We start from the raw sequence: 57,671 nt of genomic DNA, 5'->3' as shown, positions 1-57,671 counted from the left end.
GAATGATGTTGAAGTTAACGTAGATGACCACAATTTAAGTAAAGAGCTTGACAGCACCTATAAATACCACAAAGTTGAAGTTCCTTTTAACGGCATACAGAGTTTAAAAGATTGTCCTCATTTAGGTGGTATTGCTTAAAATTAATATAATCCATAAATATAAAATCAAGTTACTTGTACAATAAATCGAAACACATTAAGTTTGTTGTATAAACCAAAAAACAACCATGGAAGATCAAATCTTAACCCTACTATTGTATTGTATACCTGCTTTAATTACGGGTATTGTTGCTTACTTATTTTTTAGAGAGTACTTTAACAATGAATTTGAGCGCAGAAAATACGAAGTAGCTAAAGAGCTTAATAAACAATCTTTACCGATACGATTACAAGCTTACGAACGTTTAACGTTGTTCTTAGAACGTATCTCTCCAAATAAATTATTACTACGTGTTGCGCCTGTAGGTAACAATAAAGAAGACTACGAAACTTTATTAATAAAAAATATCGAGCAAGAATTTGAACACAACTTAGCACAACAAATTTACTTTAGTGATAATTGTTGGAGTGTTATCAATGCATCTAAAAGCGCAACAGTGCAATTAATTAGAAAAGTCGCTATGAGCGAAAAAATTGATAATGCAGATAAACTTCGTGAAGCTATCTTAAACGAAATGCTAGATAAACCAGCACCAAGCAATGCAGGTTTACACTATATTAAAAAAGAAGTATCTGAAATCTGGTAAGAGTTAAGACTCTATTTCATCCTTAAATTTTTCACTTTGATCCATTGGTTGTCCTATGGCGTGCTTAGACTCAGCGTAATGATACCCTTGTTGCCACCAAGTTTCCATCAATTGTTTATTAAAGATTAATGAGTTTTCGGTAAGTTTTGTCGGTGTAAAATATAGATTAAGCTTTACATTTCTATGTTTTGCTGCTAATCGTCCTATTGCGATATCGCCTTTTTCTACTTGATCAGACAAATGTCCAAATAAGTTAATCATTAAAGAAAACGGATTTTTACCTAAAACCTTGTTATACTCAAGGTTTTCACTTTCTAAAATAATCGCATCTACCTCGGTTGCACCTCTTAAAATAGCTTCTCTGATAGGCACAACACAAGCCAATCCACCATCGGCATACTCAAAACCATCCTTAGTTGCTAAAGACATAAACGGTACTAAATTGCACGAAATCCAAATCCAGTCGCAAAACTCTTCATAACTAAAGTCTTTAATAGACTTATACTCTGCTCTATTTTTAGATAAATTAGTTACCGTAACAATCACATCTTCTTTAGTAGCACGAATACGATCATATTCTTCTTTAGTAAAATTCTCTTTAATATTCTTTCTTAAATTTTTACTTTCTCCAAAGGTTCTTTTACGCTTAATAAACTGCAAAACAGTATTAAAGTAATTAATAGACACGTATTCTCTATCGCCTTTTTTCTTAACAACAAAAGGGTTAATATTAAAAATAGAATGCTGATTAACATGCGTATAAATATCATACAGCTTACCAATATCGTGCGCTGCCAAATGTGGAATTAACAAACTACCGGTAGATGTGCCCAAATACATATCATAATCTCTACCTTCTTGCTCTATCAAATATTGCGCGACGCCACCTGCAAACGCACCTTTACTTCCGCCACCAGAAATTACTAAAGCTTTCAAATTTAATCTTGTATTTGGTTACTATTATTTTTGCAAATTACTAATTATTGATTGATATCTATCGTCTTCAGATAATTTTTCTAATAACGATTTAGCAAAACTTTTAAATCGCCAATTATGATGTTTTGAAGCTTCAATTAAGTGTTTTAAAGCATCTTCATTAAACACACCAATACTAGACAAATAACCAAATGCGTTTTGACGTAAACTAAACGGTAGTTTTGGACTAGTATAACTTACCAATTCCTCAAAAAAATCTTGTTTTTTATCTGTTTGAAATTCTGGTGTTGCCAAAGCCAATGTTAACCATAACGTACGCACATTGTAATCGTTAAACCCAAAAACAGATTGAGTTTGCTCTAAATATTCATTTCGCTTTCGCGGAAAATTTGCCCAAAGGTTATACAAAGCAGCTTCAATAGTGACATACGATTGATCCTTTAACAACGTTTCATAATCTTGTTGAAAGTCTTCCGGAATGTCCGCCATATTTAAAGCTAATGCTTGCCTTAAATGAAGATTTTTAGACGCAAACGCTTCTTTTGCCAAATCGTTGTAAGTTGGATAGTCTGGTTTAGACAACGCCTCTTTTAATACTGAGACTTGTATTGGGTAAAATCCATCCGGTAATTGCGTTACCAAACTTGATGGTATATAATTATCATCATCATCTGTTCTGTAGGTTGTTAAATACGGATGTTCTTCGATGGTTAATAAAAACGCAGACGTTTCGTTAGATTGTAAAGCGTTTGTCATCTCGTTAATTGGTAACGCTTTATTTTTTAACCAAACTTGTACAAAATTAGACAAGTCCATTTTGGAAGCTTTTTCAACTTCACTTATAAAATCATTAGTTTCTACATTACCGTAAGCATATTTATTTAAATAATGTTTTACAGCTGTTTTAAACGCCTTATCGCCCACTTTTTCTCTTAGCACATGTAAAACCCAAGCGCCTTTTTTATAAAACGTCGTACTGCTAGATTTTGGATCTAACAATGCTGTACTTTGTTCGGCTTGTTCTTGTGCTGCTAATTCTTTTAAATATTGATATAATTGCCAATAGTAATAATCGTCACCAAAAATATCGCGTTCTGCTAACAGCGCGTAATACGTAGCAAATCCTTCTTGAAGCCAATGGTGTATTCCTGAAGTTTCGGTAACCAAATCGCCAAACCAGTGGTGAGCTAACTCGTGTGCATTAACATTAACGTAGTTTTTATCTACAAAACCGACCTCATCAATCATAAAATCGTCTGAAAAAATCGTACAGCTTGTATTTTCCATTCCTGAATACAAAAAGTCTTTAACAGGAACTTGCTTGTAGTTTTGCCAAGGATATGCCACACCTATTTCGTCTTCTAAAAAATCAAACATCTGCTTCGTGTAACGGTACGTAGGCTCTACTTTTGCAGAATCTTCTAGATAGTAATACAAATGGATAGGAATACCGCTTTTTGAATTGATTTCTTTTTTATTGTATTTGCCAATAACTAAAGCAACAAGGTAACTTGACATTGGTTGTTGCATGTCGTAATGCCAAGTAATTGTTGATTCGTTGTTTTGTTTTTCTGTTAGTTTTCCATTAGCAATAACGGTATAATCTTTATCATATGTGATATTTAAATCAAACTCAATTTTATCATTCATATCATCTATACTTGGCAACCAATTGCTAGTGTATTTACCTTGTCCTTGTGTCCAGATTTGATTAGAGTTTTCTTTTTCAGTAAAGTAAAGTGCTTTTTTAGGAGTCATTCCATAATCTAAATGCAACTTGTATTTTTTGTTTTTTTTAAAGTTATGTATAATAAAAATTTTATTGTCAGAATTGAAAATTTTTGCTCTATAATCAGGTTCTTTAGAATCTTCGCTATACAAATGCCAATCTCTAACTCTTGTATTAATTGCATCTAAAAATATTGTATCTGTCTTTTTTTTAATTTGAAAATCAATAAAGATTCGTCCTGTAACAACATTTTCATAACCTCTATGCATAATATTTGCTTTGATTCTCTTAAAATCCACAACATCCGTTTGCTGCGCAGTTACAAGGCAACTAAAAAATGTAAAAAGAAGTAATAGGTAATATCTCATAGTTTGTTTTTATCAAGGACTAGACCAAAATACGTAAAATTTAGAGTTTCATCTTTCAAGTTAAAGATTTATCTTCGTTGCTTATGAGTACCAACTTACAAACTCCTATAGATTATTTAAAAGGCGTAGGACCAAATCGTGCAGATTTACTACGTAAAGAGTTAGGTATTCATACGTATCAAGATTTAATCAATCTGTTTCCTAATCGGTATTTAGACCGAACGCAGTATTATAAGATTAACCAGTTACAACCTAATGCTAGCGAAGTTCAAATTGTTGGGAAAATTATCAAGTTTGAAGAAGTTGCTCAAAAAAGAGGCAAACGATTAGTCGCTACATTTAAAGATGAAACTGGTACTATGGAACTAGTTTGGTTTAGAGGTCAAAAATGGATTAGAGAAAGTTTAAAACTAAATACACCTTACGTTATTTTTGGTAAAACAAATTTGTTTGCAAACAAGTTTAGCATGCCTCATCCGGACATCGAATTACTATCCGAACATCAGGCAAATTTGCGTAGCAATATGCAAGCCATTTATCCGTCTACGGAGAAACTTTCTAACAAAGGAATTAGCAATCGTGTGATGACAAAAATCATGCAAAATTTGTTCTTAGAAACGAAGGGAAAATTTGCCGAAAATTTGTCTAAAAATTTGCTAAAAGAAAACCAATTAATTTCCAAATCTGAAGCTTTATTCAATATCCATTTTCCGCAAAATCAAGAGGCACTTTCTAAAGCAAAATTTAGATTAAAATTTGAAGAATTATTTTACATTCAATTGCAATTAATTTTAAAAAATTTAATCAATAAAAAGAAGATAAAAGGACTGCCTTTTGAAAAAGTTGGAGAACACTTTAACAACTTTTACAAACACCATTTACCGTTCGAATTAACCAATGCACAAAAACGTGTTTTGAAAGAAATTCGTTCAGATTTAGGTAGTCATGCGCAAATGAACCGCTTATTGCAAGGTGATGTTGGTTCTGGAAAGACTATAGTCGCGCTAATGTCAGTATTAATGGCGCTTGACAACGGTTACCAAGCCTGTCTAATGGCGCCAACTGAAATTTTGTCAGTCCAGCACTATAACGGATTAGTTGAGTTGTGTAAAGATTTGAAAATCAGAATTAAACTGCTTACAGGTTCAAGTAAAGCTTCAGAACGAAAAGAAATTCATAATTTACTAGAAAATGGCGAATTAGACCTATTAATTGGCACACATGCATTGCTTGAAGATAAGGTGAAATTTAAAAATTTAGGACTCGCCATTATTGACGAGCAACATCGATTTGGAGTTAAGCAACGTTCTAAATTATGGAAAAAAGGTCCGTCCATAATTTTAGAAAATGGCGAACAATCTGCTCCTATTCCACCGCATATTTTGGTGATGACAGCAACACCAATTCCGCGTACTTTAGCCATGTCAATTTATGGTGATTTAGACATCTCGATTATCGACGAATTACCACCTGGTAGACAAGCCATAAAAACCGTTCATCGATACGACAATAATCGACTAAAAGTGTTCCGTTTTATACGTGATGAAATTGCTAAAGGAAGACAGGTTTACATCGTCTATCCTTTGATACAAGAAAGCGCCCAAATGGACTATAAAGATCTAATGGACGGATACGAAAGTATTGCTAGAGATTTCCCTGCGCCTAAGTATCAAATTTCGATTGTTCATGGACAAATGAAACCTGCCGATAAGGATTTTGAAATGCAACGTTTTGCTAAAGGCGAAACTCAAATTATGGTCGCTACAACGGTGATAGAAGTTGGTGTAAATGTGCCAAACGCTTCTGTAATGATTATTGAAAGTGCAGAGCGTTTTGGCTTATCTCAATTACATCAATTACGTGGTCGTGTTGGTCGTGGTGCAGCACAAAGTTATTGCATACTAATGACAAGCCATAAACTGTCTGAAAACAGTAAAACACGCATCCAAACCATGTGTCAAACCAACGATGGTTTTGAAATTGCCGAAGTAGACTTAAAACTTCGTGGTCCAGGAGATATTATGGGTACACAACAAAGCGGTGTACTTAACTTGCGTATTGCAGATGTGGTAAAAGACAGTAACATTTTACAGCACGCACGTTATTGGGCTAAACAACTACTAAGCAAAGATCCTAGCTTATCACATCCAGAAAATGCGGTTATTTTAAACACCTATCGTCAAATGGCTAAGTTTAAAAACATCTGGAATTACATATCCTAACATCAATTCATTTAATTAACTACTGTAAATTCCGTATTTTTAGAGTAAAAAACTATGAAAACTCTAATTTTAACCTTAATCCTATCTGCTTTTATGACTTCAATTACAATTTTTCAGTTTAGTAACACTAGTAATTTAGATGACTGGCAAATTGTAGATGATGTTGTTATGGGTGGAAAATCTAACGGAAACTTTCAATTAAATAAAGATGGTCATGCAGTATTTAGCGGCGACGTATCTTTAGAAAATAATGGCGGATTTAGCTCTGTGCAATATACTTTTGATGCTTTAGAAATCACCAATCACAAAACAGTTTGTATCAAGCTAAAAGGCGACGGTAACAGCTATCAGTTTAGACTAAAAAAAGACCAAAACGACTACTATTCTTACAAGAAAGAGTTTAACACAAACGGAGATTGGCAAACTATTAAATTAGAACTAGCTAGTCTACAACCAACTTATAGAGGCAGATCTTTAGATATACCAAATTTTAATAGCAACAGTATTGAACAACTTACTTTTTTAATTGCTAATAAAAAACCACAGTCTTTTAAGTTAGTATTAGATAAGATTTGGCTGGAGTAAACTATTTAATTGTTTACGTTGCAGGAGAAATCGCATCTTGGTTTTTCATTTTAGATTTACTTACTCTGCGTTGAGTTACTTGTGTGATGTCTCTCTGTGTTCGACATGACTAAGGGACGCTTTTTAAATCTCTACAAAATCTAACGGTATTTAATATGGATTAATTGGTTTTATATCGAATGTTTTCTCATGTTTTAAATTGAAATTGTATCTTCACTTTACAATAGATAAAACGAATTGAAAACTCGATTTATCAAAGTGTTGTATGCTATTTAAGAAACTAACCAAAATATGAGTTCAAAATCTGATGCTTCTACTAAAATATTAGGATTTAAATACCAAGAAATGGTTGCTTTAAAGGAATGCTTTGAAGCAAAAGATGGCACAAAAATCTATTTAGAATGTTTGGGTGATATTTCAGACGGAAAGACATCAATAGAAGTTAAACATTCGATTAATGATGACAAAAAATTAATTGATACACATATTGACTTTTGGAAAACTCTTTCCAATATAATTACAGAATATGATAAATTTCGCTTTTATAACAAATTCATTCTGCATACTACAGCAGAAATAAAAATGGGTTCAATATTAGACGAATGGGAAAAGTTGGAAAAATCTGATAAAAAAAGGAAAATATTAGGGGTAAAACCTAATGAGAAGATAAAAGCACATTATGCCAATGTAAAAGATTTTGATAAAAAAGAGTTAGAAAATCTTCTTGATAAATTTGAAATAAAAGATAAGCAACTATCAGCCAAAGAATATTATAAAAATATTTTATTAGAACATCCAGCTGTAACAAACACTATAGCACCAAAGGATAGAGAAGAATTTATTTGTTCAGTTTTTGGGTACTTATCATTTCAACTAGTAACTGGCAAGAACTATACTTGGACGATTGATATAGATTCGTTCAAAGATAATTTTCGCGCTTACTCAAAAAAATATCAAATAGATGATTTAAGTTTTCCAATATCTAATGCTACAAAAGATAGCGTTTCTAAAACTAATTTTCATTTTGTAAAAGCATTAGAAGATATTGGTTACGACAGAAAAATTGGAAGGTCAATGGATAATTATATAAGAGCTAGTGAAAGTCGAATCAAAATGATAGAAACAAGAACAAGTTTATGTGAAAATCTTGACAACTTTGATGATGAAATTAAAGATTTTACTTTAGAGCTTAAAGATAGCCATATAGACCAAATAACTGAACAGTGTGATACTAAGGAAAAATCAAAACGCTTTTTTGACGATAGTCTTATGAAAGTATCTTCTAAAACAAAAATAGAAGGAGTTACAAATACACGTTCATACTACCCAAAGGGTCGTTTATTACATAATGTAGAGATAAAAGCTATTGATATTAACCTAAAATCAGAAGATGAGAGCAAGTGATATAGAAAGGTTAGTATTTTCACCATTTCATATTAGTAAGATTTTACATCACTTTTTAAGTGGTGCAAAATCAGTTAATTCAAAATGTATTAAGACTGAATTAGTATATCTTGTATTGCCATTTATTTACAATAATCAAATTCAAAATAAACTAAAAACTCGAAACGCAAATTCTAAATTCAATGCTTTTATTGTAAACACAGATTTTGATATTTTCATTAGCTCTCTGAATCAAAGAATAAATGACTATCGAAAAATTACAAATACTGCTTTAATTATTCTTGCTAATGAAATTGGTTTAGATATAAATGAATTTTTAATTCCAAATACTGAAATTCACTATAAAGAAGAAAAAGATATTTACTTAAAACCTATTTATAAATCAGCTTATAATTTAGGAGTTATTTTAGGAAAAGAACAGTATTTATCAGTATTTAAAAAACTTAGAATTACAGAAATATGAGTATAACTATAAAACAAATAGCCATTTTTAATGATACTGGGAGTAAGCGTCACATTCCTTTTAAAGATGGTTTAAACATCATAACAGGCGATTCTAAAACTGGTAAAAGTGCACTTATCGAAATAATTGACTATTGTTTATTTTCATCAAGGTCAAGTGTTCCTGTTGGTAAGATAACTGATTTTGCAAAGTTATTTGTAGTTGTTTATAAAGTAAATGAATTTTACATTGTTATTGGTCGTCCTGCACCAAATACTGGGAATATGAGAAGTGCCTATCTAAAGATTGAAACTGACTATAAAACAATTGAAGATATAAAGTTTGATTATTTTAATAACATATCATTAAAACCAATTAAAAATGATGTTCAAACTGAATTTGAAGAAACACTTGGTTTGTCATTAAAAAATTTGGAATCAGATTACGAGAATTTCGGTAAATTATCAATTAGAGATACTGTTTCTTTTCTTTTCCAACATCAAAACTTAATTGCAAATAAACATTCACTATTCTATAGATTTGATGAAATAGCCAAACGTAAAAGAGTTATTCAAGCCTTACCTGTCTTATTAGGTATAGTGGATAGTGAATATTATCAGTTAGTAAAACTAATTAAGGAAACTGAAAGAAAAATAACCGCTGAAGAAAAAGTTTTAGCTCGTATTCAAGAAAAAAAATCAAACCAAATTGATAATATTAGAGACCAAATACAAATTTACTATACAATGTTAGACCTTACTCTAGAGGAAGGTCTTTCATTACGTGAATTAAAAAAGATAGGTCTTAATCTACCTATTCCGCCAAAAATACTCACGGACCAAACAAAATCATTTACTAAACTAGCTCATTTAGAAAATGAAAGAGAATTGCTCTATGTTGATAAAAATGAAATTGAAAATGCTATCGCCAGTCTTCAATCAAATTCAGAAGATAGTTTAGGTTATGCAAAGCATCTAAAGCAAACAAATGCTAAGCAAAAGTATAATACTTCAATTGATGAATTAGTTTGCCCTCTTTGTGATAATTCAGTTTCGCATATCAGTGAAAATATAAATAAGTTAAATGAATCGAAAAATAAACTAATAGAAGAACTAACTAAAGTAAATACATTTTCAAAAGACAGTACACAGATAATTGAGAATTTTAGAAAAGACCTAAGGGATATAAAAGGTAAAATAAAATCAATTTCCAAGAATATTGAAATACTCACAAAAGAAAATGTTGATGAAGAAAAAATAAAAGGAAAACGAGAGATAATAATACACCAAAAAGGTGTGTTAGAAACGACAATTAAACATCTTTTAGAATCTAACGATTTATCTAAGTTCAATAGTGATTTAAATGCGTTAAAAGAACAATTAGAAGAGTACAAAAAAAGAATTTCAAAATATAAGAATATCAAGCAATTCAAAGCAGAAACTGAACTATTTATAAAAGAACAAATGGATAGAATTGCAAGCAAATTAGATTTTGAAGAAGAACTTAAACCTATTGATTTTCACTTTAATATTGATGATTTTAGTTTTTATCACAAACACAAATCAGATAAAATAAGATTATATGAAATGGGAAGTGGAGCAAATTGGTTAGCCTGTCATCTTTCTTTATTTTTATCTTTCTTGCATTTATCTTGTAGCAACTCTGATTCTATAATTCCGACATTTTTAATGATCGATCAACCAAGCCAAGTATATTTCCCAAGAACAGCTAAAAAAAATGAATTAAAAGATTCTGAAGACGTAGAAAAATATGATGAAAACATTAAACAGGTAATCAACATATTTACTGTTTTAAATGAGGAGATTCAATTAATTTATAAAAACACAAAAGTTAAACCTCAAATTATAGTATTAGAACACGCTAAAGAAGATGAATTTGAGGAATTTATAATTAAAGATTGGAAAAAAAGTGAAGGAGGAGGATTAATATAAAAACGGCGCACAGCATCCTTTATAATTTATTGCCAGTTCTAGCCTACTTACGAAATCCTCGCGGATTTTCAGTTTGGTGTGCACTTGCAAAGTTAAGAGCTAAACCACGCAACTACTCATAGCCAAGACCGTAAAGTGCAGTAAAAATTAAAACACTTACTATTCCGCTAACAATTTATCCATAAACGTTGTAAACTCTTCTTTAAACTCGGTAAACTTTTCTCCAGTTGCAGGACCGTTAAAACCTGTGTGTATCTTGCGTACTTTACCTGTTTTATCTATAAAAATAGAGGTTGGATAACTTAATACGTTATTAAGCATTGGTAGTTTTTCGTTAGCTTTACTTTTGCTAGTTGTACCTGTTTGCGCTAATAAAATTGGGTAGTTAATCCCTACTCTGTCTTTAAGGCGTTTTATGTTTTTAAACGCTACTTCTTCGGTTTTTGCGTATTCAAACGCTAGCGCTACAAACTCAATATCTTTAGCTTTATTGTTGTTGTAATATTGTGCGTAGTAATTGCTTTCATCTAAACAGTTTGGACACCACGTACCCATAATTTGTACAACTACTACTTTGTTTTTAAATCTATCATCGGTTAATGATATTTTGTTTCCGTTTTCATCAGGAAATGTAAATTCTAAAGTTTCATAACCATCTTTTAAATAAGTTAATGTGTTGGCATCTGCTAATTTAAAATCGTCATTACGTTTTGCAATAAAAGGTTCTTCCCAATGGTTACCAGAATAAAATGTTCCGTTTAATATACTATCGGTTACGGTTGCAGTAAATAAAAACGCATGTGAGCCATCAAAAGTTGATAATTGCATTTGGTTACCACTAATTACTCCATCTAAGTAACGATAATCACCTGTTTCGGTTCTAAATGTTCCTGTTACAGTGTTTCCGTTTTGTTTAAATATTCCTTTTGCTTTGTAGCTATCATCTGTATTAGGACTAAATGTAGTTTCCCAATTACCAGATATGTTAGTTTTTGGTAAGTTAGAGGTATTAAATCGTGTTTTTTCTGGTTTTGCTGTAAATGGCACGCTACGATCTTTTCCTTCGGTAATAAAATGCCCTTTAATTATTTTGTTTTCTACTTTTGCTTTTATGTAGCTTTCAAATACTGGCATTTGTATAAAAACCGAGTCGTTTTTGTAACTTATCTCATCTACCGTTATAACTTCTTCTGCATTATAAATTTCTAAAGTATTAGCATCTTTAACTTTAAATAAAAATGGTAGATTAAGATTGTCTTTTATTTTTAGTTCTGCTCTGTAAAGTCCTGAATATAAAAACTCAGTTGTATCTTGTTGACAAGAAAAAATAAGCACTGCTATTAGTAGAATTGTTATTTTACGCATGTTATAAGAGTTTAAGGTGGTAAAAATAGTCACAAAAAAAGGTGTTGCCAAAACAACACCTTAGTTTTATGTAAATATTAAGACTACACTACTCTTCTATTTGTTCTATTTTTTGCTCTTGTTTACTTATTTCAATTCGTTTTAAAGCTACTTTTTCTTTTACTTCTTTAATCTTTAATTCGTGTTGTTTTAAGCGTTCTTCAATCTTATTTATCTTTTCTAACCTAGATTTTGCGTCTTCAAGGGTAAGCTTTTTGTCTACTAGCATCTGTTTAGTTTTTATCCTTGCTAATTCTAACCTAGATTGGCTGTTACTAACAAATTCTTGACGCTTTTCTATATGTTTCTGACTTATTTTTAAACGTTGTTTAGCTATCTCTGCACGTTTAAGACCAAATTGTTTTTGACTTATTCCGGATTGTTGTCGTTGCTCTTCTAAGATTTGTTTACGTGCCTCTAACTCTCTTTTATAAGAATTATGAGTTTCTTTTAGCTCTTCATGTTCTTCTTGACGAAGTTGTTTTAATTCTTGCAGTAACGCTTTACGTTCTTCTGGTGATGCCTCTTTCATTTTTTCTTTAATCGCTTCTGCCTGCTGTTGCATTTGACTATACACTGCTTTATGTTGCGATTTCATTTTGGCATGTTTTTCTTTTATTTCTTCACGTTTTTCTTGAATATCTTTGCGATTTGCTCCATGTTTTTGTAAGGTTTTCTCCCTTTCTATTTCTTTTTGTTGCTCGATCTTGTTGTTGGCTTCATTTAATTTGTTTTGCGCCAATAACTGTTGCGATGCTAATCCTATAAAAAAGACAAGCATTAAAGGTGGTTGTAAGATTTTCATAATTATTGATCTAAATTTTCTAAGTCTTGCAAGTCTTGGTCTATATCTTTAGCTTCTTGGTCTAACTGTTCAACCATTTTTACTGTTTCTTCTTCTATAGATTGAATAGAATCTACTGCGGTTTCAACATTATTATTGTCTTCTGTCTTTGTTTCTCTACATGATGTTAAAGAAATAGTAAGCATAAAAAATACGATACTAAATATTGTTTTCATTTTTATGAAATTAATTAATCATTGTTCAAATTACGTATCATCTAATTAAATAGACTATCAATTTAGAGGTTTAACACTGTTTTTTAGTTGAACTACATTTTTTAACGACACATAACATAAAAAACTTAATGTCAATAACTTAAGATGAAAAATTAGCAAAGAAGTTTCTTCAGTAAAACTTTTAATTTGCTTTAATTTAAAACTTATAATTTAATTTTTACAAAAAACGTTTTTAGGCGTTTCTATTGCTGCCAAGTATTGTTATATTTGTGCCCTTAATTAGCAGATAAATGAAGATTTCTTACAACTGGATAAAACAGTTTATAAAAACCGATTGGACAGCAGAACAAACTAGCGAATTACTAACAGATTTAGGTCTTGAAGTTGAAGGTTTAGACCTTTACCAAAGTGTAAAAGGCGGATTAGAAGGTGTTGTTGTTGGCGAAGTTTTAACTTGCGTACAACATAGTAATGCAGATAAACTTAAAGTAACTACAGTAAATATTGGACAAGAACAACCTGTACAAATTGTTTGTGGCGCACCAAATGTTGCTGCTGGACAAAAAGTACCTGTAGCAACTATTGGCACGACTTTGTATACTGAAGATGGTGAAGCATGGACTATTAAAAAAGGTAAAATAAGAGGCGAAGAATCTCATGGAATGATTTGCGCAGAAGATGAACTTGGTTTAGGTAAATCTCATGACGGTATTATGGTATTACCAGAAGATACTATAGTTGGTACACCTTGTGCAGAGCTTTTTGAAGTAGAAAATGATCAAGTTTTTGAAATTGGTTTAACACCAAACCGTGCAGATGCTATGAGCCATTTTGGTACTGCAAGAGATCTTAGAGCTGGTTTATTACAAAAAGGAATTAATTTAGAACTTATTACTCCTAGTGTAAGTTCTTACCACGTAGATAGCAGAACTTTAAAAATAGATGTAGATGTAAAAGATTATGATTTAGCACCACGCTATTGCGGTGTAACTTTATCTGGTCTAAAAGTTGAAGAATCTCCTGCTTGGCTACAAAATAGATTAAAAGCTATTGGATTAGCACCAATAAATAATATTGTAGACGCTACTAACTATGTATTACACGAGTTAGGACAACCTTTACACGCTTTTGACGCTGCAAAAATAACAGGACATAAAGTTGAAGTTAAAACTTGCGAAGCTGGAACAAAATTTACCACTTTAGATGGTGTTGAACGCGAGTTACATGAAGACGATTTAATGATTTGTGATGCAGAAAAACCAATGTGTATTGCTGGTGTTTTTGGTGGTGCCGATAGTGGTGTAACAGAACACACAACAGCCATCTTCTTAGAAAGCGCGTACTTTAATCCTGTTAGTGTACGTAAAACAGCCAAGCGTCATGGATTAAACACAGATGCATCTTTTAGGTTTGAACGCGGTATTGATCCAAATCTAACTAAATACGCCTTAAAACGTGCTGCTTTATTAATATTAGAACTTGCTGGAGGAGAAATTACTAGTGATATTTTAGATTTTTACCCTAAAAAGATCGAAGATTTTCAAGTTACATTAAGTTTTGATAAAATAACAAAGCTTGTTGGACAAGAAATACCTAAAGAAGAAGTAAAATCTATACTAGCATCCTTAGATATTAAAATAAATAGTGTTACAGAAACTAATTTAGGTTTAATCATACCGCCATATCGTAACGACGTTACAAGAGAAGCAGATGTTATAGAAGAAATATTAAGAGTATACGGATATAACAATATAGAAATAAGCACTAAGATGAATGCTTCTGTATCTAACTCTTCTCGTTTTGAAGATTATAAGCTACAAAACGTTGTTGGTAACTTATTAGCCTCTCAAGGTTGGTACGAAATTATGGCTAATTCTTTAACAAGTGCTAAATATATTGAGTTAAGCGAGCAGTTAAAAGAAGAGCATAATATACAAATGCTTAACCCATTAAGTCAAGATCTTGGCGTAATGCGTCAAAGCTTAGTTTTTTCAGGGTTAGAAGCTTTAAGCTATAACATAAATAGAAGACAAACCAATTTAAAGTTTTTTGAATTTGGTAAAACCTATCACAATTATAACGGTACAAGAGAAGAACATAAACACTTATCTTTATTTGTAACAGGTTTTAAAAATGAAGAGAATTGGGCACATACACCTCAAGAAAAGACAAACTTTTTTCATTTAAAAGGAAGTGTTGCCGCAATATTATCAAGATTAGGTATTGATAGATATCAAGAAAGCACAGCTAAAAATGACGTGTTTAGCGAAGGTTTACAATTAAATATTGGACGTGATACTTTAGTTGAGTTTGGTGTTTTAAAAAGTAAAATAGCTAAACAGTTTGACATTACCCAAGATGTGTTTTATGCAGATTTTAATTGGGATACAATTTTAGTTGTAGCAAAACGAAACAAAATTAAGTTTACACCTATACCTAAGTATCCAGAAGTAAGACGCGATTTTGCTTTGCTATTAGATAATAATGTAACCTTTGAAAGCATTACTAAAATAGCTAAGAAAACCGAAAAGAAATTACTTAAAAACATTAATCTATTTGATGTTTATCAAGGTAAAAACTTGCCTGACGGTAAAAAAAGTTATGCAGTAAGCTTTACATTTTTAGACGAAAACAAAACGCTTACAGATAAGGTTGTAGATAAAATTATGAGTAAGCTACAAAGCAACTTTGAAAGTGAACTTGGCGCTGAATTAAGATAATACGCTCATGAAAAATCATATTTTAAAAGTTTTTAGCATTGCTATGCTAATTAGCAATACAGTTAATAGTCAAAATAAACTGTATAAAATTAATCAAGACTCTACATCTACACTTGGTCTTTTAAAATATGATATAAATACAACCTTACAGAGTGTAAAACACGCCTTTACAAGACCTATTTACTGGAAAAAAAAGGATTACACTAAGTTAGGAGGTTTAATTGCAGGTACAGCTTTGTTATCCTTAACAGATGAAAGTGTTAATAATTTTGCTAACAAACATTCAGATAAATTCCCAAAATTAATCAGAGATGTTGGTTGGTATTTTGGTAGTCCTCAAAACTATTTTATGGCAAATGCAGGACTATACGGTTATGGTCTTTTTGCTAAAAACGAAAAAGTTAGATATACTAGCGTTTTAATTATATCCTCATCCATTACATCTGGTTTTTTGCAATCCTTAGCCAAAAATGCATTTGGAAGAGCTAGACCAGGAAGAGACCTAGGCGCATTTTACTTTAAACCACTATCTAAAGAAGGTGGATTTCATTCTTTCCCTTCTGGTCATACCGTATTGTCTGTTACTATGACGCATGCAATTGCAAAACAGTTTAAAAATCCTTGGGTAAAAACAGGTATTTATGCTTTTGGTGCCATACCACCTTTATCAAGATTGGTAGATGACGCGCATTGGATTACAGATATAGCTTTTAGCACTGCTTTAAGTATTATTGTTGTAGATAGTATTGATAAGTTTTTAAAGAAAAATAACGCGTTTGACTTAGACCATAATAGACCTTCAAATAAAATTTCTTGGAATTTTATGTTTAGCGGTAATAAAGTTGGACTTATTGGTACTTTCTAATAAAAACTAAACATGTCAAACATTTCAAAAAATCAAGAGAGCACTTTTAGTTTAATCCTAGGTATTTTCTTTATATTTTTTGGCATTTACAGAGTCTATAAATATTTGATTAATGAAGTAAGCTCTTTTAGAGCTATACTTGGTATTGGTTTTATTGCATATGGAATATTTATTTTATCCCGATACAAAAAATCAAAACAACCATAATAATTACTTGTTAAACAAAACACTTTTTCTACTATTCTAAATGTTAAACCTTTGCAATTAAGCTAAGTATGTTTTATTTTTAGGTTAAAAAATAAATGCTATGATTTTTAACCCTACAAACATAGAAGAAAAACTACGTCTACAACAATCTAAGCAAATAGCACAACCAGACATTTTAAAACAAGTACAAGCCATTTTTGATGTTGAAAATGAAAAAGAAATTAATATTGAAAATGAATTGAAATCTGCCAATAGCAGCACTAGCAATTTGTTTAATATAGAACTTTTAAAAAGTGATCAAATTTTTCATATAGACAGTATTAAAAAAACGTGTATTGATTACCGACTTCGATTTTTAGATACTAAGTATTTTAAAAATGAATTTCCGCAAGAAGCCATTAATAAAATAAAAGCTTTAGAAAAAGAACACAACATCACACTAAGCGGATTTAAAATCATGGCGCCTTCTAAACTATTTAAGTTAGAAAACCCTGATGATCCTTTATTATTTGCACCCATAGGAAATGGTTACTATTACTTAATACATAAATGGGGAAATGATTTAAACCCATTAAGAAAATGGCGTATGCTACCTTTTAAAAGTTATGAAAACTTATTGGTCTTTGCGTTAATTGTTAGTTTTGCATTAACCTACCTTTTTAATTATAACTTACCGCAAGACAACAATTACACAAGTTATTTTTTCTTATTGTTTCTATTCATGTTTAAATCTATAGTTGGCATTGTTATTTACTATGCGATTTCTCAAGGAAAAAATGTAAGTTCTGCAATTTGGAATAACAAATACAGTAAGTAATTTATTGCATAATTTTTAGTATCTTTAATAGAAATCAATACTAAAAAACTATGGAGACTGAATATATAAAAATTTATACTGGAGATTTTTTAACCTCACAACGCATACAACAACGCTTAGAAGATATTGGTATTAATGCAGTGGTAAAAAATGAAGACGAATCTGCAAGACTGGCTGGTTTTGCAAATCCTGTACCAAGCTTGCAAGATATTTATGTACATGAAACCGAACTTGAAAAAGCTAAAACAGTTGTTGATGCTATTAAAAGCGAGATATAATTAAAAGAAAAAAGCCTCTTCAAAACGAAGAGGCTTTTAACACTAATTCAAATAGCATTTACACGGTTTATTATGACTTTGGCAATAATACAGTATCTACAACATGTATTACACCATTAGATTGATTTACATCTGCAATAGTTACTTTAGCTGAGTTTCCGTTTTCATCGGTTACATAAACGTCATTTCCTTTTGTCCAAGCAGTTAATGTTCCTCCTGAAACAGTTTTAATCATTGCTTTACCATCGCCTTTTTTAATTAATTTAGCAAAAGCTTTAGCATTCCACTTTCCTGAAACAACATGATACTTTAAAATAGTTTGTAATTGTTCTTTATTTTCTGGTTTTACTAAAGTAGCTACTGTTCCTTCTGGTAATTTATCAAATGCTGCGTTTGTTGGCGCAAATACAGTAAATGGTCCTTCACTTTGTAAAACTTCAACTAAACCTGCTGCTTTTACTGCTGCTACTAAAGTTGTATGATCTTTAGAGTTTACCGCATTTTCTACAATATTTTTAGAAGGATACATTGCTGCTCCGCCAACCATTTTTGTATCTTCTTTCATCATTTTGTTTTGAGCAAATCCTAAAGAAGTCACAAAGAATAAACTAAGCCCTAATACGATTTTTGATAATTTTTCTGTTTTCATAATAAATTGATTTTTGGTTTTTTATGTTCAGTCTATCTACGCAGTTAAGTTTTGCTTGGTTTTATATTTTTTCAATTTAACAGAGAATTAACAAAACCTCTAAATAAAAAAAGCCTTCAAATTAACTCTGAAGGCTTTTAACGTTTTATTTTTAAGACATTTACACAGCATACATTTTATCACGCTGCTCTTTAATCTTTTTATCTTCCATATACTCATCAAAAGTAGTATATCTATCAATTACTCCATTTGGTGTAAGTTCTACTACTCTATTTGCTACAGTTTGAGCAAACTCATGATCGTGAGTCGTAAAAAGTACAGTTCCTTTAAATTTCTTTAAAGAGTTATTAAATGCTGTAATACTTTCTAAGTCTAAGTGGTTTGTAGGTTCGTCTAGCATTAACACGTTAGCTCTAATCATCATCATTCTTGATAGCATACAACGTACTTTTTCTCCTCCAGATAGTACATTAGATTTTTTAAGTGCTTCTTCTCCAGAAAAAATCATTTTTCCTAAGAAACCTCTAATATGTACTTCTTCTCTTTCTTCTTCTGTTTTTGCCCATTGACGTAACCAATCTACTAGCGTTAAGTCGTTTTCAAAAAACTTACTATTATCTAATGGTAAGTAAGATTGTGTTGTGGTTATTCCCCAAGAAAATTCTCCAGAATCTGCCTTTTGGTTACCGTTTAATATTTCATAAAACGCAGTTGTTGCACGAGAGTCTCTAGAAAACACAACAACTTTATCTCCTTTTTGAAGATTTAAATCGATGTTTTTAAATAGTACTTCGCCATCTAAAGATGCTGCTAAACCTTCAACATTTAATATTTGATCACCAGCTTCACGCTCGCGTTCAAAAATAATAGCTGGATAACGTCTTGATGTTGGCTTAATTTCGTCTACATTAAGCTTATCAATCATTTTCTTTCTTGATGTAGCTTGCTTACTTTTTGCAACGTTAGCAGAGAAACGACGAATAAACTCTTCTAATTCTTTTTTCTTCTCTTCTGCTTTTTTGTTTTGTTGTGCACGTTGTCTTGCTGCTAATTGTGAAGACTCATACCAAAACGTATAGTTACCAGAAAAGTGATTTATTTTTCCGAAGTCAATATCACTAATATGCGTACAAACGGCGTCTAAAAAGTGACGGTCGTGAGATACAACAATTACACAGTTATCATAGTTTGCTAAGAAGTTTTCTAACCAAGTTATAGTTTCGTAATCTAGATCGTTGGTAGGCTCATCCATGATTAACACATCAGGATTACCAAATAATGCTTGCGCTAAAAGCACACGTACTTTTTGTTTACCATCTAAATCTGCCATTAAGGTGTAATGTAAATCTTCTTTTATTCCTAAGTTAGATAACATAGCTGCTGCATCACTATCTGCATTCCAACCATTCATCTCTTCAAACTGTACTTGAAGCTCACCTATTTTTTCTGCATTTTCATCAGTATAATCTGCATAAAGTGCATCTATTTCTGTCTTAATTTTATATAATGGTTTATTTCCTTTTAAAACAGTTTCTAACACTGTATCTTCATCGTGCTTATTGTGGTTTTGTTCTAAGACCGACATACGTTTACCGGCTTCTAAACTAACATGTCCAGAAGTTGGTTCCATTTTTCCAGAAAGTATTTTAAGGAATGTCGATTTTCCTGCACCATTGGCTCCGATAATTCCGTAGCAGTTTCCGTTATTAAAAGTGGTATTTACCTCATCAAAAAGAATACGTTTACCAAATTGAACAGATAAATTAGATACTGATAACATAAGCTATAATTTAATTTTTTGCAAAAGTAGAAAATTAGTATCAAAAAACACTATATATCGCCTTATTATAAGTTTTAACAACGCATTAACATTATGAATATATTGCAAAACATATTTTTGTTGATATATAGATAATAAGCCCTTAATATATAATGAATTATAAATTCGTATACTTTTTTTTAGCAATATCTTTGAGTTTTTTTTCTTGTGAAAAGGATAAAAAGGCTAGCCTAGATGGTAATGCTTTTTTTGGAGGCGAAATTATTAACCCTAACTCTAACTTTGTTATTATACTAAAGGATAACAAGGTTTTAGACAGTGTTTACTTAGATCAAAATAATCGTTTTTCTTACACCTTTAAAGATTTTGAACCTGGGTTATTTAGATTTTATGATGGAAAAGAATTTCAATCAGTACTTATTCAACCTAATGATAGTTTAATGTTTAGATTAAACACTATTGAGTTTGACGAATCTTTAGTGTTTACGGGTATTGGCGAAAAAGAAAATAATTTTTTAATTGATTTATTTCTTCTAAACGACAAATTACAAGATTCTGTCTTAAAAATTAGTCAATTAGAGCCTGATGAATTTGAAGAAAAGTTAGATGAAATTAGAAATCAAAAACTAGAAAAGCTTAAAAGTTTTAATGAAAAAAACAAAACTACTGAGATTTTTAACACTTTAGCAAAAGCTAAGATTGATTATAACTATTATTATAGTAAAGAAGCGTATCCTTTTATAAATTACAGAGAAAACGAAGAACAAATCTTTAATGAATTACCTGAAAATTTTTACAACTACAGAAAAGATATAGACTACAATAGTAATATATTAAGAGAATACAGACCTTACGTATCTTTTTTAAGAGTGCACTTTAATAATCTTGCTCTACAACAACACTTCAAACACTCTGAAGATAGTACCTATAATAATAAGTCTTTAGAGTATAACATAGATAAGTTTAATCTTATAAGCGATAAAATAAATGATACATTTATTAAAAACAGACTGCTTTACTATAACATGGTTAAATTTATTAATGGGTCTGAAAATGATAAAGATTACGAGACGCTTTTAAATTTATTTAAAAAGAAAAGTACTAATAAAGATCAAATAGTTAAGGCTAGCAAACTTGTTAACACATACAAAAGATTAAAACCAGGTAACACTTTGCCAGACGTAACAGTAATCAATAAAAATGATGAGTTTTTATCTATAAAAAAAATAATAGAGAAACCTAGTGTTATATATTTTTGGGATGTATCTAAGCGCTACAGATACCACTTAAAAGATGTACATCTAAAAGCTGCAGAACTAAGTAAAAAATACCCTGAAATAGAATTTATTGCTATAAATGTAAATAACATTAGTACAAGAGAACAAGCAGATATTTTACAGCGTAACCGCTTACCCTTTATTAATGAGTATCATTTTAAATCGCCTAAAAAAGCTGTAGAATTATTAGCTATAAGTCCTATTAACAAAGTATTTTTAGTGGATAAAAAAGGTAATATTGTTAATCCTAAAGGTAATATGTTTGACATCAAATTTGAAAACGAGTTATTAGCCTTGATTAATAAATAAGAACATATTTTATATAAAAAAAGCCTGCTTATTAGCAGGCTTTTTTTTAGTCTTTCTTATGATCATTTTGTACTTCATTATCTCTATACCTGCAACATGCGTGTACAGAGTTATAAGCTTCTTCTGTTGCTTTTAGCGTTTTTGTATCGTGTCCTACAGATACTACACTTTTTTTAATGCTATCTAAATTTGTTTTACGCTCATCGTAAATTAGCTTTAATTCATGTGTTTCTACATTCCAGTTAGCACTTTTTACGCCTTTAGTTTGGTAGCATGCTTTTTCAATTCTTGCCTTACACATACCGCAAACACCATCTACTTCTAAAGAAGCTTTTTTATTTTTGTCTTGTGCAAAAGCAGTTGTAGTAACTACCATAATTAATAAAATCAATAATTTTTTCATTGTAAATAGTTTTATATTTTAATTTAATTTATATCTCAATCCTGTATAGTACATGCTTCCAAATATTGGACCGTACACAAAATTAGTATCAAAAGATGTTCCAAAAGGGTCATTTGCACTAACTATAGGATTATTTTGTTTTACATTTGTTATATTTTCTCCTCCTAAGTATATTTCAAATTTAGATGAAAACACTTTAGTAACTTGCATGTTTAATGTAGCTACTGTTGGAGTAAATTTATTTAATTGATATTGTATTGGGTTATCTATTGTTGAAGAAAATCGTTGTTCTCCTAACCAATTAAAAGTAGCATCAAACTTCCATTGACTTTGGTTTTTTAATTCTGTTTTATATTCTGCATTAGCAAAAAAACGATGTTTTGGTGTTAATGGTTTTGATAATTTACCCGTTTGGTAGTCGGTTTTAACATCGTAATATTTATACGCTGTTCTTAAATCGAAGTTATTAAATGCTTCGTAGTTTACTTCAACTTGAAAACTATTTGCGTAACTACTACCTTGTAAATTATAAAAACTAACAGCTTGAGCATTTTCTAAATCTACAACCACTTGGTTTTTAAAATCTGTTCTATAAAAATCAAAAGTTACATCTGCTTTTCTTCCAAAAAGATTAAAACCTTGTAGATATGACACGCCATAATTCCATGCTATTTCAGGGTCTAAACCATAAATTGGTCCATTATTATTTAAAATTGAAAACTGTCTTGAAGACGCAAATAAGTTCTGGTTTTCTGTAAAAATATTAGCGCTACGTTTACCGCGACCAAAAGAGGCTCTAAAAGCAGATTTACTCCAAGGAGAATATCTTAAGTGAAAACGTGGTGTAATAAATTCGCCTAATAAATTATGCGTATCAAAACGTAATCCTGCAGTAAGGTTAAATTTTTTTAAATTATCAAAAGAATACTCAAAAAAACCACCAAAGCTACGCTCTACCCTATCATAATTTGTATTTAATGCAAACTCATCATAATTATCATACGTAAAATTTACACCTGTTTTTATTTTATGTCTAGTGTCGCTTATTATCGAGTTATAAATAACGTTAGAATAAACACTTGTGTGTTCTATATTATATTCATTTAAACCAAAGTAAGAATCTTGTTGGTGATTACTTAATGCCATTTGAATACCTAAACTTTGCCAAGGTAAGTCCGAATTTACATATCCAAATTTACCCGAAATTTCGTAACGTTTAGTATCTATTTCGCTTCCCCAGTTATTAGTTGTTAATTTGTCTGTATCTGGATCAAAATTAATTTGACCTGACTGTTTATAATCATCTAAATACTTAAGGTTTAAAAAAGTAACAATACCCTTTTGGGTATTAGTATACTGCCAACGATTCATCACATTAATTTGATTAAACTTTGGCATATCTAAAAATCCATCATTGTTACGATCGTGTTCTTCTTGATGCGTATTACCATGTAGGTAAACACCGGTACTTATATTTTTAGAAACTTTTGTATTAAAATGAGTGTTAAGTTCTAACCTTGCATTTGATGCTGCATAAGCATTAACGAAAAGTTTATCGTCTGTAATTGGTTTTTGTAATTCGGCATTAATCTGTCCCGATATACTCTCATAACCATTAACAACGCTTCCTGCTCCTTTAGTAATTTGTATACTTTCTACCCATGTCCCTGGAATAAAACTTAATCCGTAAGCTTGAGAAGCTCCACGAACTGATGGAATATTTTCGGTAGCAATTAAAATATAAGGGCTTGATAGACCTAGCATTTTAATTTGCTTAGTTCCTGTTACTGCATCGCTAAAATTAACGTCTATAGAAGGGTTAGTTTCAAAACTTTCGGACAAATTACAACATGCAGCTTTTAATAACTCATCACTACTTACATACTGTATGTTTTCTGATTGTATATAAGATCTTGAAGTAGATTTAACTTTAGAGTCTAAAACCACTTCATCTAAACTTGTTGTAGGTTCTAACCAGTGTTTTATCGTTTTACTTGAGTTTACTGTTATTGTATCTGTTTTAAAACCAACATAACTAATCACTAATTGATTAGAAGTTTTACTTAAAGGTAAACTAAAGCTGCCATCAAATTCTGTAGATGTTCCTACTGTTGTGTTTAACCAAACTAGATTAGCGCCAGGTAAAGGGTTTTCTTTTTGTTCTTCATTTGCTTCATACACATAACCCTTTAGTTGGTTTTGTGCAAAAATGGTTAATGGAAAAAAGCAAAATAGTAATATAAATAGCTTTTTCATATTACCCATAAATTTCAATTAGCATTACTATTGCCATTATAATCATAATGGAATTTTCTATAAATGTAGCTTTGGTCATTGGTAATTTTAAAGCAGTACCCAAACAAGCACATTGTATTGTTTTTTTGTCCAATAAGGATTTTGTTACACCAACTGTTGTAATGCCTAAAATTATTATTGTAACTATTAAAGCTACAGAAATTTCTATTCGCATTAAAAACATTACACCTAAAGCTAATTCTATAAAAGGGTAAATCCAACCATAAGCAGGTAAAGCTTTAGCTAATGGGTCATACATTTTAAAACTTTCAGGGAAACCTTTTAAATCTAAAAGCTTAAAAAAGCTAAATACAATATAAAAAATCCCCATAAAATCTAGCATAAAGTTTGAAACATCAAACCTATTTCTATTTAGTAAATATGAGGCTGCAATAATATATCCAAAGATTAAAAACAAAGGAAATAACTGCTTCATTAGTGATTCTTTTTCTTTATAATCTGAATCAAATACGTTGTTCTCTTTACTTTTCTTATTAATAGTATATTTACTAGACAATGTGTCTTGTAAAGTATTTATTGAAATGTGTTTAGACATACCTATTTCAACCTCGGCATTTTCTAAGTCTACCGAAACATCTGTTACATAATCCAAACTTTGTAAAGCTTTTTCAACAGAAGCTTTACAACCATTACAGGTCATTCCTGTAACGTTATATGTGTGTGTCATGATTTTTAATTTAATTGTACAATTTTTAATTCCGCAAAAGCGGAGTTATATAAAAAATTGTAAAATCAAATTATGTAAACATCGTGAAGTTGCTGTAAATCTATAACTAGATTTGGTGGTGAATAAAATTGATGCGGAATAGTTTGTTTTGGTAAACTTTCTTTATACAAAAAGAAATTATAAACAAACGCAGTAAACACAATTTGCTTACTTATATCTAAGTCTTCAAACTTAGTAACTTTAAGCTTGTCTTGTCCCTTAATTATTTCTACATCGTCTTTACAGCATGATTTTGGCATTTCAATAACCTCAGAGCATTTTTTTACTTTAGAAAACACTGCTGAGTCTACCAAACGATCACCACAATAATGCTTTTCTACAGTAAAAGATAATGTAGAGAACAGCACTAAAAATGCCATTAAAACTGAAAAGACGCTATGTAAAATTTTTAGTTTCACGATGCAAATTTACAAAATAAAATGACTTACTAAGCGTTTAACATTTGGTTTAACATGTCTTTAAAATATTGTAGATTAATATTCGGCACAATTCGTGTTATATTATATCTTTGAAATTATAATAAACAACCTATGAAACATCTTTTTACAACTATTACAGTTTTATTATTATCCTGTGCTTCTTTTGCTCAAAATAATAATGCTTTTAAAGCAGGTGAAAAACTAACATTTTCAGCAGCTTATAATATGTCTGGCATTTTAACAGATATTGCCGAAGTTAAAATGGAAACAAGCGCTGTAAATACAAGCGGCACTACATTATATCGTTTAAAATGTTCAGCAACAACATATTCTAATTTTGATAGTTTTTTTAAAATTAGAGATTTATACGAAAGCTATGTTAACCCAAAAACTGTAGCTCCATATTTATACCAAAGAGATATTAGTGAAGGTGGCTATTATAAATTTGTAAAGTACAAGTACAGTTATAAAACTAACACAGTTTCTAGTTTAATTAGAAAAAAATCTAAAAACTTTGCTTCTGGTTTTTGGGACAGAAATAATACTATAAAAATTAAGCCAGGTACAAGAGATATAGTTTCTACTTTATACAAATTAAGAACTTTAGACATACACAAAGCACCTGTTGGAGCTAGTGATACCTTTACAGTTTTATTTGATAATAAAGAAGTTAAATGTAGCTTTAAACTTTTAGGTAAAGAAACTATAAACACTGCTATTGGTAGAAAAGAATGTTATAAAATAGCCATAAACGTTACTAATAATAATGTTTTAAAAGGAAGTAACGCTAATATTATATGGCTTACCGCAGATGAGAATAAAATACCTGTGTATGCTAAATTTAAAATAGCTGTTGGAAGTGGAGAATTAAAAATTAAATCTGCAACTGGCTTAAAAAATTAAATTATGAAAAAAGTAACCTTAATATTATCTTTAGTTTGTGCTATTTTAGCAATTATCTTAGCTATATTACCTTTATTTAAATTAGCTTTTATACTAGCAATTTTAGCTTTAGTTTTTGGTATTATTTCCTTTATAAAATCAAAAAAAGACAAACAGTCTACGCATGTTGTACAAGTTTCTTTTTTATTAGTAATAATAGCTTTAGGCTTATCTACTTATAAAACTGTTTTTACTGTACAAGAAGTTGGTAACACAGAAGAATTAGAGCAACGTGAAAAAGAAAATGAAGAAAAAGCTTTAGAAGAACTTGAAGATTTAGATATAGATCTAGAATAACAGATTAAATCCTATCTAATCAAAAAAGAGGAATCATAAAATAAGATTCCTCTTTTTTATTGTCTTGATAATTAATGTGTTTTGATAAATTTTAAAAAGAAAAACATTTATTTTTGAAACAAATAAACATATCTTTACCGACCAAACATTCATCTTGATAATGAAATCGCTTTTAATAATCTCTGCACTATCCTTAGTTGGTTCTTGTACAACCACTAGATATTCAACCAAAATAAATAATCTTAAAGATTCAATTGTTATAAAAGATTCTGCAACAATTAGTAAATATGCAAAAACAATTACTGTAGAAGAACTTAAATCTCAAATTTATGATATAGCTTCAGACTCTTTTAATGGTAGAGAAGTTGGAAGCAAAGGTCAAAAGTTAGCTGCAAACTATATTAAAGATTTTTATGTCAAAGAAAAAATATTACCTGGTAATGATTCAACGTATTTTCAATATATACCAAAGTCATTTCTTCCAAAAAAATATAATGCTTCAGAAAATGTTGTAGCCTTCATAAAAGGGAAAGATAAACCTGAAGAAGTATTAATTATCTCTGGACATTACGACCATTTAGGCGTAACTGATGGACAGATTAATAATGGTGCAGACGATAATGGATCTGGTACTGTTGCTATGCTACAAATAGCACAAGCTTTTAAAGAAGCAGAACGTAATGGGATTTTACCAAGAAGAAGTATATTATTTTTACATCTTACTGCAGAGGAAATTGGTTTACAAGGCTCTTTATACTACACACAACATCCGCTTTTTCCTTTAGAAAACACCATTGCAGATCTTAATATTGATATGATTGGACGTGTAGATGATAAACATAAAGATAATCCAGATTATATATACTTAATAGGTTCTGACAGAATTAGTAAAGAGCTTCATTTTATTTCAGAAAAGGTAAATTCTACCTCAACAAACATAGAATTAGATTATACTTTTAATCAAAAAGACGATGCTAACCGATACTATTACAGATCAGATCATTATAATTTTGCTAAAGAAAATATTCCTGTAATTTTCTACTTTAACGGTACTCACGAAGATTACCACAAACCTTCTGATACTGCAGATAAAATTAATTTTAACTTATTAGCTAAGCGTACTAAACTTATTTTTTCTACAGCATGGTACTTAGCGCATAAAGAAAATTCTCTTTTACATAACAGTGATATTTAATAATTAAATTCTTCTTAATTATTAAATCTTAGACCTTCAAACTAGAATTTTGTGTTATTTTTGAGAGGCAATTATAGCTCTTAAAACAATTACATATGAAATCATTATTATCTATTGCTAGCCTTAGCTTACTACTTGCTGCTTGTGGTAGTCAACAAAAACAAGCAGAACAAAAAACAACTCAAAAAGAAGTTAGTCCAACAACTTATGCCGAAACAATTACTGAAGCCGAGTTAAAAACTCTTCTTTATGAATATGCATCAGATGAATTTAATGGACGAGAAACAGGTACAGAAGACGAAGAAAAAGCTGTAAACTTTTTAAAAGCCCACTACATGACTTATGGTGTTCCTGCTGCCAAAGGAAACAATGATTATTTTCAAAAAGTACCACTAGAAAAACTAGCAGCTCCAGATGTAACTTTAACCGCAAATGGTACTGCATTAAAAAACTTAGAAGATATTGTATCTATCACAGCAATGCCTACAAGTCAATTTTCTGCAAACCAAGTTATTGATTTAGGTTATGGTATAGAGGCCGACAATTACTCTAATTATAAAAATATTGATGTTTCTGGTAAAGTCGTTTTTATACGTTCTGGAGAACCTAAAAACGAAGATGGCACTTACCTAATCTCTGGTACAGAAGAAGCTACTAAATGGTCTAACCTAAGACAAGAATTTGCTACAAAACGTGATATTGCAAAAGAAAAAGGCGCTAAAGCCGTATTATACTATAATCCAAATATTTTTGGTATGGCTGCTAGACGCTATGGTAGCTCTAGCGGACGTATGGCACTAAGCGGTAAAGATAATAACATGTATTATATGTTATTAAATGATAATGCTGCAAAAGCTATTCTTAAAACAGATACAGCAATAAACAACGCTTTTACTAATAAAGTTTACAATGCAAGTATTGAAATAGACTATACTAATAAATCTGAAGCTTTAAACGGAAATAACGTAGTTGCATTTGTTGAAGGAACAGAAAAACCAAACGAATATATTATTATCTCTGCTCACTTAGACCACATTGGTAACCATGATGGCGAAATTAATAATGGAGCAGACGACGATGGTTCTGGTACTGTCGCTGTCTTAGAAATTGCAGAAGCTTTTGCTAAAGCCAAAAAAGATGGTCACGGACCAAAACGTTCTATTGTATTTTTAAATGTTACGGGAGAAGAAAAAGGCTTATTAGGTAGTAGCTATTATGCAGATATGGATCCTATTTTTCCTTTAGATCAAACCGTTGCAGATTTAAATATAGATATGATTGGGCGTATAGATCCTAAAAGAGAAGGTGACAGAAATTATGTTTACTTAATCGGAAGTGATAAATTAAGTACAGAATTACATAATATTTCTGAAGAAGTAAACAGTAAGTACACTAATATAGAATTAGATTACACTTATAATGATGAAAACGATCCCAACCGTTTTTACTACAGAAGTGACCACTACAACTTTGCAAAAAACAATATTCCGGTTATATTCTATTTTAATGGTACACATGATGATTACCATAGACCAAGCGATACTGTAGAAAAAATTAATTATGATCTATTAGAAAATAGAGCGCGTTTAGTATTTTACACCGCTTGGGAACTAGCTAATCGTGACCAAAGAATTGTTGTAGATAAAGCAGAATAAATATAACTACTGCTAAGTAAAATAACTTTTACCATTAATAATCTATCTTTTACTCATTAAAACGTAACGTTTACTCATTACGCTTTTGATAAAAGGTAGATTATTTTTTATTTAGAGTAATTAAAAAATTATTAAAATGAAATTCTTACTCTTATTTAGTATCCTTTTATCTTATACAAACATATATTATGTACCTGCTTCTTTTGACTTAAAGACCATTAAAGCACAAGAAAATCAATACCTTTTTTTTAAAAATTTAAAAGAAGGAGATCAATTAAGTATAACATTTCAATCCTATGGTTGTTTTAATCAACATTCAGAAACTTTAGAATTTAAATATTTAGACGAAACCCTTATAGCTAAACTTTTAAGCAACGATATAAAAAAATCAACAATCATAAAACCATCAGAAATTGATTATTTAATTGAATTTGAAACACAATTAATAAATATAAACAACACAAAAAGAGGCTGCACAACAGTAAACTCTTTCACGTTTAAGTTAAATAACGATAAAAGTATAGTAAGAAAAGATGATACTTGTAATTGGAATGGCTATAAACTATTAAAAGAAAAATTTTTTAAATAAAGTTTACAAAAAAAGCCTTTCAAAAAATGAAAGGCTTTTACTTTTTGGGTGGAAGATCGGTCTCGAACCGACGACCTCCTGAACCACAATCAGGCGCTCTAACCAACTGAGCTACAACCACCGTGTATAACGCATATTAAAATGCGTGTGCAAATGTAGTTTATTTACTAAATATCACAAAAGATTTTTAAATAATTTTTATACTATTTTAAATCAAAAAGACTATTTACTGCTGCAAATCGCTCAACTGTAAATCCTTCTGCGTATTCACTATTAATTAAACGCCCTAAATCTCTTGCTCTATAAATAATACTATCTGTAAAATTTTTACTAGAAATTGGTGTTTGAGGCTCATTACTGTTTGGATTATAGAATTGTGTTTTATAAGCTAAGACACTTTTCATTTTTATATCAATAAAATCTGAAACGTCTACAACAAAATCTGGTTCTATATGCTTCCATTGTATGTAATGGTAAACTTGTTTTGGTCTCCATTGTTCTTGCGGCTTTCCTTCTATTTCTGTTTCAATTTTTATCAATCCACTTAAAAAACACGCATCACTAACTAGTTTACTAGCTTTACCATGATCAATATGTCTATCGTCTATAGCATTACATAACACTATTTCTGGTTGATATTTGCGTATCATTTTAATGACTTCTAACTGGTGTTGCTTATCATTAGTAAAAAAACCATCGGCAAAGCCTAAATTTTCTCTTGCTGCAACACCTAGTATGTTTTTAGCATCTTCTGCTTCTGCTTTACGTGTGTGTTCTGTACCACGAGTACCAAGTTCTCCTTTAGTTAAATCTACTATAACTACTGTTTTACCATTTGCTACTTCTTTTGCTATGGTTGCTCCTGCGCCTAACTCTACGTCATCTGGATGTGCTCCAAATGCTAATATATCTACTTTCATTATGTTATTTATTCCACTGTTTTTGTTGGTCTTCATTTAAAAAAGTCCAAGCTACTACTCTACTCTTTTTTTGACCAATATTAATTGGTAAAGTTTTTATAATTTTTGCTCCTAATTTATCTAAAGACGCATACATCGATTTTATATTGTCTTTATTAGCAACTAATGTTGTATACCAAAAGCACTTATTTTTAAACAAGCTACTTTCGTATAAATAATTATGTAAAAATGCTTTTTCTCCACCTTTATACCACAATTCATTTGATATTCCAGAAAAGTTTCGGCTTATACTATTTGTGTCTTGATTTAATCCTTTTAACTTTTTTAATGTGGCTGAATTTGCTTCAGTTTCATCTTTGTAAAAAGGCGGATTACACATAGTTAGGGTGAAGATATCTGTTTTTGTCAAAATACCTTGAAGTATTTGATTTGGATTGTTTTGAAATCTTGTTGAAATCTTATCCTCTAATTGGTTTTTAGCTATAATTTTTTCAGCTTGTTTTATCGAACTTTTATTTACATCTGAGCCAACAAACTGCCAATTATAAATTGATTGACCAAGTAACGGATAAATACAATTTGCGCCTGTACCAATATCTAAAACCTTTATGTTTCCATCTAAATTACTACTTAGTAATAAGTCTTTTAAAAGATGAATATATGCTGCACGACTTGGTATTGGAGGTGTTAGATTATTGTCATCAAATTGCCAAAAATTAATACCGTAATCTGCTTTTATGATTGCAGTATTTAATGCTCTAACTGCTTTGGCTTCAGAAAAATTTATAGCTAAATTACCGTACTTATTTTTAAAAACAAATGGTTGAAGTTTTGGGTAGTTATCTATTAAAACTTCAAAGTTATAATTATTTGTATGTCCTTTAGCAGATTTCAAAATGTTACTTTTTGATATTTTTTAAAGCTAGTTTTATGTCTGCTTTTAGATCTTTAGTATTTTCTATCCCTACAGAAAAGCGTATTAATCCATCACTAATACCCAATTGCTTCCTCTGCTCTGGTGTTAGTAAAGAGTGTGATGTTTGCGCTGGAGATAACATAGTGCTTTCTACACCAGCAAGACTCATTGATGGTTTAATTAATTGTAATGCTTTTTGAAAAGCTTCGGCATCTAAATGATCTTTCAATTCAAAAGATAACATACCTCCAAAATCTTTCATTTGTGACTTTGCCAATTTATGCTCTGGATGATCTTTTAAACCAGGATAATTAACTTGTTTAACTTCATCTAACTTATTTAACCATTTAGCCATTTTTAAAGCGTTTTTAGATTGGGCTTTAACACGTAGTCCCATGGTTTTCATGCTACGTTCTAACATCCAAACAGTAAAATCACTAAGACTTCCGCCAAGGTTTTTAGAGACATTCCATATACGATCCATGTGTATTTTGCTTCCTGCTATTGCGCCTGCACAAATATCACTATGTCCGCCAAAATATTTAGTTGCAGAGTGCATAATTAAATCGATACCAAAATCTGCTGGATTTTGATTTACGGGACTTGCAAATGTATTATCAATACTAGTAACAATACCTTTTTCTTTCCCTAATTTGGCAATAGCTTTTATGTCTATAATTGTTAATAATGGATTTGAAGGTGTTTCTATATGAATTAACTTCGTGTTTGGTTGTATAGCTGCTTCAAAGTCTTCTACTTGATAACCATCTGTAAAAGTAAATTCTATATTTAACTTAGGGAACTCTTCTCTTATAAAATTTGTTGTGCCTCCATAAATTGTGTTTTGCACCACAATATGATCTCCTGCTTTTAAAAATGCTAAAAACATATGACTAATAGCTGCCATACCAGAACCAAATATCATTGCTGCTTCTGTATGCTCTAAAGCTGCTATTTTTTTGGATAAATATTCTTGGTTTGGTGTATTAAAATATCTTGGATAGCGTTTTACGTCTACATCCATAAACTCATATGAAGAAGATAAAAATATAGGCGAAACTGCACCTTTAAATTGTTTATCTTCTACTTCTCCGACGTGAGAACAAATAGTGTTTAATCCTAAGTTTTTATGTTTCATTTTATATTGCAATTTTTAAACAACTAAAATACAAAAATATGCATCTTTAACATTGATAATTATAGATTTATAAACAGGCTTTATACTGGTTTTAACACTTCTTTAACCTAAAAAAACATCTACTTTTTGTATACTAAGGGTTATGGTAACAATTGATAAACAAGAACATACGGACATTTTAGAACAATCTATTAAACACCTAGAATATTTAGGTTTTGAAAACATTAAAGCAGACCTTGATGGTTATGATACTCCAAATTCTTTTACTAAAAAAGATGGTGAAGTAACCGTAACACCAGATATAACTGCTTTTAAACGAAGTAGGAAATATTATTTTGAGCTTGGTATTAAAAGTAAAAAACCTAACCTTTTAAAAACCAAATGGCGTTTGATTGATGTAGTTTCAAGAATGAAAAACAGCCGATTTAAAATTATTACAACAAAAGGTCATTATAGCTTTACAAATAAAATTTTAGATGATCTTAACTTAGATAAAAACCTTATTAAACTATAATATAAAGCCTGTTTAAAACAGGCTTATTTATTTTGAACTTATATCTGATTTAGATTTAAGGAGTTTGTTTTGTTCTTCCATTAAATCTGAAAGTTTGCTAAGCAACTCTATGTCTTTTGGTGTTGTTACAGTTTTATCTTTTGTATCATGGGACTTGGCTCTTAACCTATTCATAGCTTTAACAACTAAAAAGACTGTTAGTCCAACAATTAGAAAATCTAAAAAAGCTTCAAATAACTCGCCGTAATAAATGGCAACTTCCTGTGTAGTTACTTCTCCATTATCATTGGTAATAGCTTCTCTTAATATATATCGTTTATCTTGATAGTTTAATCCATCTGTCATTAGTGACAATGGTGGCATAAATATTTTTTTTACTAAAACATCTATCACTTTATTAAATGAGGCACCAATAATAATACCTACAGCCATATCCATCATATTGCCTTTTACGGCAAACTCTTTAAATTCTTTTAAAAATTTCATCTAAATATTTAACGTGAAGTTATTTTTTTCGGGTTTTATTATAAGCTCTTAGCATGAAAAAAGCCCATAAAACCACTAAAATAAATACTATAATAGAAAACCAAAATACAATATTATTTCCCATCGTTTATAAGCTTTATAAAAATCAATATACCAATAAGCATTGGTGCCCAAAGCCCAATAAATATTCCATGAAGTTGATATCCGTTAAGAAATAAGTATTCGGCTACTATAATGATTACTAGACAAAGAATTAACATAAATATGTTACCCCAACCTAACTTTTTAATATATTCCACTAAAAATTAACAATTTATAATTTGTATCAAGTTAGTCATTATTTTCTTAGAAAGTAATTAAAAACTTACTTTTTATAAAATTTGATATATTTTCTGTAAGAGAAAACACCTAAAATTGCAATTAAAATAGCCGAAACGCCAATATAAATTAAGCTAATATCTTGTCCAGATTGATAAGAATGTAACCCAGATAAATAGAAGTTAACACCAAAATATGTAAAAATAATACTTCCAATAGAAATTACAGACCATAAATTAAATGTCCATCTTCCTCTTAAGCCTGGTATTAATCTCATATGTATTACAAATGCATATATCATTATACTTATTAAAGCCCAAGTTTCTTTTGGGTCCCACCCCCAATATCTTCCCCAACTTTCATTAGCCCATTGACCGCCTAAAAAGTTACCAATAGTAAGCATAATTAGACCAACGGTTAAAGCCATTTCATTTATATAAGTTAATTCTTTAATACTTAAATCTAGCTTGGTTTTATTATTTTTATTAGTAAATGCCATTAAAAATAAACTTACTAAACCAATTATAAAGCCTAACGTAAACGGACCGTAACTAGCAACAATGACTGCTACGTGTATTTTTAACCAATAACTATTTAATACTGGTTGTAAGTTTGCTATTGCAGGATCCATCCAACTTAAATGTGCTACCATTAATAATATTGAAACCACAAAAGATGTTGCCGCAATTGTTAGCTCACTTTTTCTACCAAAACCAAATCCAAAAAACATAGTTGCCCAAGCTACATAAATCATAGACTCGTAACCATTACTCCATGGTGCATGACCAGATATATACCATCTTGCAATTAAACCTAAAGTATGAATAGCAAATAATACTAAAATTACTACTTTAAATACCGTGATACTATTTTTTAACCACTTACTATCAATTTTAAAAATTTGCCAAATTAATAAAGCTAATAATATAATTCCTGCCAATAAGTAGTAAACAAAAAGCTTTTTAAATACATCGTATTTATTGTAAAGTATTTCTGCATTTATCTTTGAGTCGCTTGGCATTATCTCAGCTCCTACTTTAGATTGTGAAGTTTTAAATGCTTTTAATAATTTTTCTGGCTGGGAGAAATCTCCTGTTTTTTTTGCTTCATTTAAACTATATAAATACCAATCAAATCCAGCGTTTATAAAACTTCCGTAGGTTGAGTCTTGGATTTTTTGATTATAACCTTCGTTTTTATATTCAAATGGAGAAATCCAAGTGTTATTGTCATCGTTAGGTACAGGAAAAATCTTTAACGATCTACCTTCTATCGCATTACTTAATAAATTAACACGATTATTAACTTCTATAAACTCTTTTTGTATAGCTGTTTTTACTTGCGTCTCATAAGCTTCTTCAAGTTGCCTATCTAATTTGTAATTAAAATCGTCTCCGAAAAAGTCTAATAATTTAGCATACTCTTGATCTTTACTAATTCCGATAATACTTCTTATAGAATCTCCTTTACGTGGTTTTATATAAATAATTGGCACATTATACCATAGCATCGGACTTTCTTGAATGCTTAAGAAGAGTTGATTAGCTGTCATACCCTCATAAGCTTCGTATTTACTTAATTTTCTTAGTAATTCTGAAGCATATGTATCTATAGGCATCATACGACCATCTAAATCTTGTAAAACTAACTTTGCAAATTCTTCGGCGTGAGATTTTGGTGCTACATTTGCCTTTAAAATAGAATCTATTTGTCTTTTTGATGGTGTTTTTGGTACCGTAACTTGATGATCATGACCATCGTCTTCTGTGTGATCATGGTTGTCTTGAGCTATTCCGCTTAAAGCGAAACACAAGAAAAATATAGTTAAAAGTTCTGCTTTTTTAGCTTTTACTTTTTCTAAAAGTCGCTTTAAATCTCCAAAACGTGAATTTTTATCAAACATAATTGCCATCAAACCTATGTATAATAAGAAATAACCAATGTAAGTTACCCAAGTTCCCCAAAAATCATGATTTACTGATAGTTTAGTTCCTTTTTCATCTGGATCAAAACCAGCCTGGAAGAAACGATATCCTTTGTGATCTAAAACGTGATTCATGTAAATATGATAATCAAAATCGCCTTCTTCTTTATCAAAAATGGTCACTTTACTTTCAAAGGTTTGATAAGAGTTTTGTGTACCAGGATATTTTTGAGCGATAAAATCATTCAGCTTTACATTAAATGGTAATTTGTAGACTTTTGCGCCGTATTTGAGGTTAATATCTAAATTATCGATCGTGATTTTTTTGAAAGGATTGTTTGTTCCTTGTCCACCAATTAAACCAACACGTTTAGTTTTTCCGTTTGCAGTAACATCTAGTATAACACCATCTTCATCAAATTTTAATAATTGAGATTTTTTACCAACGCCTATTTCTCCTTTAATTATTGGGTTTGGAACTACAAATTGCATGTCTCCTATAATGTAACGCGAACGTAACATAAATGGTTGAATACTGTCTTTAACAAGTTTACCTTGGCTCATTGTTGCCATTTGCAAATATTCGCCATCAAAAGGAGAATTAATTGTAATTCCGTTTTCAGAATTTGTTAAATTAATAGCACCATCTGTTGGCTTATTTAATGCAAAAAGCACATTATGTATACTTTGTACTTCGCCTTCTTTTAAGAAATGATTGTGTGGTGCGCCTTGACCTGCTTCTACTATTTTTAAATAATTTTCGCCATTTTCATTTGGGATAATTGTTTCTTCTGCACCTTTAATAAACTCGACTAACTCAATACTTACCGGTTGATTATTATAAGCCGTATTTAGATTGAAACTATTTTTCATTCTACCAGAAAAATCAACTTCTTCTTCTATTGGTAGACGTTGTGGTACGCCATCAATCATATAATCACCATCAATATATGCTGTGATGTATGTTTTTTGAGAAAGAAATGCGTTGCTAGTTTCTCCTTCACGTATAGGCATCATACCTTCAAAACTGTAATATCTTGTTATTCCTGCACCTACTATAATTAATATAAATGCTAGATGTAATAAAAGTGTTGCCCATTTTTCTTTACGTAACAACCTGTATCTTGAAATATTACCTATAAAGTTAACCACAAAAAGTACCATTATGGCTTCAAACCACCATGCATTATAAATTAAATTACGCGTGTAAGGTGTTGGAGATGTATCCATTTTGGCATCTAAAAATGTACCAGTAGCCATAGCGATGGCAAATACAATAAATAATATAGCTGTTAATCGTGTTGAGAATAGAATCTTGCCCAATTTATTTTGCATAGGTAAAGCCTTTTTTTTGCTCGTGCAAAGATAGTTGTTTTTGTTGGTTTAAAATCAGTTTAAATAGTTAAAAAGTTTAACTGTTTTGTTGCCTTGCTTCAAAAATTTTAAGATGAATAAACGTGCCCATTTTTCTTGCTCTTCGTTTAGCTAACTCTGCATTTTCACCTGTAAATAAGTGTTCTATAGTTTCAAACCAAAGGTTTAACCAAATACCAAAATGATGTTCTGTAATACTATTATTATTTGCTTGATCTACTTTTACGTGCACTTCCAATGGGTTTCCTATATATTTTTTCTTTAAAGGTTTCCCCATAAACAAGCTACTTTCCCAAAACGTGGTTAAGTGGTCTAAATGTTGATCCCAATTGGTAATAGCTTGATTAAAAATTGGTCCCAAAATAGCGTTTGCTCTTACTTTTTTGTAAAATTGATCTACTAACAAAGCAACATCTTCTCGTGTATTTATATCGTCTTTAATCATTATAACAAAGATACGTTAATGTCCGTTTTTATAGATATTTTCTTATTATTTTTACACCATGATAAAAATAGTTTTGCTTGGCGCAGGAAATGTAGCCACTCATTTATATAAAGCAATTTCTGCTACTGATAACATTAACGTTGTACAATGGTACAATCGTACTTTAAACAATATTTCATTATATAAAAATGAAGTTAATATTACCGATAATTTAAACGAATTAGTTGATGCTGATTTATATATTATTTGCATAAGCGATGATGCAATTGAAACTTTAAGCAACAACCTTCCTTTTGAAAAACGTTTAGTTGTTCATACTTCCGGAAGTGCTAGTTTATATGATATTAATAAAAAGCACTATCGCGGTGTTTTCTATCCGTTGCAAACTTTTAGTAAAAATGTTGCTTTAGATTTTACAACGGTACCAATTTGTATTGAAACATTAAGAAAACAAGACTTTAAACTTTTAAAATCTGTCGGAAAAGCGTTAGGCTGTCAAATCTACAAAGTTAATCCAGATCAAAGACCGGCTTTACATTTAGCTGCTGTTTTTGTAAATAATTTCACTAATCAATTGTATAGAGTTGCTCATGAAATAACAGAACACCATGGTGCAGAATTTGATATTTTAAAACCATTAATTACCGAAACTGCTAAAAAAGTTCAAGACGTTTCGCCATACAAGGCACAAACTGGTCCAGCTAAACGTAACGACAAAAAAACAATAAAAAGACATTTAAAATTATTAGATAACGAGCATCATGAAGCTATTTATAAACTAATGACCTCATCTATAAAAAAAACACATAATGGAAGATAAAAGCTACAAAGAATACTTACACCAAATCAACACCTTTATTTTTGATGTAGATGGCGTTTTAACTAACGGAATGGTTACTATAACTACTTCTGGCGAAATGATAAGACATATGAATGTTAAAGATGGTTATGCAATAAAACAAGCACTTAATCATGGATTTAATATTTGTATTATATCTGGCGGGACAAACGAAGGTGTTAGATTGCGCTTACAACATTTAGGTATTAAAGATGTTTATTTGGGCGCTCATCAAAAACTAACTCAGTATAACGAATATATTAGCAATAATAACATCAATGCAGAAAATGTGTTGTATATGGGAGACGATATACCAGATGTCCCAGTACTTAAACAAGTAGGGTTAGCTACTTGTCCACAAGACGCAGTACCAGAAGTTAAAGACATATGTAATTATGTATCACATAAATTAGGCGGCGAAGGTTGCGTAAGAGATGTTATACAACAAGTATTAAAAGTTCAAGGGAAATGGGACAGCGATTTTGATGCCCAAACATTTTAATTCGACAAAATTAGAATAACAAAAAACTAAAAAACCAACAACTAGTGAATATTATCAACCTAATTAGATATAAAAACTTAATTTTAATTGCATTAGTACAAGTACTTATAAAATATGCTATGTTTCCTGCTTTTAATGTAGATACAACGCTTAGTACTTTTCAATTTATCATTTTGGTTATTTCAACCGTATGTATCGCTGCTGGCGGTTATATTATTAACGATATTTTTGATGTAGAAACAGACGCAATTAATAAACCTAACAAGCAAATAGTAGGAAAAACCATTGCAAAAGATAAAGCCTATAATTATTATATGGCATTTACTTTTATTGGCGTTGTTACTGGGTTTTACCTAGCTAACGATGTTAACAGAAGTACCTTTTTTGGCATTTTTGTAGTCATTGCCGCACTACTTTACATTTATGCTTCCTTTTTAAAACCAATGCTACTTGTTGGTAACATTGTAATAAGTGGTCTTGTAGCATTAAGTCTAATTGTTGTTGGTATTTTCGATTTACTACCTACCATAAATATGCAAAACAAGTTTATACAATCTTCGATGTTTGAAGTTATTGTAGATTACGCTGTTTTTGCATTTTTAATTACATTTATTAGAGAAATTGTAAAAGATATCCAAGATATTGATGGCGATTACAACGCGCAGATGAAAACTTTACCTATAGTCTTAGGTAAAAATAGAGCTTCAAAAATTGCTTTTGGGTTAACTATTGCTTCCATTTTAATATTAGCCTATTACTTAAATGCGTATCTTTATATGCAGACCATAGCCATTATTTACTTTTTAATTGCTGTGATAGCGCCTTTAATCTATATTGCTATAAAATTGTTTTCTGCTGAAAACAAAAAGGATTTCAAATTGATTAGCAGATTATTAAAAGTCGTAATGTTATTAGGCATGCTATCTATGGTCGTGTACTATTTTATCATATAATTATGCTGAAAGAAAAACTAAAAGACAGACATATAATATTAGCTTCTGGATCACCAAGAAGACAACAGTTTTTTAGAGATTTAGGATTAGATTTTGAAGTCCGATTAAAAGACACTAAAGAAGATTACCCTAATCGCTTAATGCATTTTGAAATTAGCGACTATCTTGCGCAATTAAAGTCTTTACCTTTTTTAGACGAACTTAAAGAACATGAAATATTAGTAACTAGCGATACCATTGTTTGGCATAAAGGCGTAGCATTAGGCAAACCTAGAAACAACGACGAAGCATTTGCAATGCTTAAATCTTTAAGCGATAATACTCACGAAGTGATTACATCTGTATGTGTACGTACAAAAATCTTTCAAAAAACGGTAAATGCAACTACAAAAGTAACGTTTAAAGCGTTTACAGATGAAGAGATTTGGCATTACATTAAAACCTACTCGCCTTTAGATAAAGCTGGCGCTTATGGTATACAAGAATGGATTGGACAAATTGGAGTAACCTGTATTGAAGGCTCGTTTTTTAACGTTGTTGGTATGCCAACTCATCTTGTTTACAAAACGTTAAATACCATTGCAGAAGAGTTTTAAGATTGTAAATTTATATTACAATTTCTTATAACCATGCGATTTAAACTAACCACAATTTTACTTACTTGTCTATTTACTTTTGCTTGCAAAGAACAAAAACAAACTACAGATTCACCTAAAAAAATTACAACTAAAAAAGAAGAAAAAAAGCTACCGCCAGCCTATAAACCTAACCAACAATTTAAAGACTATTGGTATGCTGGAAAAGCCGAAATCACTTCTTACAAACTAGAACAAGCGCGTTATGGCGAATTACGTGACGGAAAAGCTGTATTAGTTTACGTCACAGAGCCTTTTTTACCAAAAGTACAAGTAAAAGCAGACCAGAAAAACCCAGAAAATGTTAACGTATTAAAATTGAATGCCACAAAAAAATTTAACACTGGTATTTATCCGTACAGCATTATGCAAAGTACATTTTATCCCGTTGCAAACAATCAACATGCTTTAAAAGTTAGTGCTTCTATACAAGAATGGTGCGGACAAATTTACACACAAATCAACAACAGAGAGCAATTTGAAATTACATCGCATTCCTATTTTGAAGGTGAAGCAGATCAAAATTTCAACTTAGAAAAAGCAGTTTTGGAGAACGAAATTTGGACACAACTTCGCATTGATCCAAACAGTCTTCCTACTGGTAATTTTAAAATTATTCCAAGTTTAGAATACATTCGTTTAAAACATAAACCTTTAAAAGCTTATAATGCTTTCGCGGAAATTTCAGAAGGAAAATACACGCTTTCAATTGAAAAATTAAACAAAACCCTAATTATTAATTTCGAAAACAATTTTCCTTTTACCATTACAGGTTGGGAAGAAACTATAAACGGATTAACCACAAAAGCGACAAAACTTAAAACTATAAATACCGCATATTGGAGTCAAAATAGTAATAAGGATTTACCGTTAAGAAAAACATTACAATTAGATTAACAATTCAGTTTAAAATCTATATTTACCAAAATTTTAATACATGTTTGAGCATTTACAAGACGAAATTTTAAAAACAATTATTCTTCTTATTATTTTTTTAATAATAAGGTCTGTTTTAAAAATTTCAATTAAAAAAATAGGGCAAAAAAGTAGCATCAATGATGCTAGAATTGGGTTAATATCTAGATATTCTACCTTTACTCTAATTCTAATATTTTTACTATTTGTTTCTTATATATTTGGTGCAACACTAGAAAACCTAACACTACTTTTCTCTTCGGTTTTTGCCGTTATTGGTATTGGTTTATTTGCCATTTGGTCTATTTTAAGCAACATTACTTCTGGAATAATCATGTTTTTCTCGTTTCCTTATAAGGTTGGAGATAAAATAAAAATCCACGATAAAGATTCGCCTTTAGAAGGTATTATTGAAGATATTCGTGCGTTTCAGCTTCATCTAAGATTAGATAATGGAGATTTGGTGACGTATCCAAACAATTTAATTCTACAAAAAGCTGTAACTTTAGTTCAGAAAGACGCAATTGAAGACTTTGGAGATTTCCATTAATTATGGCAAAAAAAAAACAAAAAAAACGCACACAAAACTATAAAAAGCACTTAGGTCAAATACCTGGCGCATTGGTTTATACAGGAAAAAAAGAAGACGTAAAATTACACCTTCATTCTTTTGATTATACCGATAACGACATACACGAAAAAGACCTTTCTAACATAGAAGAAGCGTTTGTGTTTAAAGATACAGAGTCTGTAACATGGGTTAACCTTAACGGATTAAATAATATAAACGAGATAGAAACCATAGGTAGTTACTATCAACTTCATCCATTACTATTAGAGGATATTGTAAATACATCGCAACGTCCAAAAATTGACGAGTATAAAAGTTACATCTTTATCGTTTTAAAAATGATGTATTACGATGATAGTGAAACTATTATATCTGAACAAGTAAGTTTTGTACTAGGCAAAAACTATGTATTGACTTTTCAAGAAGCCGAAGGTGATGTTTTTGAAAATGTAAGAGATCGTATTAGACACAAAAAAGGACGTATTCGTACTGAAGGTGCTGACTATTTATTGTATGCCTTAATAGATGCTATCGTAGATCATTATTATGCCATTATAGAAACTATGGGTAATAAAATTGAAGACCTTGAAGACGATCTTTTTAATGGAATTTCTCAAGAAGAAATCTCTCAACAAATACAAAATTTAAAACGAGAAGTTTTAAAAGTACGACGTGCTATTTTTCCGCTTCGCGAAATTATTGGTCGCATAGAAAAAGACCCAAATAGTTTAATTGAAGAACAGACAACACACTTTTTTAGAGATGTTTACGACCATATTATACAAGTTACCGAAAACTTAGATATTTATCGCGAAATGATTTGGAGTTTAATGGATATGTACATGACAACCATTAGCAATAAAATGAACGAAGTTATGAAGGTATTAACCATTATCGCCACCATTTTTATTCCATTAACTTTTATTGCTGGTATCTACGGGATGAATTTTGTTAACATGCCAGAATTACATTATAAGTATGGCTATCATGTAGTTTGGGCTGTTATGATTCTTATTTTCTTAGCCATGTTATACTACTTTAAACGTAAAAAGTGGCTGTAGTTAGCAATTAGCAATTAGCAATTAGCAATTAGCAATTAGCAATTAGCAAACGTAAATGATTTGTGACAATTCGTGTCAAAAAGAAAATAAATTATAGAAATAAAAATTAGCTTTAACTCTTAAAATTCACATCCTAAAAATAACGTTAAAAAAGGCTTAAAACAGCTATTCCACTAAGGCTATTATGTATATTTACCTCAAACATAATTAACCTTAAAAATGCTAAAAAAACTAGCTTCGCTCCTATTTATTTTTGTTTTGGCTTTGCCTTTACAAGCACAACAACCCAAAAAACTTAATGCTTCTCAAATACACGACGCTGTAAAAAAACTTAACTTCTTAGGTACTGTTTTATATGTAGCAGCTCATCCTGATGATGAGAATACACGTCTAATTTCTTACATGTCTAACCAAGTAAAAGCACGTACTGCTTACCTATCTCTAACTCGTGGTGATGGCGGACAAAATCTTATCGGTCCAGAAATTAGAGAATTATTAGGTGTAATACGTACACAAGAATTACTAGCCGCTAGAAGCGTAGATGGTGGCGAGCAACGTTTTACTAGAGCAAACGATTTTGGTTACTCAAAACATCCTGAAGAAACTTTAAATATTTGGGACAAAGACCAAGTATTAAGCGATGTAATTTTAGCGATCAGACAGTTTAAACCAGATATTATCATTAACCGTTTTGATCATCGTACACCTGGTACAACTCACGGTCATCACACAACATCTGCTATGTTAAGTGTAGAAGCTTTTGATTTGGCAAACAACCCAAACATATATCCAGAACAAGCTAAAACACACGGAACTTGGCAACCAAAACGCCAATTTTTTAATACCAGCTGGTGGTTTTATGGTAGCGAGGAAAACTTTGAAAAAGCAGACAAAAGCAAACTTTTAAATTTTGATATTGGCGTATATTACCCTTCAAAAGGGTTATCTAATAACGAGATTGCTGCACTTTCTAGAAGTAAACATTTATGTCAAGGGTTTGGTGCTTTAACACAACGTGGATCGCAAACCGAATATATCGAACTTATTAATGGCGATTTACCAAAAGACAAAACCAACCTTTTTGAAGGAATAGACACAAGCTGGAATCGTGTGAAAGGCGGAAAAACTATTGGTGACATTTTAAAGAAAGTTGAGACAAATTTCAATTTTGAAAATCCTTCAATACACGTTAAAGACTTATTATTAGCAAGACAGTTAATCCAACAATTAGATAATGATTATTGGAAAAACTATAAAACTCAAGAAATTGACGCTATAATTGAAGCTTGTTTAGGTCTATATTTAGAAGCATCTGCAAGTACGCCAACAGCTTCTGCAGGAGAAACTATTACATTAAATATTGAAGCTGTAAACCGAAGCCCAATTAATATGGAATTAGTGTCTTATCAACTTTCTACAGATAAAACAGCTACTTTAAAAGCGCTTCCTTTAAAAAATAATGATAAACAAAATGTAGAGCAATCGCTTACTATTCCTAAAAATATTCAACCATCTTCACCATATTGGCTGAATAAAAAAGGAACTTTAGGTATGTATAAAGTTGAAGATAAAAATTTAATAGGAAAGCCAGAAACACCAAGACCAATAAGTGTGACATTCAATGTAACGATTAATAATCAACCGTTTTCTGTAACTAAACCTATTGTTTACAGATACTCTAAACCAGATAAAGGCGAATTATATCGTCCGTTTGAAATCATTCCTGAAGCATCTGCAAAAATTTCAGAGAAAGTCATCATTTTTGATTCAGATCAACAAAAAGACATTTCGGTAATTGTAAAAGCTGGTCGCGATAATTTAAACGGTTTTGTTCAAATCGCACATCCAAACAATTGGTCTGTTTTTCCTGAAAAGCAAAACATAGATATTAAATATAAAGGTGAAACACAAACACTGACGTTTACTGTTATTCCTCCAAAAAATCAAAATGAAGGATTAATAACGCCAATGGTTCATGTTGGTGAAGACGTATACACTAGAGAATTAGTTGAAATCGATTACGAACACATTCCTTATCAAACCGTTGTACTTCCAAGCGAAAGCAAAGTGGTACGCTTAGATATCAAAAAACGAGGCGAAAACATTGCATATATTGAAGGTGCTGGCGATGTTGTACCAGAAAGTTTAAGACAAATCGGTTACAATGTCATAGTTTTAAATCCAGAAGACATCACTACTGAAAGATTAAGCGCTTTTGATGCTGTAGTTGTTGGAATTAGAGCGTATAACATCTTAGACGAACTTAAATTTAAACAGCAAATTTTATTCGATTTTGTAGAAAATGGTGGCAATATGATTGTGCAATACAATACAAGTCATCGACTAAAAGTAGATCAATTATCACCTTACACCTTACAATTATCTAGAGATCGTGTTACCGATGAGAATGCAGAAGTTACACTTTTAGAAAAAGATCATCCAGTTTTAAATTATCCAAACCAAATTACAAAAACCGACTTTGAAGGTTGGACGCAAGAACGCGGTTTATATTTTCCAAACCAATGGTCTAATAAATTTACACCAATTTTATCCATGCACGATAAAGGCGAAACCGAAAAACAAGGTAGTTTGTTAGTCGCAAAACACGGTAAAGGCTATTATATTTATACAGGTCTTAGCTTTTTTAGAGAATTTCCTGCTGGTGTTTCTGGTGCTTACCGATTATTTGCTAATATGCTAAGTATTGGAAAAGACAATTTAGATAATAAAGAACAGTTTAAGGATTAATCATAGCGATTTTAGAAAAATGCAAAACCAACCAAAATACCAATGGAAACCAATGTACACCTTAGTACTATTGGCTAATATTTTATATTTAATCGCTTTTTATTTAATCACGTTATATTTTTAAAAAATGCAAACATTAGATTGGATTATTTTAATAAGTACATTACTAATTATTGTTATTTATGGTACGTACCAAACTAAAGGCAGTAAAAATGTTCAAGATTACTTAAAAGGCGGTAATACAACACCTTGGTGGACAATAGGTTTATCGGTTATGGCAACTCAAGCCAGCGCAATCACGTTTTTAAGTACACCAGGACAAGCGTTCCATTCGGGTATGGGATTTGTGCAATTTTACTTCGGATTGCCTATTGCAATGGTTGTGATTTGTATGGTGTTTATCCCGTTATATCACAGATTAAAAGTCTATACGGCTTACGAGTTTTTAGAAAACCGTTTTGATAAAAAAACCAGAACACTTACTGCGATTTTATTTTTAATTCAACGTGGTTTAGCTGCAGGAATTACCATTTTTGCACCTGCAATTATTCTATCGGCTGTATTAGGTTGGAATTTACTACTCCTAAACATTATCATTGGCGTTTTGGTAATTATTTACACTGTTTCTGGCGGAACAAAAGCTGTAAACGTTACTCAAAAACACCAAATGGTTGTGATTTTTACAGGAATGATTATTGCGTTTGTTTTAATTATTAATCAACTTCCTAATGATATTACTTTTTCTAAAGCGCTTCAAATAGCTGGTGCAAGCGGTAAAATGGATGTTTTAGACTTTTCTTTCGATTTAAATAATAGATACACCGTTTGGAGTGGATTAATTGGTGGTACCTTTTTAATGTTATCTTATTTTGGTACCGATCAAAGTCAAGTACAACGCTATTTATCAGGTAAATCTGTAAAAGAAATGCAATTAGGTTTACTATTTAACGGACTTTTAAAAGTGCCAATGCAGTTTTTTATTCTGCTAGTTGGTGTAATGGTTTTTGTCTTTTACCAGTTTAACGAATCGCCTATAAATTTTAATCCAACAGCAACCGAAGTCGTTTTAAACAGCGAATATTCTCAAGACTATCAAACACTTCAAAAGCAACAAAACGAATTATTTGCTGAAAAACAACAAGCTATTTTCAATTACGTAAAAACTGAAAATAATGTAACTGCCAAGACTATTTCGGAATATAACACTAAAAGTGATGTTTTAAGAAGCCAAGCACAAAAATTAATTGAAAAAGCTGGCGAATCAAAGAATTTAAAAGTAGAAAGTAATGATAAGGATTACGTATTTATTCACTTTATATTAAACAATTTACCAAAAGGATTAATCGGATTATTACTAGCGGTAATTTTAAGCGCAGCAATGTCTAGTACTGCTAGCGAACTTAACGCTTTAGCAAGTACAACAACCATAGATTTATACAAACAACGTGTTGGAGAAAAATCTGAAGACGATATGGTAAAAGCCTCTAAAGGCTTTACTTTACTTTGGGGAATTTTAGCAATTGGCGTAGCCTGCGTTGCCAATCTTGCCGAAAATTTAATTCAGTTAGTTAACATTATTGGTTCTATTTTTTACGGTAATGTTCTTGGTATCTTCTTATTAGCGTTTTTTTTCAAATTTATTAAAGCAAACGCTGTGTTTATTGCAGCATTAATCACACAAGTTTTAGTTATTGGTTTATTCTTTTTAAATCAATTTGAAATTATCAACTTGCCATTTTTATGGTTAAACTTTGTTGGCTGTTTAATTGTTATGGTTATCGCTCTTGTCATTCAGTCTTTAATGAAAAATGAAATGAATTATGAATAAAGAACAAACCATACATTGGGGAATTATAGGTCTTGGAAAAATTGCTGAAAAATTTGCAACAGATATGCAAAAAGTAAGTAATAGCAAGATTTACGCAGTAGCTTCAAGAACATTAGAAAAAGCCGAAACCTTTGCTAAAAAACACCAAGCTACAATGGCGTATGGTAATTATGAAGAGTTGTTAAGTGACCCTAAAATAGATGCCATTTACATTGCTACACCACATAGTCTACACAAAGAAAACACACTTATGTGTTTACAAAACAAAATTCCAGTACTTTGTGAAAAACCATTAGCTTTAAACCGTTTTGAAGTAGAAAACATGATAAATGCTGCCAAAGAAAACAATACGCTTTTAATGGAAGCTTTGTGGACATACTTCTTACCACATTATCAAAAAGTTTTAGAATTATTAGAACAAAAACACTTTGGAAACATCTTAAAACTAGAAGCAGATTTTGGTTTTAAAGCTAGTTTAGATCCTTCTAGAAGAGTATACAATAAAACTCTTGGTGGCGGTAGTCTTTTAGATATTGGTATTTACCCAATATTTTGTGCACTTACAACACTTGGTATTCCTAAAAAGACCGAAGCAAAAGCTACTTTTTTTGATAATGGTGCAGACGCTACTTGTAATATGATTTTTTATTATGATGAAGCAATTGCCCATTTAAAATCTACTTTAGTTGAAAAAACTAACACAGAAGCAATTTTTACCTGCGAAACTGGTGTAATTAAAATAAACTCAAGGTTTCATGAGCCAACAACAGTAACATTAATATCTAATAACGGTGAAGAAAAAACACTAGATTTTAACTACAACTCTATTGGCTATAATTTTGAAATAGAGCATTTTAATCAATTAATCAGAACTAATAAAAAAGAAAGTCCAATTATGAGTTTTCAAAAAAGCACCGAATTAATTGATTTATTAGACTTAATTAAAGCACAAATTGGGTTGAGTTATCAATAATTCTTCATTCAAAACTCTTAGTTTTTAAAATATATTTGAAATTGTTAAGCTTTTAAAGTAACTTAGTACAAACTAGTTACAGAATTATCGTAACTAATTAAAGTTTCAGTTATGGAAAAATCTTTAATTGTAATACTAGCTTTAGTCATTTTTTCGGCAGTAGGTTTTGCGTATTCTGTATTCTTAAAAAGTTATGTCAAAACTTCGTTTGGCGAAAAATGGCTTCACCTTTGGAATAACAAACTTTACTTTTGGCAAAGCACCATTTTTGTTAGTGCAGCGTTTACCTTTTTAATCATGTATCTTTTAAAATGGATTGATGTATTGAATTTTTAGAATATCTTTGCTATCCATTTTAGCAAAGCCATGAGAATAGATATCATCACTGTTTTACCAGAGTTACTTAAGAGTCCGTTTGAAGCATCCATTTTAAAACGTGCTATAGAAGCAGATTTGGTAGAAGTACATTTTCATAATTTAAGAGATTATACTACAGATAACTATAAAACCATTGACGATTATCAATTTGGTGGCGGCGCAGGTATGGTTATGCTTATAGAACCTATAGATAAATGCATAAGTAAATTAAAATCGCAGCGTCATTATGACGAGGTTATTTATATGACACCAGATGGCGAAACCTTAAATCAAGGTATTGCCAATACATTATCTTTAAAAGAAAATATCATTATCCTTTGCGGACATTATAAAGGTGTAGACCAACGCGTACGCGATATGTTTGTAACTAAAGAAATATCTATTGGCGATTATGTGCTATCTGGCGGAGAACTTGGTGCGGCAGTACTTTGCGATGCTGTAATACGATTAATACCAGGTGTTTTAGGTAACGAAACATCGGCGTTAACAGATAGTTTTCAAGATAATTTATTAGCGCCACCAATTTATACAAGACCACGAGATTACAACGGACATAAAGTACCAGAAGTATTATTTAGCGGTAATTTTCCAAAAATTGAAAAATGGCGAGAAGAACAAGCTTATAAACGTACAAAAGAAAGAAGACCAGATTTACTAGATGAATAATTTGGTCTGTTCGAGTATTTTGTGAAGTATAAACAAAATGTATCGATGACTTAAAACCGTCTTCGTCCACAAACATTTTTTAAACTTTTACTTTTATCAATTAACTTTTTGCTTATATTTGCACCCAATTTCGGATTAACCTCTGGCGAAATACGTGAATGTTGTTCTGAATCAAACACTTAAACATAAATAAAGATGGAATCTTTAATAAAATTTGTACAAGACGAATTTGTAACAAGAAAAGACTTACCAGAATTTTCAGCTGGTGACACAATTACAGTTTACTACGAAATTAGAGAAGGAGAAAAAGTAAGAACTCAGTTCTTTAGAGGTGTAGTATTACAAAGAAGAGGTACTGGTACTTCAGAAACTTTTACAATTAGAAAAATGTCAGGAACAGTTGGTGTAGAGCGTATCTTCCCTGTTAATTTACCTGCATTACAAAAAATTGAAGTTAACAAAAGAGGTAAAGTTAGAAGAGCAAGAATCTTTTACTTTAGAGGTCTTACAGGTAAAAAAGCTAGAATTAAAGAAGCTAGAAGAAAATAATTTACCACTTCAAATCATATATAAAAAGCCTAAACTTAATCGTTTAGGCTTTTTTAGTTATTAACTTTTGTTAATAACTATAGTTCATAAACGGTTGATATTTAAATAGTTAAAAACTATAAAAAACTAATAAAAAGACTTATCTTAGTAAAACAATTAATAACAATATTAATTATTGGTTTCGATAAAATGAATTTGATTTAGTTGTATTGTTTTTTGAGGTTTTTGAAAATTACATGTGTAGTCGTGTAAATTGTAAAATTAAGAGATTTTAAAAAGTACTTTATGTGAAAGCAAAAAGTAACTAGTAGAATTGAAAGCTTTTAGTAATCTTAAGTAGCAAAAGCTACTTTAAGAAGAATAAAACAATGTTTTACAATGGTAATTTCATGAAAATTGAAATTAAAAGAGTAAATCATCCAGAAAAACAATTACTATGTACATTTTGTAACAAGTCAACACATTTTGAAAGTTACCCAAATGTACTATTGATTTGACAAGTGCGTGAACTGAAAAGATGTAAAACGAGAGTTTTGGATCGATTTAATGAAAGTTAAATAAGTCATCGCCAAAGTGTTAATTCAAGAAAGCCATAGCAACAATAGTTAATTCTATTATGTTATGGCTTTTGTTTTTTAGGTTTCTTATCTTACAGCATAAATAAAAGTACAATGCCTCTACCCTTTATCGCAGATAACGTTTATAAAAACAAAGATTTTACTACTCAAGTACTACAAAGAGCAGAATATGATAACTGCACATTTATTAACTGTAATTTTGAAAACAGTTTTCTATCGGCTTTTAGTTTTTTAGACTGCGTTTTTGAAGGTTGTAATCTAAGTAATATTAAAGTTAAAGATGCTACGTTTAAAGATGTAACGTTTTTAGACAGTAAAATGTTAGGTATTTTATTTTCTGACTGTAATAAGCTTTTATTTTCTGCAAGTTTTACAGATTGTGTTTTAAACTTTTCTTCTTTTTATAAAATCAAGTTAGTCTCGAGTAAATTTAAAAACTGTGTATTTGATCAAGTAGACTTTACTGAAGCTAATTTTACTAAAACTAAGTTTGATACTTGTAATTTTAAAAATGCTGTTTTTGAACAAACAAACTTAGAGCAAGCAGACTTTAGTAAAGCAATAAATTACAGTATTAACCCAAAAAGAAATAAAATAAAAGGCGCTAAATTTTCAAAAGATCAAATTTCAGGACTTCTTGACACTTATAAAATTGTGATTTCTTAAAATTTTAATCATATTTTATCAAATTCGTAATTTTATAATCTTCTATATATCATCATTATAATAAAACGTTAAGTGCCAATTTTCACTTTAAAAAACCTCTTGTTTTTCGTATATTCGTCAAGCTAAAAAAATAACTAACATTCAATTTAATTATATGTCAAATTCACCAAAAATTATATATACAATTACAGATGAAGCGCCAGCATTAGCAACGCGTTCTTTTTTACCAATTGTTAAATCTTTTACAGCTTCTTCTGGTATAGAGATTGAAACAAGAGATATCTCTTTAGCAGCAAGAATCTTAGCTGTTTTTCCTGATGTTTTAACAGAAGAACAACGCGTATCTGATGACTTAGCGTTTTTAGGCGAATTAGCAAAAACACCAGAAGCTAACATTATTAAATTACCTAATATTAGTGCTTCAATACCTCAATTAAGAGCTGCAATTAAAGAGCTACAAGCTAAAGGTTACGCTGTACCAGATTATCCTGAAGAAGCTACAACAGACGAAGAAAAAGATGCTAAACAACGATATGACAAAATAAAAGGAAGTGCTGTAAACCCAGTTTTACGTGAAGGAAACTCTGATAGACGTGCGCCAAAAGCAGTAAAAAATTACGCTAAGAAAAATCCACATTCTATGGGTGCATGGTCAAAAGATTCTAAATCTCATGTAGCGACAATGTCTCACGGTGATTTTGCACACAACGAGCAATCGGTAACTTTAGATAAAGCAACTACTGTAAAAATACAACATACTGACAATAACGGTAATGTTACTGTTTTAAAAGATAATTTAAACCTTTTAGAAGGTGAAATTATAGATGCAACAGTAATGAGTAAAAAAGCTTTATTAACCTTTTTAGAAGAGCAAGTAAAAGACGCTAAAGAACAAGGTGTATTGTTTTCTTTACACATGAAAGCTACCATGATGAAAGTATCAGACCCTATTATCTTTGGTCATGCTGTACGCGTATTCTTTAAAGATGTTTTTGCTAAGCATGCAGAAACGTTTGAAAAAATTGGTGTTGATGTAAATAATGGTTTTGGAAACTTATTAAGTAATTTATCTGAATTACCTGAAGGTAAACAAAAAGAAATATTAGCAGATATTGATACAGCTTTTACTAATAATCCTGACTTAGCAATGGTAGATAGTGATAGAGGTATTACTAACTTACATGTACCAAGTGATGTTATTATAGATGCATCTATGCCTGCAATGATCCGTACCTCTGGTCAAATGTGGAACAAAGAGGGAAAACAACAAGATACTAAAGCAGTAATACCTGATAGCAGTTATGCTGGTATTTACACAGCTACTATAAACTTCTGTAAAGAACACGGTGCATTTGATCCAACTACCATGGGTACTGTACCAAATGTAGGTTTAATGGCTCAAAAAGCAGAAGAATATGGTTCTCATGATAAAACTTTTGAAATATCTACTGACGGAAAAGTTGAAATCGTAGATACAGACGGTAATGTTTTAACATCTCATAATGTTGAAACTGGAGATATCTGGAGAGCTTGTCAAGTAAAAGATTTACCAATACAAGACTGGGTAAAATTAGCTGTAACACGTGCTAAAGCTACTGGTTGGCCAGCAGTTTTCTGGTTAGACGAAAACAGAGCTCATGATGCAGAGTTAATCAAAAAAGTAAATACTTACTTAAAAAATCATGATACAGACGGATTAGAAATTCATATTCTTTCACCAATCAAAGCAACAGAGTTTACTTTAAAAAGAGTAAAAGCTGGAGAAGATACAATTTCTGTAACAGGTAATGTATTACGTGATTACTTAACAGATTTATTCCCAATTTTAGAACTTGGTACTTCAGCAAAAATGCTATCTATTGTACCGTTAATGAATGGTGGAGGATTATTTGAAACTGGAGCTGGTGGATCTGCACCAAAACACGTTCAACAATTTGAAAAAGAAAACCACTTACGTTGGGATAGTTTAGGAGAATTTTTAGCACTTGCTGTGTCTTTAGATCACTTTAGCGAAGTTAACAACAATCCTAAAGCAAAAGTTTTAGGCGATGCGTTAGATGTTGCCACAGAAAAACTACTAGAAAACAAAAAAGGTCCTTCTAGAAAAGCAGGAGAAATTGATAACCGTGGTAGTCATTTTTATTTAGCAATGTACTGGGCTGAGGCTTTAGCAAACCAAGATAAAGATGGAACACTAAAAGCTCAATTTGAGCCAGTTGCTTTAACTTTTAAAGCTGAAGAAAAAACTATAATAAAAGCTTTAAACGATATACAAGGTAAATCTGTTGATATTGGTGGTTACTATGAACCAACCGACGAATTAGCTGATCAAGCTATGAGACCGATAGAATTATTTAATAATATTTTGAAGGAAATATAAATTTCATTAGCGAAATTAATAAATTGTTAAAAGCTCCTTTTACAGGAGCTTTTTCTTTATTTTTACTTTAAAAATTGTAATGAATTCTAAGCTAATCCTAACCATAGCATTTTTAATTCAAATCTCCTTATCTGCATTCTCTCAAGAAAAATATACATTAAGTGGAAAAATAACAGACACCAATACTAACGAGTCATTAATTAGCGTAAATGTTATTATTCCTGAATTAAATACTGGCACAACTACTAATGAGTATGGCTTCTACTCTATCACATTACCTAAAGGTAACTACAAAGTGATAATTTCTTATTTAGGTTATGCAGAAACTTCAGAAACTATCAATCTAAATGAAGATATTACTAAAAACTTCAGTTTAACTGAATCTGTTGAAAGCTTAGAAGAAGTTGTGATTACAGAAAATGTAGAGCGACTAAACATAAGAAAACCACAAATGAGTGTTAATGCGTTAAAAGCTTCTACAATAAAAAAAATACCAGTAGTTTTAGGAGAACCTGATGTTATCAAAGCAATTACTTTATTACCTGGTGTCACTAACGCTGGAGAAGGTAGTTCTGGATTTAACGTACGTGGTGGCGCTGCGGACCAAAACTTAATTTTATTAGACGAAGCTACTGTTTTTAATTCTTCACATTTATTCGGGTTATTTTCTGTTTTTAATCCTGATGCTATTAAAGATTTAAAACTATATAAAGGAGGAATACCATCACGCTACGGTGGACGTGTTTCTTCTGTTTTAGATATTTATCAAAAGGAAGGAAATAGTAAAGAGTTTCATGCAAATGGAGGTATTGGTTTAGTTGCTAGTAGATTATTAGCAGAAGGACCATTAAAAAAAGACAAAGGTTCTTTTCTTTTTGGTGGACGTAGTAGTTATGCTCACTTATTTTTACCACTTTTTGATATTGATAACGTGGCTTACTTTTATGATTTAAACACCAAATTAAGCTACAAACTAAATGATAAAAATAATATCTATTTATCCGGATACTTTGGTCGTGATGTATTTAGAATTGCAGATAGTTTTGATAACACCTACGGTAATACGGTTGTAAACTTTAGATGGAATCACTTGTTTTCTGATAAGTTATTCTCAAATATGTCATTAATATATTCTGATTACTATTATGGATTAAAGCTTAATTTTGTTGAATTTGATTGGGATTCAGGAATTAGAAATTTCAACTTTAAATATGATTTTAAACATTATATTTCTAATAATTTCAAACTTCAATATGGTTTAAATAGTATATATTATAAGTTTAATCCAGGAGAAATTGAACCTTCTACACCAACTTCAGGAATAAATCCTTTCAAACTAATAGATAAATATGCATTTGAAAATGCTATTTATTTAGATGCAGAGCATGAACTATCTGATAAACTATCTATTAATTATGGGTTAAGACTAAGTTCTTTTTTACGTTTAGGTCAAGATGAATTAAACATTTATGAAAACGATCAACCTGTAATTTTTAATGAAGATTTACAGATTTATGAAAAGGCAGAACCAATAGGTACAGAAAACTATAACAGAAGTGATGTTATAAAATCCTTTTTTAATTTAGAACCAAGATTTTCAGTTGCATATCAATTAAACAAAAATAGTTCTATAAAAGCAAGTTATAATCGTATGACACAGTATTTACACTTGTTATCAAACACTAGTTCTCCAACACCTTTAGACGTATGGACACCAAGTGGTAAATATGTAAAACCACAACTGCTAGACCAAATAGCTGTAGGTTATTTTAAAAGTTTTAATAATAACGATTACTCCTTAGAAGTAGAAAGTTTTTTTAAAACTATAAAAAATAGAATCGATTATATAGACGGCGCAAACTTGATAGCTAATAATGCAATTGAGCAAGTTATTTTAAACGGAAAAGCAAGAGCTTATGGATTAGAAATTCTTTTTAAAAAAAATGTCGGAAAATTAGAAGGTTGGATAGCCTATACTTTATCAAAATCAGAACAACAAACAACAGGAAGAACAGCTGAAGAGCTAGGTATAAATAACGCAAATTGGTACAATACTGCATTTGATAAAACTCATGATATTTCAATAACTAGTAATTACGAATTGAATAAAAAATGGACTTTTAATGCCAATTTTGTTCTTCAAACAGGACAACCTACAACATATCCTGTATCTCAGTATCAATACGCTGGTTTAACAATACCCAATTACGGTAATCGTAATTCTAACAGATTACCAACGTATCATCGTTTAGATATATCTGCAAATTATACACCAAAACCTAACAAGACAAAAGGTTGGCAAAACTATTGGACTTTTAGTATTTATAATGCATACAATCGTTACAACGCTGCTTCAGTAAGTTTTTCAGAAAATAGAATAACCGGAATTAATGAAGCTACAAAATTTTCACTTTTTGGTATTATACCTTCAGTAACCTATAACTTTAAATTCTAATGAAAAAATTTATATATATAAGTGCCCTTTTATTACTTTTTAACTGTGAAGAAGTTGTAGACATTGACTTACCAGAAACAGAACCAAAACTTGTAATAGACGCTTCGCTAAACTGGTTTGATGGCACAACAGGTAATGAACAAGATATAAAATTAACATTGTCTGCTCCATTTTTTGATACAGAAATTCCACCAGCTAATAATGCAATAGTTAGTGTAACAGATCAAAATAATAATACTTTTATTTTTACTGAGGACGGTGATACTGGTATATATAAAACAACAAATTTTATTCCTGAAATAAACCAAGAATATACACTTACAATCCAATATAACGGAGACACTTATGTTGGTTCAGAACAATTAAAATCTGTAACACCTGTAGAATATGTAGAACAAAATGATGAAGGTGGTTTTTCTGGAGAAGATATCGAGTTAAAAGCCTATTATAATGATCCTGCTAACGAGCCAAATTTTTATTTATATCAATTTGATACAGATATAGCAGTAATTCCTACTTACGAAGTATATGATGACGAGTTTACAGATGGAAATCAAATTTTTGCATTTTTCACCGAAGAAGATTTAGAATCCGGTGATGAAGTAATCATTAAAAACTACGGAATTTCTGAACAATATTATAATTTCATGTTCCTGTTACTACAACAATCCTCAGAAAATGATGGTG

At 30.6% G+C, this 57,671-nt stretch carries 52 protein-coding genes and 1 tRNA gene (2 of these 53 running past the window's edge); 35 read left to right on the top strand and 18 right to left on the bottom strand.

All coding sequences use genetic code 11. The annotated features are described in order from the left end of the window. Together INR78_RS10645 and INR78_RS10640 are read left to right on the top strand one after the other, a co-directional pair. Positions 1-139: the end of an FMN-binding glutamate synthase family protein gene (locus INR78_RS10645; protein WP_223076498.1), read on the top strand. It extends 1,415 nt beyond the left edge of the window; 139 of the gene's 1,554 nt are visible here — the last part of the coding sequence; the start codon falls outside the window, past its left edge; its stop codon occupies positions 137-139. A gap of 88 nt (positions 140-227) precedes the next feature. Further along, positions 228-746: a hypothetical protein gene (locus INR78_RS10640; protein ID WP_223076497.1), complete on the top strand. Its 519-nt coding sequence runs from the start codon at positions 228-230 to the stop codon at positions 744-746. 3 nt (positions 747-749) lie between these two features. Here the strand turns inward: INR78_RS10640 and INR78_RS10635 are convergent, their stop codons facing one another. Together INR78_RS10635 and INR78_RS10630 are read right to left on the bottom strand one after the other, a co-directional pair. Further along, positions 750-1,682 (bottom strand): patatin family protein, encoded by a 933-nt coding sequence (locus INR78_RS10635; RefSeq protein ID WP_223076496.1) that lies wholly within the window; start codon positions 1,680-1,682, stop codon positions 750-752. A gap of 24 nt (positions 1,683-1,706) precedes the next feature. After that, positions 1,707-3,779, bottom strand: coding sequence for a M1 family metallopeptidase (locus INR78_RS10630; RefSeq protein WP_223076495.1), 2,073 nt, complete (start codon positions 3,777-3,779; stop codon positions 1,707-1,709). Between the two features lie 83 nt (positions 3,780-3,862). Between INR78_RS10630 and recG the strand changes: the two genes are divergently transcribed. The 5 genes from recG to INR78_RS10605 all read left to right on the top strand — a co-directional run bounded on the left by recG (position 3,863) and on the right by INR78_RS10605 (position 10,384). Further along, positions 3,863-6,001 (top strand): ATP-dependent DNA helicase RecG, encoded by a 2,139-nt coding sequence (gene recG / locus INR78_RS10625; protein ID WP_223076494.1) that lies wholly within the window; start codon positions 3,863-3,865, stop codon positions 5,999-6,001. A gap of 54 nt (positions 6,002-6,055) precedes the next feature. Further along, positions 6,056-6,586, top strand: coding sequence for a CIA30 family protein (locus INR78_RS10620; RefSeq protein WP_255593064.1), 531 nt, complete (start codon positions 6,056-6,058; stop codon positions 6,584-6,586). Positions 6,587-6,877: 291 nt separating this feature from the next. Next, positions 6,878-7,990, top strand: coding sequence for a hypothetical protein (locus INR78_RS10615; protein ID WP_223076493.1), 1,113 nt, complete (start codon positions 6,878-6,880; stop codon positions 7,988-7,990). Then, positions 7,977-8,453, top strand: coding sequence for a three component ABC system middle component (locus tag INR78_RS10610; protein ID WP_223076492.1), 477 nt, complete (start codon positions 7,977-7,979; stop codon positions 8,451-8,453). The genes INR78_RS10615 and INR78_RS10610 overlap by 14 nt, the downstream gene beginning before the upstream one ends. Beyond that, on the top strand, positions 8,450-10,384 hold the full coding sequence (locus tag INR78_RS10605) for a DUF3732 domain-containing protein (protein WP_223076491.1): 1,935 nt from the start codon (positions 8,450-8,452) through the stop codon (positions 10,382-10,384). Before INR78_RS10610 ends, INR78_RS10605 begins: the two co-directional genes overlap by 4 nt. Positions 10,385-10,543: 159 nt before the next feature. Here INR78_RS10605 and INR78_RS10600 read toward each other — a convergent pair whose 3' ends face one another. From INR78_RS10600 to INR78_RS10590, 3 genes are all read right to left on the bottom strand, one after another. Beyond that, on the bottom strand, positions 10,544-11,749 hold the full coding sequence (locus INR78_RS10600; protein ID WP_223076490.1) for a peroxiredoxin: 1,206 nt from the start codon (positions 11,747-11,749) through the stop codon (positions 10,544-10,546). An 88-nt stretch (positions 11,750-11,837) separates the two neighbouring features. Continuing rightward, a complete protein-coding gene (locus INR78_RS10595; protein WP_223076489.1) occupies positions 11,838-12,593 on the bottom strand; it encodes a hypothetical protein in 756 nt (251 codons plus the stop codon). 2 nt (positions 12,594-12,595) lie between these two features. Beyond that, entirely contained in the window at positions 12,596-12,808 is a 213-nt protein-coding gene (locus INR78_RS10590; protein ID WP_106678663.1) for a hypothetical protein, read from the bottom strand. A 290-nt stretch (positions 12,809-13,098) separates the two neighbouring features. On the opposite strand from INR78_RS10590, the gene pheT reads away from it, so the two are divergent. From pheT to INR78_RS10570, 4 genes are all read left to right on the top strand, one after another. Beyond that, positions 13,099-15,528, top strand: a complete 2,430-nt coding sequence (gene pheT / locus INR78_RS10585; protein WP_223076488.1) for a phenylalanine--tRNA ligase subunit beta — start codon at positions 13,099-13,101, stop codon at positions 15,526-15,528. Positions 15,529-15,535: 7 nt separating this feature from the next. After that, on the top strand, positions 15,536-16,393 hold the full coding sequence (locus INR78_RS10580) for a phosphatase PAP2 family protein (RefSeq protein ID WP_223076487.1): 858 nt from the start codon (positions 15,536-15,538) through the stop codon (positions 16,391-16,393). A gap of 307 nt (positions 16,394-16,700) precedes the next feature. Next, the gene (locus tag INR78_RS10575; RefSeq protein WP_223076486.1) at positions 16,701-17,417 is read left to right on the top strand and encodes a hypothetical protein; all 717 of its coding nucleotides are present in this window, start codon (positions 16,701-16,703) and stop codon (positions 17,415-17,417) included. Positions 17,418-17,467: 50 nt separating this feature from the next. Continuing rightward, the gene (locus INR78_RS10570) at positions 17,468-17,695 is read left to right on the top strand and encodes a putative signal transducing protein (RefSeq protein WP_027879736.1); all 228 of its coding nucleotides are present in this window, start codon (positions 17,468-17,470) and stop codon (positions 17,693-17,695) included. 70 nt (positions 17,696-17,765) lie between these two features. Here INR78_RS10570 and INR78_RS10565 read toward each other — a convergent pair whose 3' ends face one another. Beyond that, entirely contained in the window at positions 17,766-18,344 is a 579-nt protein-coding gene (locus INR78_RS10565; RefSeq protein WP_223076485.1) for a fasciclin domain-containing protein, read from the bottom strand. A gap of 160 nt (positions 18,345-18,504) precedes the next feature. After that, positions 18,505-20,124, bottom strand: a complete 1,620-nt coding sequence (locus tag INR78_RS10560; protein WP_223076484.1) for an ABC-F family ATP-binding cassette domain-containing protein — start codon at positions 20,122-20,124, stop codon at positions 18,505-18,507. 191 nt (positions 20,125-20,315) lie between these two features. Here INR78_RS10560 and INR78_RS10555 point away from each other — a divergent pair, with 191 nt between their 5' ends. Continuing rightward, entirely contained in the window at positions 20,316-21,710 is a 1,395-nt protein-coding gene (locus INR78_RS10555) for a hypothetical protein (RefSeq protein WP_223076483.1), read from the top strand. A gap of 46 nt (positions 21,711-21,756) precedes the next feature. Here INR78_RS10555 and INR78_RS10550 read toward each other — a convergent pair whose 3' ends face one another. The 4 genes from INR78_RS10550 to INR78_RS10535 form a co-directional block, all read right to left on the bottom strand. After that, the gene (locus INR78_RS10550; protein WP_223076482.1) at positions 21,757-22,113 is read right to left on the bottom strand and encodes a heavy-metal-associated domain-containing protein; all 357 of its coding nucleotides are present in this window, start codon (positions 22,111-22,113) and stop codon (positions 21,757-21,759) included. A gap of 18 nt (positions 22,114-22,131) precedes the next feature. Next, positions 22,132-24,369, bottom strand: coding sequence for a TonB-dependent receptor (locus tag INR78_RS10545; RefSeq protein WP_223076481.1), 2,238 nt, complete (start codon positions 24,367-24,369; stop codon positions 22,132-22,134). 1 nt (position 24,370) lies between these two features. Further along, entirely contained in the window at positions 24,371-25,096 is a 726-nt protein-coding gene (locus INR78_RS10540) for a heavy metal-associated domain-containing protein (protein WP_223076480.1), read from the bottom strand. A gap of 65 nt (positions 25,097-25,161) precedes the next feature. Continuing rightward, positions 25,162-25,554 (bottom strand): hypothetical protein, encoded by a 393-nt coding sequence (locus tag INR78_RS10535; RefSeq protein WP_255593063.1) that lies wholly within the window; start codon positions 25,552-25,554, stop codon positions 25,162-25,164. A 132-nt stretch (positions 25,555-25,686) separates the two neighbouring features. Here INR78_RS10535 and INR78_RS10530 point away from each other — a divergent pair, with 132 nt between their 5' ends. From INR78_RS10530 to INR78_RS10510, 5 genes are all read left to right on the top strand, one after another. Continuing rightward, positions 25,687-26,478, top strand: a complete 792-nt coding sequence (locus tag INR78_RS10530) for a DUF3108 domain-containing protein (RefSeq protein ID WP_027879728.1) — start codon at positions 25,687-25,689, stop codon at positions 26,476-26,478. 3 nt (positions 26,479-26,481) lie between these two features. Beyond that, positions 26,482-26,814 (top strand): FUSC family protein, encoded by a 333-nt coding sequence (locus INR78_RS10525; RefSeq protein WP_223076479.1) that lies wholly within the window; start codon positions 26,482-26,484, stop codon positions 26,812-26,814. A gap of 160 nt (positions 26,815-26,974) precedes the next feature. After that, on the top strand, positions 26,975-28,009 hold the full coding sequence (locus INR78_RS10520) for a M28 family metallopeptidase (protein WP_223076478.1): 1,035 nt from the start codon (positions 26,975-26,977) through the stop codon (positions 28,007-28,009). Positions 28,010-28,104: 95 nt separating this feature from the next. Next, the gene (locus tag INR78_RS10515; RefSeq protein ID WP_223076477.1) at positions 28,105-29,664 is read left to right on the top strand and encodes a M28 family metallopeptidase; all 1,560 of its coding nucleotides are present in this window, start codon (positions 28,105-28,107) and stop codon (positions 29,662-29,664) included. Between the two features lie 136 nt (positions 29,665-29,800). Next, positions 29,801-30,253 (top strand): hypothetical protein, encoded by a 453-nt coding sequence (locus tag INR78_RS10510; protein WP_223076476.1) that lies wholly within the window; start codon positions 29,801-29,803, stop codon positions 30,251-30,253. Positions 30,254-30,299: 46 nt separating this feature from the next. Here the strand turns inward: INR78_RS10510 and INR78_RS10505 are convergent. From INR78_RS10505 to INR78_RS10490, 4 genes are all read right to left on the bottom strand, one after another. Continuing rightward, a tRNA-His gene (locus INR78_RS10505) sits at positions 30,300-30,375 on the bottom strand. Positions 30,376-30,456: 81 nt separating this feature from the next. After that, positions 30,457-31,173 carry a bacillithiol biosynthesis deacetylase BshB1 gene (bshB1, locus tag INR78_RS10500; RefSeq protein ID WP_223076475.1) on the bottom strand — a complete coding sequence of 239 codons (717 nt, stop codon included), beginning with the start codon at positions 31,171-31,173 and terminating at the stop codon, positions 30,457-30,459. A gap of 4 nt (positions 31,174-31,177) precedes the next feature. Beyond that, a complete protein-coding gene (rlmF, locus tag INR78_RS10495; protein ID WP_223076474.1) occupies positions 31,178-32,068 on the bottom strand; it encodes a 23S rRNA (adenine(1618)-N(6))-methyltransferase RlmF in 891 nt (296 codons plus the stop codon). Positions 32,069-32,072: 4 nt separating this feature from the next. Next, entirely contained in the window at positions 32,073-33,227 is a 1,155-nt protein-coding gene (locus INR78_RS10490) for a PLP-dependent aspartate aminotransferase family protein (protein ID WP_223076473.1), read from the bottom strand. A 142-nt stretch (positions 33,228-33,369) separates the two neighbouring features. Between INR78_RS10490 and INR78_RS10485 the strand changes: the two genes are divergently transcribed. Then, complete coding sequence (locus tag INR78_RS10485; protein WP_223076472.1) at positions 33,370-33,741, top strand: hypothetical protein; 372 nt, start codon at positions 33,370-33,372, stop codon at positions 33,739-33,741. A gap of 27 nt (positions 33,742-33,768) precedes the next feature. Here the strand turns inward: INR78_RS10485 and mscL are convergent, their stop codons facing one another. From mscL to INR78_RS10470, 3 genes are all read right to left on the bottom strand, one after another. Beyond that, a complete protein-coding gene (gene mscL, locus INR78_RS10480) occupies positions 33,769-34,227 on the bottom strand; it encodes a large conductance mechanosensitive channel protein MscL (RefSeq protein ID WP_223076471.1) in 459 nt (152 codons plus the stop codon). Positions 34,228-34,591: 364 nt separating this feature from the next. After that, complete coding sequence (gene ccsA, locus INR78_RS10475) at positions 34,592-37,804, bottom strand: cytochrome c biogenesis protein CcsA (protein ID WP_223076470.1); 3,213 nt, start codon at positions 37,802-37,804, stop codon at positions 34,592-34,594. Between the two features lie 76 nt (positions 37,805-37,880). Further along, positions 37,881-38,288 carry a group III truncated hemoglobin gene (locus INR78_RS10470; protein ID WP_223076469.1) on the bottom strand — a complete coding sequence of 136 codons (408 nt, stop codon included), beginning with the start codon at positions 38,286-38,288 and terminating at the stop codon, positions 37,881-37,883. A gap of 58 nt (positions 38,289-38,346) precedes the next feature. Between INR78_RS10470 and INR78_RS10465 the strand changes: the two genes are divergently transcribed. The 17 genes from INR78_RS10465 to INR78_RS10385 all read left to right on the top strand — a co-directional run. Beyond that, complete coding sequence (locus INR78_RS10465; RefSeq protein WP_223076468.1) at positions 38,347-39,108, top strand: Rossmann-like and DUF2520 domain-containing protein; 762 nt, start codon at positions 38,347-38,349, stop codon at positions 39,106-39,108. Further along, complete coding sequence (locus tag INR78_RS10460) at positions 39,098-39,628, top strand: HAD family hydrolase (protein ID WP_106678714.1); 531 nt, start codon at positions 39,098-39,100, stop codon at positions 39,626-39,628. Before INR78_RS10465 ends, INR78_RS10460 begins: the two co-directional genes overlap by 11 nt. Positions 39,629-39,672: 44 nt before the next feature. After that, positions 39,673-40,581 carry a geranylgeranylglycerol-phosphate geranylgeranyltransferase gene (locus tag INR78_RS10455; RefSeq protein WP_223076467.1) on the top strand — a complete coding sequence of 303 codons (909 nt, stop codon included), beginning with the start codon at positions 39,673-39,675 and terminating at the stop codon, positions 40,579-40,581. 2 nt (positions 40,582-40,583) lie between these two features. Continuing rightward, on the top strand, positions 40,584-41,177 hold the full coding sequence (locus INR78_RS10450) for a Maf family nucleotide pyrophosphatase (RefSeq protein ID WP_223076466.1): 594 nt from the start codon (positions 40,584-40,586) through the stop codon (positions 41,175-41,177). Positions 41,178-41,210: 33 nt separating this feature from the next. Continuing rightward, a complete protein-coding gene (locus tag INR78_RS10445; protein ID WP_223076465.1) occupies positions 41,211-42,113 on the top strand; it encodes a septum formation inhibitor Maf in 903 nt (300 codons plus the stop codon). A 40-nt stretch (positions 42,114-42,153) separates the two neighbouring features. Then, positions 42,154-42,681, top strand: coding sequence for a mechanosensitive ion channel domain-containing protein (locus INR78_RS10440; protein ID WP_223076464.1), 528 nt, complete (start codon positions 42,154-42,156; stop codon positions 42,679-42,681). Between the two features lie 2 nt (positions 42,682-42,683). Then, positions 42,684-43,763 carry a magnesium/cobalt transporter CorA gene (corA, locus tag INR78_RS10435; RefSeq protein ID WP_223076463.1) on the top strand — a complete coding sequence of 360 codons (1,080 nt, stop codon included), beginning with the start codon at positions 42,684-42,686 and terminating at the stop codon, positions 43,761-43,763. Between the two features lie 219 nt (positions 43,764-43,982). Then, positions 43,983-46,511: a PIG-L family deacetylase gene (locus INR78_RS10430; protein WP_223076462.1), complete on the top strand. Its 2,529-nt coding sequence runs from the start codon at positions 43,983-43,985 to the stop codon at positions 46,509-46,511. A gap of 127 nt (positions 46,512-46,638) precedes the next feature. Next, positions 46,639-48,339, top strand: a complete 1,701-nt coding sequence (locus INR78_RS10425; protein WP_223076461.1) for a sodium:solute symporter — start codon at positions 46,639-46,641, stop codon at positions 48,337-48,339. After that, positions 48,332-49,312 carry a Gfo/Idh/MocA family protein gene (locus INR78_RS10420; protein ID WP_223076460.1) on the top strand — a complete coding sequence of 327 codons (981 nt, stop codon included), beginning with the start codon at positions 48,332-48,334 and terminating at the stop codon, positions 49,310-49,312. Before INR78_RS10425 ends, INR78_RS10420 begins: the two co-directional genes overlap by 8 nt. Positions 49,313-49,423: 111 nt before the next feature. Then, positions 49,424-49,648, top strand: coding sequence for a hypothetical protein (locus INR78_RS10415; protein WP_106678732.1), 225 nt, complete (start codon positions 49,424-49,426; stop codon positions 49,646-49,648). A gap of 30 nt (positions 49,649-49,678) precedes the next feature. Further along, positions 49,679-50,356 (top strand): tRNA (guanosine(37)-N1)-methyltransferase TrmD, encoded by a 678-nt coding sequence (gene trmD / locus INR78_RS10410; RefSeq protein WP_027879702.1) that lies wholly within the window; start codon positions 49,679-49,681, stop codon positions 50,354-50,356. Positions 50,357-50,551: 195 nt separating this feature from the next. Further along, entirely contained in the window at positions 50,552-50,905 is a 354-nt protein-coding gene (gene rplS, locus INR78_RS10405) for a 50S ribosomal protein L19 (RefSeq protein WP_027879701.1), read from the top strand. 671 nt (positions 50,906-51,576) lie between these two features. Next, complete coding sequence (locus INR78_RS10400; protein WP_106678734.1) at positions 51,577-52,149, top strand: pentapeptide repeat-containing protein; 573 nt, start codon at positions 51,577-51,579, stop codon at positions 52,147-52,149. Between the two features lie 154 nt (positions 52,150-52,303). Further along, a complete protein-coding gene (locus INR78_RS10395; protein ID WP_223076459.1) occupies positions 52,304-54,529 on the top strand; it encodes an NADP-dependent isocitrate dehydrogenase in 2,226 nt (741 codons plus the stop codon). A gap of 79 nt (positions 54,530-54,608) precedes the next feature. After that, positions 54,609-56,984, top strand: coding sequence for a TonB-dependent receptor (locus tag INR78_RS10390; protein WP_223076458.1), 2,376 nt, complete (start codon positions 54,609-54,611; stop codon positions 56,982-56,984). After that, a protein-coding gene (locus INR78_RS10385) for a DUF4249 domain-containing protein (RefSeq protein ID WP_223076457.1) crosses the window boundary here: on the top strand, positions 56,984-57,671 show its 5' portion. 125 nt of this gene lie beyond the right edge of the window; 688 of the gene's 813 nt are visible here — the first part of the coding sequence; its start codon is at positions 56,984-56,986; the stop codon falls past the right edge of the window. The genes INR78_RS10390 and INR78_RS10385 overlap by 1 nt, the downstream gene beginning before the upstream one ends.

The sequence above is a fragment of the Mesoflavibacter sp. SCSIO 43206 genome (assembly GCF_019904215.1).
GTDB lineage: Bacteria > Bacteroidota > Bacteroidia > Flavobacteriales > Flavobacteriaceae > Mesoflavibacter > Mesoflavibacter zeaxanthinifaciens.
Note: the sequence above shows the minus strand (reverse complement) of the source record. Positions and strands in the feature narration are given on the sequence as shown.

Coding starts and splice junctions, on each gene's coding strand:
- INR78_RS10640 (WP_223076497.1), top strand. CDS start 228: ATGGAAGATCAAATCTTAACCCTACTATTGTATTGTATACCTGCTTTA.
- INR78_RS10630 (WP_223076495.1), bottom strand. CDS start 3,779: ATGAGATATTACCTATTACTTCTTTTTACATTTTTTAGTTGCCTTGTA.
- recG (WP_223076494.1), top strand. CDS start 3,863: ATGAGTACCAACTTACAAACTCCTATAGATTATTTAAAAGGCGTAGGA.
- INR78_RS10620 (WP_255593064.1), top strand. CDS start 6,056: ATGAAAACTCTAATTTTAACCTTAATCCTATCTGCTTTTATGACTTCA.
- INR78_RS10615 (WP_223076493.1), top strand. CDS start 6,878: ATGAGTTCAAAATCTGATGCTTCTACTAAAATATTAGGATTTAAATAC.
- INR78_RS10610 (WP_223076492.1), top strand. CDS start 7,977: ATGAGAGCAAGTGATATAGAAAGGTTAGTATTTTCACCATTTCATATT.
- INR78_RS10605 (WP_223076491.1), top strand. CDS start 8,450: ATGAGTATAACTATAAAACAAATAGCCATTTTTAATGATACTGGGAGT.
- INR78_RS10600 (WP_223076490.1), bottom strand. CDS start 11,749: ATGCGTAAAATAACAATTCTACTAATAGCAGTGCTTATTTTTTCTTGT.
- INR78_RS10595 (WP_223076489.1), bottom strand. CDS start 12,593: ATGAAAATCTTACAACCACCTTTAATGCTTGTCTTTTTTATAGGATTA.
- INR78_RS10590 (WP_106678663.1), bottom strand. CDS start 12,808: ATGAAAACAATATTTAGTATCGTATTTTTTATGCTTACTATTTCTTTA.
- pheT (WP_223076488.1), top strand. CDS start 13,099: ATGAAGATTTCTTACAACTGGATAAAACAGTTTATAAAAACCGATTGG.
- INR78_RS10580 (WP_223076487.1), top strand. CDS start 15,536: ATGAAAAATCATATTTTAAAAGTTTTTAGCATTGCTATGCTAATTAGC.
- INR78_RS10575 (WP_223076486.1), top strand. CDS start 16,701: ATGATTTTTAACCCTACAAACATAGAAGAAAAACTACGTCTACAACAA.
- INR78_RS10570 (WP_027879736.1), top strand. CDS start 17,468: ATGGAGACTGAATATATAAAAATTTATACTGGAGATTTTTTAACCTCA.
- INR78_RS10565 (WP_223076485.1), bottom strand. CDS start 18,344: ATGAAAACAGAAAAATTATCAAAAATCGTATTAGGGCTTAGTTTATTC.
- INR78_RS10560 (WP_223076484.1), bottom strand. CDS start 20,124: ATGTTATCAGTATCTAATTTATCTGTTCAATTTGGTAAACGTATTCTT.
- INR78_RS10550 (WP_223076482.1), bottom strand. CDS start 22,113: ATGAAAAAATTATTGATTTTATTAATTATGGTAGTTACTACAACTGCT.
- INR78_RS10545 (WP_223076481.1), bottom strand. CDS start 24,369: ATGAAAAAGCTATTTATATTACTATTTTGCTTTTTTCCATTAACCATT.
- INR78_RS10540 (WP_223076480.1), bottom strand. CDS start 25,096: ATGACACACACATATAACGTTACAGGAATGACCTGTAATGGTTGTAAA.
- INR78_RS10530 (WP_027879728.1), top strand. CDS start 25,687: ATGAAACATCTTTTTACAACTATTACAGTTTTATTATTATCCTGTGCT.
- INR78_RS10525 (WP_223076479.1), top strand. CDS start 26,482: ATGAAAAAAGTAACCTTAATATTATCTTTAGTTTGTGCTATTTTAGCA.
- INR78_RS10520 (WP_223076478.1), top strand. CDS start 26,975: ATGAAATCGCTTTTAATAATCTCTGCACTATCCTTAGTTGGTTCTTGT.
- INR78_RS10515 (WP_223076477.1), top strand. CDS start 28,105: ATGAAATCATTATTATCTATTGCTAGCCTTAGCTTACTACTTGCTGCT.
- INR78_RS10510 (WP_223076476.1), top strand. CDS start 29,801: ATGAAATTCTTACTCTTATTTAGTATCCTTTTATCTTATACAAACATA.
- bshB1 (WP_223076475.1), bottom strand. CDS start 31,173: ATGAAAGTAGATATATTAGCATTTGGAGCACATCCAGATGACGTAGAG.
- INR78_RS10490 (WP_223076473.1), bottom strand. CDS start 33,227: ATGAAACATAAAAACTTAGGATTAAACACTATTTGTTCTCACGTCGGA.
- INR78_RS10485 (WP_223076472.1), top strand. CDS start 33,370: ATGGTAACAATTGATAAACAAGAACATACGGACATTTTAGAACAATCT.
- mscL (WP_223076471.1), bottom strand. CDS start 34,227: ATGAAATTTTTAAAAGAATTTAAAGAGTTTGCCGTAAAAGGCAATATG.
- ccsA (WP_223076470.1), bottom strand. CDS start 37,804: ATGCAAAATAAATTGGGCAAGATTCTATTCTCAACACGATTAACAGCT.
- INR78_RS10470 (WP_223076469.1), bottom strand. CDS start 38,288: ATGATTAAAGACGATATAAATACACGAGAAGATGTTGCTTTGTTAGTA.
- INR78_RS10465 (WP_223076468.1), top strand. CDS start 38,347: ATGATAAAAATAGTTTTGCTTGGCGCAGGAAATGTAGCCACTCATTTA.
- INR78_RS10460 (WP_106678714.1), top strand. CDS start 39,098: ATGGAAGATAAAAGCTACAAAGAATACTTACACCAAATCAACACCTTT.
- INR78_RS10450 (WP_223076466.1), top strand. CDS start 40,584: ATGCTGAAAGAAAAACTAAAAGACAGACATATAATATTAGCTTCTGGA.
- INR78_RS10445 (WP_223076465.1), top strand. CDS start 41,211: ATGCGATTTAAACTAACCACAATTTTACTTACTTGTCTATTTACTTTT.
- INR78_RS10440 (WP_223076464.1), top strand. CDS start 42,154: ATGTTTGAGCATTTACAAGACGAAATTTTAAAAACAATTATTCTTCTT.
- corA (WP_223076463.1), top strand. CDS start 42,684: ATGGCAAAAAAAAAACAAAAAAAACGCACACAAAACTATAAAAAGCAC.
- INR78_RS10430 (WP_223076462.1), top strand. CDS start 43,983: ATGCTAAAAAAACTAGCTTCGCTCCTATTTATTTTTGTTTTGGCTTTG.
- INR78_RS10425 (WP_223076461.1), top strand. CDS start 46,639: ATGCAAACATTAGATTGGATTATTTTAATAAGTACATTACTAATTATT.
- INR78_RS10420 (WP_223076460.1), top strand. CDS start 48,332: ATGAATAAAGAACAAACCATACATTGGGGAATTATAGGTCTTGGAAAA.
- INR78_RS10415 (WP_106678732.1), top strand. CDS start 49,424: ATGGAAAAATCTTTAATTGTAATACTAGCTTTAGTCATTTTTTCGGCA.
- trmD (WP_027879702.1), top strand. CDS start 49,679: ATGAGAATAGATATCATCACTGTTTTACCAGAGTTACTTAAGAGTCCG.
- rplS (WP_027879701.1), top strand. CDS start 50,552: ATGGAATCTTTAATAAAATTTGTACAAGACGAATTTGTAACAAGAAAA.
- INR78_RS10400 (WP_106678734.1), top strand. CDS start 51,577: ATGCCTCTACCCTTTATCGCAGATAACGTTTATAAAAACAAAGATTTT.
- INR78_RS10395 (WP_223076459.1), top strand. CDS start 52,304: ATGTCAAATTCACCAAAAATTATATATACAATTACAGATGAAGCGCCA.
- INR78_RS10390 (WP_223076458.1), top strand. CDS start 54,609: ATGAATTCTAAGCTAATCCTAACCATAGCATTTTTAATTCAAATCTCC.